The 57,671-nt window shown below is 59.4% G+C and carries 50 protein-coding genes and 1 pseudogene (1 of these 51 running past the window's edge); 15 read left to right on the top strand and 36 right to left on the bottom strand.

The window, feature by feature from the left end; translation table 11 throughout:
* Positions 1-4,661: the beginning of a non-ribosomal peptide synthetase gene (locus tag RYC17_RS21890; protein WP_230018713.1), read on the bottom strand. It extends 4,837 nt beyond the left edge of the window; only the first 4,661 of its 9,498 coding nucleotides appear in the window; its start codon is at positions 4,659-4,661; the stop codon falls past the left edge of the window.
* 299 nt (positions 4,662-4,960) lie between these two features.
* Here RYC17_RS21890 and RYC17_RS21885 point away from each other — a divergent pair, with 299 nt between their 5' ends.
* Positions 4,961-5,734 (top strand): helix-turn-helix transcriptional regulator, encoded by a 774-nt coding sequence (locus tag RYC17_RS21885; RefSeq protein WP_219171621.1) that lies wholly within the window; start codon positions 4,961-4,963, stop codon positions 5,732-5,734.
* An 81-nt stretch (positions 5,735-5,815) separates the two neighbouring features.
* Here RYC17_RS21885 and RYC17_RS21880 read toward each other — a convergent pair whose 3' ends face one another.
* From RYC17_RS21880 to rpiB, 3 genes are all read right to left on the bottom strand, one after another.
* A complete protein-coding gene (locus RYC17_RS21880; RefSeq protein ID WP_316904450.1) occupies positions 5,816-8,191 on the bottom strand; it encodes a membrane-bound PQQ-dependent dehydrogenase, glucose/quinate/shikimate family in 2,376 nt (791 codons plus the stop codon).
* Between the two features lie 72 nt (positions 8,192-8,263).
* The gene (locus RYC17_RS21875; RefSeq protein ID WP_004662175.1) at positions 8,264-9,244 is read right to left on the bottom strand and encodes a sugar-binding transcriptional regulator; all 981 of its coding nucleotides are present in this window, start codon (positions 9,242-9,244) and stop codon (positions 8,264-8,266) included.
* Positions 9,245-9,311: 67 nt separating this feature from the next.
* A complete protein-coding gene (rpiB, locus tag RYC17_RS21870; RefSeq protein WP_024671533.1) occupies positions 9,312-9,773 on the bottom strand; it encodes a ribose 5-phosphate isomerase B in 462 nt (153 codons plus the stop codon).
* 281 nt (positions 9,774-10,054) lie between these two features.
* On the opposite strand from rpiB, the gene RYC17_RS21865 reads away from it, so the two are divergent.
* The 7 genes from RYC17_RS21865 to dhaL all read left to right on the top strand — a co-directional run bounded on the left by RYC17_RS21865 (position 10,055) and on the right by dhaL (position 17,525).
* Positions 10,055-11,542 carry a sugar ABC transporter ATP-binding protein gene (locus RYC17_RS21865; protein ID WP_316904449.1) on the top strand — a complete coding sequence of 496 codons (1,488 nt, stop codon included), beginning with the start codon at positions 10,055-10,057 and terminating at the stop codon, positions 11,540-11,542.
* Entirely contained in the window at positions 11,539-12,516 is a 978-nt protein-coding gene (locus RYC17_RS21860) for an ABC transporter permease (RefSeq protein WP_316904448.1), read from the top strand. The genes RYC17_RS21865 and RYC17_RS21860 overlap by 4 nt, the downstream gene beginning before the upstream one ends.
* 194 nt (positions 12,517-12,710) lie before the next feature.
* Positions 12,711-13,721, top strand: a complete 1,011-nt coding sequence (locus RYC17_RS21855; RefSeq protein ID WP_057403056.1) for a substrate-binding domain-containing protein — start codon at positions 12,711-12,713, stop codon at positions 13,719-13,721.
* A 207-nt stretch (positions 13,722-13,928) separates the two neighbouring features.
* On the top strand, positions 13,929-14,684 hold the full coding sequence (locus RYC17_RS21850; protein WP_316889820.1) for a GolD/DthD family dehydrogenase: 756 nt from the start codon (positions 13,929-13,931) through the stop codon (positions 14,682-14,684).
* Between the two features lie 29 nt (positions 14,685-14,713).
* Entirely contained in the window at positions 14,714-15,829 is a 1,116-nt protein-coding gene (locus RYC17_RS21845; protein WP_005777414.1) for an erythritol/L-threitol dehydrogenase, read from the top strand.
* 40 nt (positions 15,830-15,869) lie between these two features.
* Complete coding sequence (locus tag RYC17_RS21840) at positions 15,870-16,871, top strand: dihydroxyacetone kinase subunit DhaK (protein WP_058401546.1); 1,002 nt, start codon at positions 15,870-15,872, stop codon at positions 16,869-16,871.
* Positions 16,872-16,874: 3 nt separating this feature from the next.
* The gene (gene dhaL, locus RYC17_RS21835; RefSeq protein ID WP_316904447.1) at positions 16,875-17,525 is read left to right on the top strand and encodes a dihydroxyacetone kinase subunit DhaL; all 651 of its coding nucleotides are present in this window, start codon (positions 16,875-16,877) and stop codon (positions 17,523-17,525) included.
* A 12-nt stretch (positions 17,526-17,537) separates the two neighbouring features.
* On the opposite strand, the gene RYC17_RS21830 is transcribed toward dhaL, so the two are convergent.
* From RYC17_RS21830 to RYC17_RS21820, 3 genes are read right to left on the bottom strand one after another with little or no spacing between them, the layout of a single operon-like run.
* On the bottom strand, positions 17,538-18,623 hold the full coding sequence (locus RYC17_RS21830; protein ID WP_316904445.1) for an aromatic ring-hydroxylating dioxygenase subunit alpha: 1,086 nt from the start codon (positions 18,621-18,623) through the stop codon (positions 17,538-17,540).
* Positions 18,608-20,224 carry a GH3 auxin-responsive promoter family protein gene (locus RYC17_RS21825; protein ID WP_316889816.1) on the bottom strand — a complete coding sequence of 539 codons (1,617 nt, stop codon included), beginning with the start codon at positions 20,222-20,224 and terminating at the stop codon, positions 18,608-18,610. Before RYC17_RS21825 ends, RYC17_RS21830 begins: the two co-directional genes overlap by 16 nt.
* The gene (locus tag RYC17_RS21820) at positions 20,224-21,141 is read right to left on the bottom strand and encodes a fatty acid desaturase (RefSeq protein WP_058401542.1); all 918 of its coding nucleotides are present in this window, start codon (positions 21,139-21,141) and stop codon (positions 20,224-20,226) included. Before RYC17_RS21820 ends, RYC17_RS21825 begins: the two co-directional genes overlap by 1 nt.
* A 137-nt stretch (positions 21,142-21,278) precedes the next feature.
* Between RYC17_RS21820 and RYC17_RS21815 the strand changes: the two genes are divergently transcribed.
* Positions 21,279-22,145: a metal-dependent hydrolase gene (locus tag RYC17_RS21815; RefSeq protein WP_316904444.1), complete on the top strand. Its 867-nt coding sequence runs from the start codon at positions 21,279-21,281 to the stop codon at positions 22,143-22,145.
* A 24-nt stretch (positions 22,146-22,169) separates the two neighbouring features.
* Complete coding sequence (locus tag RYC17_RS21810) at positions 22,170-23,117, top strand: hypothetical protein (RefSeq protein WP_316904443.1); 948 nt, start codon at positions 22,170-22,172, stop codon at positions 23,115-23,117.
* On the opposite strand, the gene RYC17_RS21805 is transcribed toward RYC17_RS21810, so the two are convergent.
* Complete coding sequence (locus RYC17_RS21805) at positions 23,065-24,180, bottom strand: GNAT family N-acetyltransferase (protein WP_058409386.1); 1,116 nt, start codon at positions 24,178-24,180, stop codon at positions 23,065-23,067. The two genes, RYC17_RS21810 and RYC17_RS21805, sit on opposite strands and share 53 nt — an antisense overlap.
* Positions 24,174-24,839, bottom strand: a complete 666-nt coding sequence (locus RYC17_RS21800) for a hypothetical protein (protein WP_057432522.1) — start codon at positions 24,837-24,839, stop codon at positions 24,174-24,176. Before RYC17_RS21800 ends, RYC17_RS21805 begins: the two co-directional genes overlap by 7 nt.
* A gap of 232 nt (positions 24,840-25,071) precedes the next feature.
* Between RYC17_RS21800 and RYC17_RS21795 the strand changes: the two genes are divergently transcribed.
* Both RYC17_RS21795 and RYC17_RS21790 read left to right on the top strand, forming a co-directional pair.
* Positions 25,072-26,520, top strand: coding sequence for a fatty acid desaturase (locus RYC17_RS21795; protein WP_057403046.1), 1,449 nt, complete (start codon positions 25,072-25,074; stop codon positions 26,518-26,520).
* A 258-nt stretch (positions 26,521-26,778) separates the two neighbouring features.
* Positions 26,779-26,952, top strand: a pseudogene (locus tag RYC17_RS21790) (LysR substrate-binding domain-containing protein); the annotation flags it as partial.
* A gap of 40 nt (positions 26,953-26,992) precedes the next feature.
* Here the strand turns inward: RYC17_RS21790 and RYC17_RS21785 are convergent.
* From RYC17_RS21785 to RYC17_RS21710, 16 genes are read right to left on the bottom strand one after another with little or no spacing between them, the layout of a single operon-like run.
* Positions 26,993-27,733 (bottom strand): GntR family transcriptional regulator, encoded by a 741-nt coding sequence (locus RYC17_RS21785; protein ID WP_058401539.1) that lies wholly within the window; start codon positions 27,731-27,733, stop codon positions 26,993-26,995.
* A 28-nt stretch (positions 27,734-27,761) separates the two neighbouring features.
* The gene (locus RYC17_RS21780) at positions 27,762-28,559 is read right to left on the bottom strand and encodes a TIGR01458 family HAD-type hydrolase (protein WP_057403044.1); all 798 of its coding nucleotides are present in this window, start codon (positions 28,557-28,559) and stop codon (positions 27,762-27,764) included.
* A 38-nt stretch (positions 28,560-28,597) separates the two neighbouring features.
* Positions 28,598-30,181: an alkaline phosphatase family protein gene (locus RYC17_RS21775; RefSeq protein WP_219171606.1), complete on the bottom strand. Its 1,584-nt coding sequence runs from the start codon at positions 30,179-30,181 to the stop codon at positions 28,598-28,600.
* A complete protein-coding gene (locus RYC17_RS21770) occupies positions 30,178-30,765 on the bottom strand; it encodes a dephospho-CoA kinase (protein WP_044321502.1) in 588 nt (195 codons plus the stop codon). The genes RYC17_RS21775 and RYC17_RS21770 overlap by 4 nt, the downstream gene beginning before the upstream one ends.
* Positions 30,766-30,779: 14 nt before the next feature.
* Positions 30,780-31,826 (bottom strand): hypothetical protein, encoded by a 1,047-nt coding sequence (locus RYC17_RS21765; RefSeq protein WP_316904441.1) that lies wholly within the window; start codon positions 31,824-31,826, stop codon positions 30,780-30,782.
* On the bottom strand, positions 31,823-32,959 hold the full coding sequence (locus tag RYC17_RS21760) for a hypothetical protein (protein WP_316904440.1): 1,137 nt from the start codon (positions 32,957-32,959) through the stop codon (positions 31,823-31,825). Before RYC17_RS21760 ends, RYC17_RS21765 begins: the two co-directional genes overlap by 4 nt.
* 24 nt (positions 32,960-32,983) lie before the next feature.
* On the bottom strand, positions 32,984-34,162 hold the full coding sequence (locus RYC17_RS21755; protein ID WP_057403039.1) for a hypothetical protein: 1,179 nt from the start codon (positions 34,160-34,162) through the stop codon (positions 32,984-32,986).
* A complete protein-coding gene (locus RYC17_RS21750) occupies positions 34,159-36,054 on the bottom strand; it encodes a PEP/pyruvate-binding domain-containing protein (protein ID WP_316904439.1) in 1,896 nt (631 codons plus the stop codon). The genes RYC17_RS21755 and RYC17_RS21750 overlap by 4 nt, the downstream gene beginning before the upstream one ends.
* Positions 36,044-36,721 carry a dCTP deaminase gene (gene dcd / locus RYC17_RS21745; protein WP_057403037.1) on the bottom strand — a complete coding sequence of 226 codons (678 nt, stop codon included), beginning with the start codon at positions 36,719-36,721 and terminating at the stop codon, positions 36,044-36,046. The genes RYC17_RS21750 and dcd overlap by 11 nt, the downstream gene beginning before the upstream one ends.
* Before the next feature lie 2 nt (positions 36,722-36,723).
* Positions 36,724-37,236, bottom strand: a complete 513-nt coding sequence (locus RYC17_RS21740) for a dCTP deaminase domain-containing protein (protein WP_004667600.1) — start codon at positions 37,234-37,236, stop codon at positions 36,724-36,726.
* Between the two features lie 4 nt (positions 37,237-37,240).
* Complete coding sequence (locus RYC17_RS21735) at positions 37,241-38,257, bottom strand: fatty acid desaturase family protein (protein ID WP_057403036.1); 1,017 nt, start codon at positions 38,255-38,257, stop codon at positions 37,241-37,243.
* 34 nt (positions 38,258-38,291) lie between these two features.
* On the bottom strand, positions 38,292-39,401 hold the full coding sequence (locus RYC17_RS21730) for an SDR family oxidoreductase (protein WP_316904437.1): 1,110 nt from the start codon (positions 39,399-39,401) through the stop codon (positions 38,292-38,294).
* A 1-nt stretch (position 39,402) separates the two neighbouring features.
* Positions 39,403-39,870, bottom strand: a complete 468-nt coding sequence (locus RYC17_RS21725) for a type II toxin-antitoxin system RatA family toxin (RefSeq protein WP_058401533.1) — start codon at positions 39,868-39,870, stop codon at positions 39,403-39,405.
* Between the two features lie 12 nt (positions 39,871-39,882).
* Positions 39,883-41,136 carry an aspartate aminotransferase family protein gene (locus RYC17_RS21720; RefSeq protein WP_058401532.1) on the bottom strand — a complete coding sequence of 418 codons (1,254 nt, stop codon included), beginning with the start codon at positions 41,134-41,136 and terminating at the stop codon, positions 39,883-39,885.
* A complete protein-coding gene (locus RYC17_RS21715) occupies positions 41,133-41,690 on the bottom strand; it encodes a DUF6031 family protein (RefSeq protein ID WP_057403033.1) in 558 nt (185 codons plus the stop codon). Before RYC17_RS21715 ends, RYC17_RS21720 begins: the two co-directional genes overlap by 4 nt.
* Positions 41,687-42,757: a DUF6001 family protein gene (locus RYC17_RS21710; RefSeq protein ID WP_058401572.1), complete on the bottom strand. Its 1,071-nt coding sequence runs from the start codon at positions 42,755-42,757 to the stop codon at positions 41,687-41,689. The genes RYC17_RS21715 and RYC17_RS21710 overlap by 4 nt, the downstream gene beginning before the upstream one ends.
* A gap of 553 nt (positions 42,758-43,310) precedes the next feature.
* Here RYC17_RS21710 and RYC17_RS21705 point away from each other — a divergent pair.
* Positions 43,311-44,426: a decarboxylase gene (locus tag RYC17_RS21705; protein ID WP_058401531.1), complete on the top strand. Its 1,116-nt coding sequence runs from the start codon at positions 43,311-43,313 to the stop codon at positions 44,424-44,426.
* 24 nt (positions 44,427-44,450) lie between these two features.
* A complete protein-coding gene (locus RYC17_RS21700) occupies positions 44,451-44,786 on the top strand; it encodes a DMT family transporter (RefSeq protein ID WP_004662130.1) in 336 nt (111 codons plus the stop codon).
* A gap of 31 nt (positions 44,787-44,817) precedes the next feature.
* Here the strand turns inward: RYC17_RS21700 and RYC17_RS21695 are convergent, their stop codons facing one another.
* The 11 genes from RYC17_RS21695 to RYC17_RS21645 form a co-directional block, all read right to left on the bottom strand.
* A complete protein-coding gene (locus RYC17_RS21695) occupies positions 44,818-45,615 on the bottom strand; it encodes a phosphodiesterase (RefSeq protein WP_058401530.1) in 798 nt (265 codons plus the stop codon).
* Positions 45,616-45,735: 120 nt separating this feature from the next.
* A complete protein-coding gene (locus RYC17_RS21690) occupies positions 45,736-46,323 on the bottom strand; it encodes a peroxidase-related enzyme (RefSeq protein WP_316904431.1) in 588 nt (195 codons plus the stop codon).
* Positions 46,323-46,850, bottom strand: coding sequence for a CMD domain-containing protein (locus RYC17_RS21685; RefSeq protein ID WP_058401529.1), 528 nt, complete (start codon positions 46,848-46,850; stop codon positions 46,323-46,325). The genes RYC17_RS21690 and RYC17_RS21685 overlap by 1 nt, the downstream gene beginning before the upstream one ends.
* Positions 46,851-46,920: 70 nt before the next feature.
* A complete protein-coding gene (locus tag RYC17_RS21680) occupies positions 46,921-48,486 on the bottom strand; it encodes an ABC transporter substrate-binding protein (protein WP_057403028.1) in 1,566 nt (521 codons plus the stop codon).
* 51 nt (positions 48,487-48,537) lie between these two features.
* The gene (locus RYC17_RS21675) at positions 48,538-49,551 is read right to left on the bottom strand and encodes an ABC transporter ATP-binding protein (protein WP_057403027.1); all 1,014 of its coding nucleotides are present in this window, start codon (positions 49,549-49,551) and stop codon (positions 48,538-48,540) included.
* A complete protein-coding gene (locus RYC17_RS21670) occupies positions 49,541-50,539 on the bottom strand; it encodes an ABC transporter ATP-binding protein (protein WP_057403026.1) in 999 nt (332 codons plus the stop codon). The genes RYC17_RS21675 and RYC17_RS21670 overlap by 11 nt, the downstream gene beginning before the upstream one ends.
* Positions 50,536-51,456 (bottom strand): ABC transporter permease, encoded by a 921-nt coding sequence (locus RYC17_RS21665; RefSeq protein ID WP_057403025.1) that lies wholly within the window; start codon positions 51,454-51,456, stop codon positions 50,536-50,538. The genes RYC17_RS21670 and RYC17_RS21665 overlap by 4 nt, the downstream gene beginning before the upstream one ends.
* Positions 51,453-52,427 (bottom strand): ABC transporter permease, encoded by a 975-nt coding sequence (locus tag RYC17_RS21660; RefSeq protein WP_004665494.1) that lies wholly within the window; start codon positions 52,425-52,427, stop codon positions 51,453-51,455. Before RYC17_RS21660 ends, RYC17_RS21665 begins: the two co-directional genes overlap by 4 nt.
* On the bottom strand, positions 52,424-53,884 hold the full coding sequence (locus tag RYC17_RS21655) for an NAD(P)-binding domain-containing protein (protein ID WP_057403024.1): 1,461 nt from the start codon (positions 53,882-53,884) through the stop codon (positions 52,424-52,426). Before RYC17_RS21655 ends, RYC17_RS21660 begins: the two co-directional genes overlap by 4 nt.
* A 240-nt stretch (positions 53,885-54,124) precedes the next feature.
* A complete protein-coding gene (locus RYC17_RS21650) occupies positions 54,125-55,075 on the bottom strand; it encodes a LysR family transcriptional regulator (protein WP_057403023.1) in 951 nt (316 codons plus the stop codon).
* Positions 55,076-55,183: 108 nt separating this feature from the next.
* Positions 55,184-56,239 carry a GGDEF domain-containing protein gene (locus RYC17_RS21645; protein ID WP_058401524.1) on the bottom strand — a complete coding sequence of 352 codons (1,056 nt, stop codon included), beginning with the start codon at positions 56,237-56,239 and terminating at the stop codon, positions 55,184-55,186.
* Between the two features lie 403 nt (positions 56,240-56,642).
* Between RYC17_RS21645 and yghX the strand changes: the two genes are divergently transcribed.
* Entirely contained in the window at positions 56,643-57,530 is an 888-nt protein-coding gene (gene yghX, locus RYC17_RS21640; RefSeq protein WP_004665497.1) for a YghX family hydrolase, read from the top strand.
* The last annotated feature ends 141 nt before the right edge of the window (positions 57,531-57,671 follow it).

Below are 57,671 nucleotides of genomic sequence, written 5' to 3'. Positions count from 1 at the left end.
ACGTTGCCGCCCTGAATCACCGCAGGACTGTCGGGGCGGCTGGCTGCCTGCGCTTCGATCAGCTCATTCACCGTGCAATGCTGCGCAAAGCCCTGTTCGCTATCGTTGAAATCGAGCAGCAAATGGCTGCGCTCTTCGGCGTCGAGAATCGAAACGTTTTCCAGCTTCAGTGGCCGCGCCTCTTCCAGCGTCTCCAGCAAATGCGCCAGCGTATTGAGCACCCAGCCAGCGATGCGCTCGGCGCCCATGCCTTGCAGCGCCAAGACATGCAGGTCGAAGCCTTCGCCCAGATCGTCCACGCTGAGCGTCAGCGGGTAGTTGCTGCGCACATCGCCGCCGAGCACCCGCACGCCTTGCCAGAGACCTTCACCGTCCTGTGGCTTTACGTCAGCACTGTGGCGGTAATTGAGCAGTGCGCTGAACAGCGGCGAACCTGATGCAACGGCACTGCAGCCTTGAGCGAGCACCAGCGAAGCCTGTTCATGAGCGATCAGTGCAGACAGCTTCGAATGGACGGCTTTGACGGCCGCCCGAGTGGTCAGCGCCGTATCGACCCGCAGCGGCAGGGTATTGATGAATACGCCAAGCGCCTGATCAGCCCCCTCGCCACTCATGCGCCCCAACAATACGGTGCCGAACACCACGTCCCGACGATTGGCCAGCACCCCGAGGACCCGCGCCCAGGCAAGATGCATCAGGCTTGCAGCGCTCACACCGAGTTGCCGCGCCTGTTCGCGCAGTCGCAGGGCAAGGGCGTGATCAAGTGACCGTCGATCCTCCTCGATGCCACTGCCGTCGGCACGCACGTCCTGTATGCCAAACGGCAAGGTCGGCTCTTCGACATCACCAAGCATTTCACTGAAAAACGCGCTGTGACCGGCCTCATCGCTGGCCAGCCGCACTTGCGCTACATAATTGCGATAAGGCACCGGCACTCTGAGGTCAGAACGCTGGCCGAACAGCAACGTCTGCATCTCGCGGCTGACAATTTCCATCGCGGTGTTATCAAGAACCAGATGATGGAACAGCAAAATGGCGACTGTTTCTCCGCTTGCCGGCTCATGGGCATGCACCAGACGCATCAACGGTGCCTGTGACAGGTCCAGTCGATGGTGGCGGGCGTCAAAGCGCCTTTGCAGGCGGTCGATGACCGCCATTTCTGTTTCTTCGGCATCGAACTCGATAGCCTGCACGGTCAGTTCGGCGTTGCGCCAGACCACTTGTTGCGGACTTTCCAGCCCTTCCCAGGCCACCGAGGTGCGCAGAATGTCGTGCCGGTCGATAACGTGCTGCAACGCATCGGCCCACGCGCACAGACGCTGCGGCGTGTCGAATGCCAGACGCCATTGCAACAGGTACGGATCGCCCTGCTCGGCGGTCAGATGGTGATAAAGAATGCCTTCCTGCAACGGTGCCAGCGGGTAGATTTCCTGCACGTTGGCCGCGCCGCCCGGTACGCTGGCGACAATCCGATCAATGGCCGATTGTTCAAGCGAAACCAGGCTCAACATCTGCGGTGTGATCCGGGTGCACCCTGGCGGGATAAGGTTTGCAGGTGCCTTGAATGCCTGAGCATCGTTTTGCCAAGCGGCCAGAGCAGCCAGTGTCGGCTGGCTGAGCAGCGCATGCACATCTGCCGTCAGCCCCGCCTTGCGCAGTTGCTCGACCAGGTTCACGGCCAGCAATGAATGACCGCCCAATTCGAAGAAGTTATCGTGTCGCCCTACCCGCTCCACACCCAGCACTTGCGCCCAGATGGCCGCCATGGCGATTTCCACCTCGCTCTGAGGGGCCTCGTAAGCTTGACCCAGCAGGTACGCCGGGTCCGGGTCAGGCAGTGCGCGACGGTCAAGCTTGCCGTTGGCCGTCAACGGCAGTGCGGCCAGACGCGTGAACGCGCGCGGCACCATGTAACCCGGCAGTCGTGCTCGCATTGCAGGGGTCAGTGCGTCGGTGTCGACCGCAGACGTTTCAGTGAACCAGGCCAGCAGGTGCAAGTCGCGAATCAGTACCACCGCATCCTTGACACCCTCCAGGCTGGCCAGCATCGCCTCGATTTCTCCCAGCTCGATGCGCATGCCACGAATCTTCACCTGATCATCGTTGCGCCCCAGGTAATCCAGGGTCCCGTCGGCGTTCCAGCGCACCAGATCACCACTGCGGTACATCCGCGCTTGTTCGACATTGCTGAACGGGTCGGCGACAAACCGCTCTTCGGTCAATTGCGGCTGGTTCAGGTAACCGCGCGCAACGCCTGCACCACCGATGTAAAGCTCACCGGGAACGCCCACGGGCATCGGTTGCAACTGCTCATCGAGCACGTAAACCTGCGTGTTGGCGATGGGGCCGCCGATGTGCAGCGAGCCATTGGCCAGTACCTGGCCCGAGGTGGCGACTACCGTTGTTTCGGTCGGACCATAATTGTTGACCACGGCATAACGGCGGTTATGAACGAATTGACGAAGGCGGTCGCCGCCGATCAGCAGAGTGCGCAGGGTCGGGTGTTCTTCGTCCTGACTGAAGGCGTACTCAGCCACTGGGGTCGGAAGGAAGCTGACGTCCAATGGCTGGGCACGCCACCAGTTCAACATCGCTTCAATGTCCTCCCCGCCTTCCTGAACCGGGGCCAGATGCAGGGTTGCGCCCGCGCACAGGGTCGGCCAGACCTCCCAGGCCATCGCATCGAAGCCGAAGCCGGCGAGGCTGGACGTATGACTGCCCGCCTTCACGTCGAACGCATCGCAATGCCAGTCAACCAGATTGGCCAGCGTACGATGCTCCACCATCACGCCTTTCGGCTGGCCGGTGGAGCCCGATGTGTAGATCACGTAAACCAGATTGTCACTGCTCAGCCCCGCCACCTGCGGATTGTTGTCGGGCCCCTGACTGTCTGGGCAGTGGTCCAGCTCGATCAGCGGCATTGCCAGCGGTGGCAGACGGTCGATCAGCGTTGATAGCGTCAACACCACCACCGGCGCACTGTCGCTGAGCAGGTAATGCAAACGTTCGCGTGGGTGTGACGGGTCGATGGGCACATAGGCAGCGCCCGCCTTGAGGACCGCCAACAGCCCGACCAGGGTTTCCAGGCTACGGCGGGAAACGATGGCAACGCGGTCGTCAGGTCGGACGCCCTGGTAGATGAGGCGCTGAGCCAGCGCATTGGCCTGCCGGTTGAGTTGCGCGTAGGTCAGGTGTTGCCCCTGATAAACCGCTGCCACCGCATATGGGCGGGTCCGTGCCTGTTGCTCGATGCGTCGATGAATCAATTGCTCTTCGGCAGCATTTTTTTCAGTCTGATTCCAGGCCTGTATCTGCAATTGCTCAGCTGGCGCTGAAATGTGGAAGTCTTGAAGCTTGAGCGTCGGGTTTTCAAGGCCCTGCTCCAGTATGTGTAGCAGACGCCCGGCGATGGCCTGGGCCTCGGTATCTTCGATCCAGGCGCGATGGTGGACCAGATGCAGCGCTGCATCGTCGTTGTAGCTGTTGGTGCGCAAGTGGATGGCCAGCGGCGTCGCCTCATAGCCATTGGAGACTTTTACCGTGTGTGCCTCAGCCTCGCCGTAGCAGTAACCGTGGTCTTCCAGCTCGTAGGACACCGAGACTTCGAACAACTGCGCGCGCTCCTCGCGGGATAACTCCAGGCTGCGATTGAGCTCGCTCAGGGGGAAACGTTGATGACGGAAGTCGCGTTTCAGCGCGTCACGTACCTCGACCACCAGAGCACCGAAGTCCAGCCCGTCGGCGAAGGCCATGCGCACCGCACTGACCTGGGCGAAGTGACCAAGGGTGGCCTTGAAGCGCGCGCCGTTGCGGTTGAGTAACGGCAAGCCCACAATCCATTCTTCGCGTTGCGCCGTACGCGTGAAATAGACATGCAGAACCGCCAGCAACACATGAAACGCCGAAGCATTGTGGCGCTCGGCAAATTGCTTCATACGCGCATGCAATGCCTGGGGAAGTGCCTGCACCCAGGCATGGGACGGCGCCGGGTCTGTCGCTCGGCGGTTGTGATAGCGCGATACCAGCAACGGTTCCGGCAGGTTACGGTATTTTTCCAGCCAATAGGCCTTGTCCAGCGAATAGCGCTTCGACGCATGGTACTGCGCATCGTCAGCAATGAAGGCGCGGTAGCCTGGCGCACTGAGCTCAAGGCGCTCACCTGCCATCAATGCGCTGTAAAGCTCGCCAAGGGACTTGAACAACTGGCCGAAGCCCCAACCATCAAGAATAAGATGGTGGGCCTGGCCCACCAGCCAGTGCTGATCCTGGGCAAGACGGATCAGGCGGAAATCGATCAACGGGCTGCCATCCAGTGCGTATGGAAGCCGCATGTGGTCATTGACCAGCGCTCGCGCTGCACGGGTCGGCTCGGGGTGATCACTGAAGTCGTGTAACGGTAGGGTCAGCGGCATGACAGCAGCGTATGACTGAAGCGGCAAGCCATCCGCCCCTGCTCCCGGCATCAGCACTGTGCGCAGGCTTTCGTGAGCGGCAACCAGTTGTTCCAGCGCTCGATGCAGATTCGCCGGGTCAACCGGCCCGGTCAGTTGCAGGTAGCCGCCGATGTTGTAAAGCGGAGAATCGCCACGGCTGATCTGGTCAAGCCAGATATCACGCTGAGCAGCGGTCAGAGGGAAAGTTTCAGCGGCTGAGGCAAACATGGCTCAAGGTCCTTCTTGACAGGTAGGCCGCGGATTAAGCACTGCCGACCTGCCTATGTATGGCCCCTTAAACCCGGACAGACCCCGGAGACTGGCTTATAGCCACTCTTCATCGCTTATACATGTTTGGCAGGTTGAAAATCTGTCCCCGTTTTCCGTTACAGACGCACGACAAAAGCTTTGGCTGAATACCAAAGACCCAGTCCAGTCATCAGGCTTGTCAGTTATTGCAATCAGTAGTTACCGCGCGGCAGTCGACCAAGGTCCTTTTTGCGCGGTCGGAATCAGGAAAGCTCAAGATGAACACGGCGCAACATTTCGAATACAGCGACGATCCACGCTTCTATCTGCAATTGGCTCAACTGGTTTCCAGTACCGGTGCCGCCACATTTTCCGAGCAGATGTTGCAATTGGTGGATGCGCTGGTGCCTATTCACGGGCTTGACCTCAGTGAATGGACACTGGACGTGCGTCAGAGCAGTATCAGTCGCATCAATCTGCTCGGCAGCGCCGGCCTGCAGCACGATCCTCCGAGCCCCGAAACAACAGACCATCCTCTGCTATCAAGCATTCTGGACATGCAGGCACCGTTGCTGGTCCAGCTCAAAACCCCGCTTGACGCGCAACGCCCACAGCAAAACACTCACCAGTGCAATCTCGTTTCCAGCAGCGGTGACCGTCGACGGATCATCTGCGTTTATCGGTTGACTTCCCTGCGCGCGTTTTCCCTGACCGAGCTTTCATTACTCAAGAGTCTCTCCGACACACTGTTGCCGCTGGTCGAGCATCATGCGCAAATCCTTGCCCAGGCAGGCCATCGCAAGCCCCGTATCGAGCCCGAGCCCGGTTCTCTGGATCAAGCTTTCAGTGGCAGGCTGGCACAGGATTCAGTCACTCTGTCTGCACGCGAGCAGGAGGTGTGCCTGGGTTTGCTGACCGGTGGCACTGTGGCCGAAATGGCGCAGCGCCTGAAGGTGAAAAACAGCTCGGTGGAAACCTACCTCAAGCGCGCCACCGCCAAACTCGGCGTCAGCGGCCGGCACGGTCTGGCACGCTGGATGGCAGGCGGCTGATACTGCCTGACGCGATGCAGATGCATCATGCAAATGCTGAAAAGGGCCTGTTCCGGCCCTTTCCCCCGCCCTGACCCGATCTCAATCAAGCCGGAAGGCAATCACACTGTCACCCAGTGTCGTACCAAGGGATCCGTGGCCGCCAGCCGCAATGATCACGTACTGTTTGCCATCACTGCCGGTATAGGTCGAAGGTGTCGCTTGCCCTCCAGCCGGCAATTCATGCTCCCAGAGCACGTCTCCGTTATTCACATCGTAAGCGCGAAAGAAGTTATCCGCTGTCGCCCCATGGAATACCAGACCGCCTGCGGTAACCAGCGGACCACCATGGGCGACCATGCCCATCGGAAAACCGACTGGAAAACGCTCCTGCATGAAGCTGGTCTTGAGGTTTTTGGTGGTGCCAACCCGGCGTGTCCATTCGGTTTTTCCGGTGGCCAGATCGACCCCTGCCAGGGTTCCCCATGGTGGCGCAGTGCAGGGAATGCCAAGGCTGGAGGCGAACCTTGAGATGCGGATGGCGTAGTCACCGTTGAAGTTTTCGTTCCAGTACGGCTTGCCTTCCTGAGTGAACAAACGCTTTTGCGCGTCCTGATCGGGTCGCTTGATCAGGTTGTAGATGTAAGCAAGGCGTACCGGTGTTGCCATCAACAATTGGCGGTCAGGATCAACCGCCACCGAGCCCCAGTTGAACACACCGATGTTGCCGGGATAGATCAGCGAGCCCGCCTCCGTGGCAGGTGTCCAGGGATTGCCGTCATAACGAAGTAAGTTGTAGGTAATCCGGCAGGCCATCTGATCGAAAGGCGTAATGCCCCACATGGACTTCTCGGTCAACGCCGGGGGGATGAAGTTAAGCCTTGAGACCGGCTGGGTCGCCGCGAAACGCTCGCCCGCAACACCGCCTTCGGTGCGAACGCTGACCTGGTCAACAGGCACTATCGGCTCGCCGGTCAGGCGGTTGAGCACGAAGATATTCCCGACTTTGGTCGGCAACAACAACGCAGGCTGCCTGTTGCCGTCTTTTCCCACGGCAAGCAGTGAAGGCTGTGAAGGGTTGTCGCGATCCCACAGGTCATTGTTCGACGACTGAAACTTCCAGCGCAGCGCACCTGTTTTCAAGTCCAGCGCCACCAGTGCATCGCGAAACTTCTCGGTATTGCTGCCGGGGTCACGCCGGGTGCCGGTTTCGTCGGGCGAGGCATTGCCGAAGGGAACGTACACGAGACCGTTTTCAACATCGGCGCTCAGGGTTGCCCAGGCAACAGGTGTGTCTTGTGGGTAGTTCTGGTCGGCCGCTATTGGCTGGGTAATGTCCGGGTTTTGCGGATCGAAGTTCCACACCAACTGGCCAGTCATGACGTTATAGGCGCGGATGACGCCGGACGGGTTGCCGTCGTCGTAGCCGTTATCCATCACCGAACTGCCAATCACGATCAATTCGCCTGCAATCAGTGGCGCAGAGGTCTGCATCAGCGCGTGTGGACGAATCTCGCCCATATTGACGCTCAAGTCGATCACGCCACCATTGCCGAAATCGCCGCACAATTTACCGGTGTCTGCATCAAGCGCGACCAGCCTGGCATCTGCGGTGGCAGTAATGATGCGTTTTGCGCATTGAGCGGGCTGTGGCACCTGGCCAGTCGAGCTGGATGCAGCGGAATAATAGCTGACGCCCCGGCAGGTCTGATGCTGCTGCAGGTAAGAGCGTTTTTTCTCGGGCGTGTATTTCCAGGTCAGTGCCCCGGTCTGTGGGTTCAACGCGTGCACTTCATTATGCGGCGTACACACATACACCCGGTCGTTGATCTTCAGCGGCGTCGCTTCAAAGGTGTACTCGCCCGCATCCTTGCCTGCGTCACGCAGGTCGCCGGTGTGGTACTCCCAAGCGACCGACAGCTTGCCGACGTTCTTCGGGGTGATCTGATCAAGACTGGAAAAACGCTGACCGGCAGTGGTTCCGCCATACGCTGCCCAGTCCTTGCCTGCCGACTCGGCGCTACGGGTGGGCGTTGCATTACTGATCTGCCCTTGAAGCGGGTACGGGTCATGAAACATCAGCGCAACCACAATCACCAGCATCACCCCCAGCGTACTGCCAAGGAAGGGATGAAAACGACGCTTATCGAAGCTCGAGCCAGCCTGATAAAGCGGCCGCACCACCCAGGGCAGCGCCAGCCAGAGGCCGATCAGCGCAAACAGGTCACCGCGGGGGATCCATTGCCATTTGTCAAAGCCGACTTCGTAGATGATCCAGATCAGAATCCCCCACATAAGCAATGCGTACAGGGTCAGCGCCGACTTCTTTTTCAGAAAGATCAGGGTTGCCGTGGCCAGCAAGACCAGAGCAATGATCGAGTAGGCGGGAGAGCCCCCGGCAGCGACCAGTTGCGCCCCCATGAACAGCAGAATAAAACTCAGTATCGCGATCACGATACCTGTCACTTTCAGAATCATCGTCCTTGTCCTTTCTTGTTATGACCTTGCGCTGCAGAGGTTTTTCGACGCCACGCCATCCTGCGTGTCGGTTCAGTTTTTGCGCGTCGCGTCATCCAGCGCAAGGATGGTATGGGCGTTAGTGACAGTGGTCGCCAGGGTATTGATCACACCTGAGCGCAATGCACCCAGCGTGGCGGCGGCTTTGGTGTTTTCGCTGGCGATGGCCACTACATCCGGGATACGAAACAGCTCTTGCACGGTCAGGCCGATAACCCTGCCCTGAATGGCATTGACTGCCGGCTGGCCGTGAATATCGATGAAATCATAGCCCATCATGTCGCCCACGGTACCGGACAATCTGGCCTGGGCAATCTCCTGCGGGGAAAACCAGCCCATACGCACCATGTTGCTGTTTTCGCTCATGTCACCGATACCAATCAGCGCCATGTCTGCGCGGCGGGCACGGTCCAGTGTGGAGCGCACAGTGTCATTGCTGATCAGAATGCTGCGCAGCTCGGGGTTGGCCACCAGCGCCGGCGCGTACAGGCTTTCACTTTCGCCACCGAAACGCAGCGCCAGACGGCGGCAGATATGATCGGGGTTCATGTATTCGCCAGCCTTGAGCGAACCGCCAATGGCGCAGACAAATGTGCAGTTGCGCGTGACCGGCAAAAACACGTTATCCGCCACTGCGCCGACATTACGGCCCATGCCCACGGCAACGATCATTCCATCGCTCAGGGTTTTGTTCAGGTAGTTGGCAACCAGGCTGGCGACCGCCGAGCGTTGGGTGTCGGGGTCGCTGTGGTCGACTGCTATCAGCGCCCTGTCGAGCTGAAAGCGCTCTACCAGCGCCAGCTCCAGCTCGTTGTTCATTGCCGGGTGCTGCAGCACGCGCACTTCGACAATACCTTCATCGCGTGCGCGCTTGAGCAGCCGACTGACTTTTGCGCGCGACAGGTCAAAGCGTTTGGCGATGGCTTCCTGAGTGACGTTCTCAAGGTAATAGAGCATCGCGACTTCAGTCATCAGATCGATGTCGCTGGCCATGCGCTGGGTACTGTCACTCATGTGGACGAGCTTCCGTTTCGACGTCAAAGGCGCATTCTCTCTACTCCCGCCCTGTGCCGTCTACTCACTATTGGTGCCCGTCACGCTCTATCGCGTTAATACGCTCGACCTTGGCGCCGGAGCGAGCCGCCTCGAACTCCGACTCCAGAAACGATTTGACGATGCTTTTCGCCAGTTCCGCACCGATCACTCGTGCACCGACGGAAAGAATTTGCGCATCGTTGCTCTTGCGTGCCCGCTCTGCCGAGTAAGTGTCGTGAGCCTGAGCTGCACGAATGCCAAAGACCTTGTTGGCAGAGATGGCCATACCTATTCCGGTACCACAGACCAGCACGCCAAGACGCTGCTGGCCGGCATTGATCGCCGTGGCGACTGCCAGAGCAATGTCCGGATAGAGCACCGGGGCAGTGGAATGCGTGCCGAAGTCAGTCACCGGATAACCCAGTGACTCGATATGGCGCTTCAACAGTTCCTTGAGTTCATAACCCGCTTCATCACATCCGATAGCCACCGGGAAAGGTGTGTTCATGGCATCAGGCTCCGCTGCCGAGTTCTTATTGTCTGACCAAATGTTCAATCGGTGAAATTCCGATCAGTCGTTTCTCGGGCATTAGCGACGTACTGTCAAGCGGCTTTTTTGCATGAACACTGAGCAAAAGCTCTCATTTACGATAGGAGACGCCAAAAATCGATGCTCCAAAACTTTTATATGAAAGAGATTGACTGATCAGAATTTCATTTGATACACATATGCTCACTGAGCAACGCATCAGTGCATCTAATAAGAATTCACAGCACGAGGACACGCCAATGGCTACGCCATTACTGCTCCAGGCTGAAAATGTCACCAAGGCTTACGCCGGTATTCCCGCCCTGCGTGACGGGCGTCTGTCATTACGAGCCGGGAGCGTGCATGCCCTGTGTGGCGGCAATGGCGCGGGCAAGTCCACCTTCCTGAGTATTCTGATGGGCATCACCCAGCGCGATGCCGGGACCATCCTGCTCAACGGCGAACCGGTGCAGTTCAGCCGTCCTGGCGACGCCCTCGCAGCCGGAATCGCAATGATCACCCAGGAACTGGAGCCGATCCCCTTCATGACCGTCGCCGAGAATATCTGGCTGGGCCGCGAACCACGCCGGGCCGGGTGCATCGTAGACAGCAAGGAACTGAATCGGCGCACCCGCGAGCTGCTGGAAGAACTTGAGTTCGATGTCGACGCCACCAGCCCCATGCACTTGCTGAGTGTGGCGCAGATACAGCTGGTGGAGATTGCCAAGGCATTCAGTCACGACTGTGAAGTGATGATCATGGACGAGCCCACCTCGGCGATTGGCGAGCGCGAGGCGCAAACCCTGTTCAAGGCCATTCGCCGACTGGCTGCCCGAGGCGCCGGCATCATCTATGTCTCTCACCGCCTCAGCGAGCTGGCGCAGATCGCCGACGACTACAGCATCTTTCGCGATGGCGCTTTCGTCGAAAGCGGGCGCATGGCTGATATCGACCGGGCACACCTGGTGCGCGGTATCGTGGGCCAGGAGCTGCAGCGCATCGACCACAAGGCCGGTCGTGAATGCGCCGCCGAGTGCTGCCTGAATGTCGAGAGCCTGAGCCGCAACGGCGAATTCGAAGACATCAGCCTGCACGTGCGTCACGGTGAAATTCTCGGCATCTACGGGCTGATGGGCTCGGGTCGCAGTGAGTTTCTCAACTGCCTGTACGGCCTGACCATTCCCGACTCGGGCAGCGTCACCCTGCAAGGCAAACCCATGCCGATCGGCCTGCCCAAGGCAACCATCCGCGCAGGCGTTTCACTGGTCACCGAAGACCGCAAGGACAGCGGCCTGGTACTCAGTGGCAGCATCCTTTCCAACATCGCCTTGTCGGCTTACAGACAGCTGTCGAACTGGTCGCTGATCGATGCGCGCAAAGAGCACAAGCTGGCCGAAGACATGGTCAGACGCCTGCAGATCAAGACCGCATCACTGGACCTGCCCGTTGCGTCGATGAGCGGCGGCAACCAGCAGAAAGTGGTCCTCGCCAAATGCCTTTCGACCGAGCCGGTCTGCCTGCTCTGCGACGAGCCGACCCGAGGCATTGACGAGGGCGCCAAACAGGAAATCTATCACCTGCTGGATCAGTTCGTACGCGCTGGCGGGGCCGCCATCGTGGTTTCGTCGGAAGCACCGGAACTGTTGCGCCTGAGTGACCGAATCGCTGTGTTCAAGGGTGGCAGGCTGGTGACCATCAGCAGCGATGCCGATCTTTCCCAGGAAGTCCTGCTGAGTCTTGCCTCATGAATGCCAAAACCATTATCGCCCCTGCTACCACTGCGCCACGCAGCCGCCTGCGTTTGTCCGTCGATCGCTTTGGCCTGCCGCTGGTGTTTATTCTGCTGTGCCTGGTGATGGCCTTCGCCAGTGAATATTTCATGACCTGGCGCAACTGGATGGACATCCTGCGCCAGACCTCGATCAACGGCATTCTCGCGGTCGGCATGACTTACGTGATTCTGACCAAGGGCATCGACCTTTCCGTCGGCTCTATTCTGGCGTTCGCCGGGTTGTGCAGCGCGCTGGTGGCGACGCAGGGTTACGGCCTTCTGGCTGCGGTCAGCGCCGGTATGTTCGCCGGGGCCATGCTCGGCGTGGTCAACGGCTTCATGGTCGCCAACCTTTCAATCCCGCCGTTTGTGGCCACCCTGGGCATGCTCAGTATCGCCCGTGGCATGACCTTCATCCTCAATGACGGCAGCCCGGTGACGGACTTGCCCGAAGAGTATCTGGTGCTGGGCATCGGAAGGGTCGGCCCGATTGGCGTGCCCATCATCATCTTTGCCGTAGTCGCGCTGATTTTCTGGATGGTCCTGCGCTACACCACTTATGGCCGCTATGTGTACGCCGTCGGCGGCAACGAAAAGAGCGCGCGTACCTCCGGGATCGGTGTGCGCAAGGTGATGTTTTCGGTGTACGTGGTTTCCGGGCTGCTGGCGGGACTGGCTGGCGTGGTGTTGTCCGCCAGAACCACCTCCGCCCTGCCCCAGGCCGGTATGTCTTATGAGCTGGACGCTATCGCCGCGGTGGTCATCGGCGGCACCAGTCTGTCGGGAGGCACCGGCAGCATCGTCGGCACACTGTTCGGCGCATTGCTGATCGGGGTTATCAACAACGGCCTGAACCTGCTCGGCGTGTCCTCCTATTACCAGCAGGTCGCCAAGGGCCTGATCATCGTGTTTGCGGTGTTGATTGACGTGTGGCGCAAGAAAAAACGCTAGGTTCTGTACGAAAAGTCGGCGAGCGAAGGTCAGGCAAGGCAAAAACAGGCGAGGAAGCGGAGTCTACGTGTTGTAAATGAGCATTCCGAGCCTGTTTTTAACGCAGCATCACCGAGCGCAGCCACTTTACGTACAGAGCCCAGGCCTTTTCCTCTGTATGAACGACTGATTACAACAATAACGAGGTTCTCATCATGAAATTCGGTACATCCCTGGCCGCTGTTGCGGCGCTCTCCCTGCTCGCCAGCAGCATCACCCTGGCCGCCGATGGCAAAACCTACAAAATCGGCGCGGCGGTATACGGCCTCAAGGGGCAGTTCATGCAGAACTGGGTGCGTGAGCTCAAGGAGCATCCGGCGGTCAAGGACGGCACCGTGAAGATCACCGTGTTCGACGGCAATTACGACGCACTGACCCAGAACAACCAGATCGAAACCATGATCACTCAGCACTACGATGCGATCATTTTTGTGCCCATCGACACCAAGGCAGGCGTCGGCACCGTGGCAAGGGCGATGGAGAACGACATTCCGGTGATCGCTTCCAACACCCGGGTTGCCGGCAACAAAGTGCCCTACGTCGGTAACGACGATGTCGAGGGCGGTCGCCTCCAGGCACAGGCCATGGTCGACAAGCTCAAAGGCAAAGGCAATGTGGTGATCATTCAGGGGCCGATTGGCCAGTCGGCACAGATTGATCGGGAAAAGGGCGAGCTGGAAGTCCTGAGCAAACACCCGGACATGAAGATCATCGAGAAGAAAACCGCCAACTGGTCACGTGCCGAAGCCCAGACGCTGACCGAAGACTGGCTCAACGCGCATCAGAACGGCGGTATCTCCGGGATCATCTCGCAGAACGACGACATGGCTCTCGGAGCCCTGCAAGCGGTGAAATCCCGCAATCTGAAGCCTGCGGACGTGCCGATCACCTCCATCGACGGCATGCCTGATGCGATTCAGGCGGCGAAGAAAAATGAAATCACCACCTTCCTGCAAGACGCTCAGGCGCAATCCCAGGGCGCACTTGATGTCGCCCTGCGCGCCCTGGCCGGGAAAGACTACAAGCCGCAGTCGGTGATCTGGCAACGCTACGCCAAGGACGTCAAATGGGGCGACGGCACGGACAAGAACTACATCCTGCCCTGGGTGCCGGTCACTGACGCCAACGCCGATGCGCTGTATCAACAGGTCAGCGGCGGCAAGTAAGCCAAGCGTCGTAGCGCAGATTTGTGACGCGGAGCGTCACGAAAGGCATTCCCACGCGGAGCCTGAGGAACGAGAGGTGTCCCTGCCGGCACCGTTCGCTCCAGCGTGGGAGCGCAGCTCTGGGCGCTCTGCGTCCCATCTTGCGTGTGCGGCAACACGCAGAGCGTGACGAATCATCAATCAACCAGCGCTACAGGAGTCATTTTCATGTCTGAATTCTGGAACAAGGCCTTCGATCTCAATGGCCGTTGCGCGGTCATTACTGGCGGGGCCGCAGGGATTGGTCTTGCCTGTGCCCGCCTGCTGGTCGAGCGAGGCGCGCGGGTCGCACTTCTGGACCGGGACCTGGCAGTGGTCGACGTGGCTGCCAGCCTTGGCAGCGGGAACATCGGCATCACAGTCGATCTGCGCAGGATCGATCAGGTCAACAGCACCATCGACACCGTGTTCGAGCACTTCAAGCGCATCGACTATCTGGTCAACAGCGCCGGTGTTGCCGTGCTGGACAAGGCTGTCGATGTCAGCGAAGAGGCTTGGGACACCACTCTGGATATCAATCTGAAAGCCAGCTTTTTCGTGGCGCAGGCCTGCGCCCGGCACATGCTCACCCAAGGCAGCGGGCGCATCGTCAACCTCGCCTCGCAGGCCGCCGTAATCGGCCTGGACCGGCACGTCGCCTACTGCGCAAGCAAGGCTGCCGTGGTCGGCATGACCAAAGTACTGGCCATGGAGTGGGCACCGCACATCAACGTCAATGCCATCTCGCCCACCATCGTCGAGACCGCGCTGGGCAAAAAAGCCTGGGCGGGCGAAGTCGGAGAGCGGGCCAAATCGCAGATCCCGGCAGGCCGCTTCGCCCAGCCGGAGGAAATAGCCGGGCTGGCCCTGTACCTGCTCAGCGATGCCGCCAGCATGATCACCGGCGAAAACGTGGTGATCGACGGCGGCTACAGCATCCAGTAATTCACTTTTCTGCTGCGAGGTTTATCGTCATGTCCACCGTCATTGAACGCACCGCCGAACAACTCTCTCCCGTGATTCCGTCCACCATGCAGGCCGTGGTTTGCTATGGCCCGGAAGACTATCGGCTCGAGACCGTAGATGTGCCGACGCCAGGCCCCGACGAAATCCTCACCAAGGTAGAGCTGTGCGGGATTTGCATGGGCGACATCAAGACCTACCGCGGCGCTCCGTCATTCTGGGGCGATGCCGAGCAGCCCCGTTACGTTAAGCCACCGATGATTCCGGGCCATGAATTTGTCTGCCGGGTGGTCGCACTCGGCCCAGGCGCAGAAAAGCGTGGCGTGCAGATCGGCGACCGGGTGATTTCCGAGCAGATCGTCCCATGCTGGGGCTGCCGTTTCTGCAACCACGGGCAATACTGGATGTGTCAGAAACACGACCTGTACGGTTTTCAGAACAACGTGCAGGGCGCGATGGCCCAGTACATGATCTTCACCAAAGAAGGCATCATCCATAAAGTGCCGGATTCGATTGCCCCGGACGAAGCGATCCTGATCGAACCGCTGGCCTGCTCATTGCACGCGGCAGAACGAGCCAATGTCGATTTCGACGACATCGTGGTGGTCGCCGGTGCGGGCACGCTGGGCCTCGGGATCATTGGCGCAGTGCGTATGCGCAACCCGAAAAAACTCATCGTGCTGGACATGAAGCCCGAGCGCGCCGCCCTCGCCTTGCGCATGGGCGCTGACGAGGTGTGGAACCCGGCCGAGGTCGATGTACTGGCGAAGATCCGTGAGATCACCGGCGGCTACGGCTGCGACATCTATATAGAAGCCACCGGGCATCACAAGGCGGTCAATCAGGGCCTGGCGATGCTGCGTAAACTCGGGCGTTTTGTGGAGTTCAGCGTGTTCAACGACGAGGCCACGGTGGACTGGTCAATCATTGGCGATCGCAAGGAACTGGACGTACTCGGCTCCCATCTGGGGCCCTACATGTACCCGCGCGCCATCGACTTCATCGGCAATCGCAAGATCGACATGCGCGATGTCGTCACGCACAAATTCCCCCTGGCGGAGTTCAAGGAGGCGTTCGCGGTCATGGAGCGTGGCGACAAATCATTGAAGGTCGTTCTGCAACCTTGACCCACCCGATCCTTATAAAAAGAACACAGGAAATCGCGTTATGAACCGAGTGATAAACGACCCGGACCAAGTGGTCGAGGACATGCTGCGCGGCATTCTGGTCGCGCACCCCGAACTGACGCAGAGTGACAATAACCCTCGGGTTATCAGCAAAGCGCGGCCTTCCGTGCAAGGCTCCGTCGGCATTGTCACGGGTGGCGGGTCGGGCCACGAGCCGGCCTTTCTCGGCTACGTCGGCCCCGGTCTGGTGGACGCCGTAGCGGTCGGCGAGATTTTCTCCTCGCCCACTGCGAAAAGCTTTTTCGACGCCTTCCGTGCCGCCGATCATGGGGCTGGAATCGCCTGCCTTTACGGTAATTATGCGGGCGACAACATGAACGTGAAGCTGGCGATGAAAATGGCCGCCAGCAAGGATCTGCAAGTCCGCACCGTGGTCGCCAACGATGACGTAGCCTCGGCACCAAAATCCGATATCGCCAAACGTCGTGGCGTGGCCGGGGAAATTTTCATGTGGAAAGTCGGTGGCGCTGCCGCCGCACAAGGTTATGACCTGAATGGCGTAATTAGAGTCGCGCAGAAAGCCGTGGATCAGTGCCGTTCAATAGGTATCGGCTTGACGCCCTGCACCATTGCGGCGGTCGGCAAACCCAATTTTCAGATTCCGGACGGCAAGATGGAGCTGGGTATTGGCCACCACGGCGAACCGGGCATAGAGGTCATTGCTATCGAATCGGCAGCCGCGATGGCCGAGCGCATGCTGGCACCTATCCTCGCCGACCGCGACTTCAGCGCTGACGACAGCGTTGTCGTGCTGGTATCCGGTCTCGGCGCAACACCTGTCATGGAGCTGTATATTTTTTACGCCGAAGTCGAAAGTCAGCTCAAGGCCAAGGGGTTGCATATTCATCGCTGCTACGTCGGCAATTACTTCACATCGCTGGAAATGATGGGCGTAACCCTCACCGTACTGGGCCTCGACGCCGAACTGAAAACCCTGATCGACCACCCTTGCCGCTCCATCGGCATGACCCAGACGGAGTGAACCATGAGCCAGCATTTCGCCACCCATGACGGCACTGCCATCGTCACTGATCTGGTCAGCGTGATCGTCGCCAACCGCGAATACCTTAGCGAGGTTGATGGCGCGATTGGTGACGGCGACCACGGCATTAACATGGCCAAAGGCTTTGCCCATTGCGGCCGGACCATTGAAGGCCGGCAACTGAGCCTTGCCGAAGCACTGGATGAACTGACCCTCAGCCTGATGGAAGGCATCGGCGGCTCCATGGGGCCACTGTACGGCAGCCTGTTTATCGGCATGGCCGATCAGGTGCGCGGCTGTGAGCAGATCGACGCTGCCACCTTCGCCAGACTGCTGCGCGGTGGCCTCACTTCATTGCAGGACATCACCGAAGCCGGCATCGGCGACAAATGCCTGATGGACACCCTGATTCCAGCCGTCGAAGCTTTCGAGCAGGCCCACGCCCGGGGTGAGTCATTCAGCGCAGCCCTTGACGCGATGAAAAGCGCCGCATCACAAGGGCGCGATTCAACCCGTGACCTGGTAGCGAAGATCGGCCGAGCGAGTCGCCTGGGCGAACGATCGCTTGGCGTGCTGGATGCCGGCGCGGTGTCGTGTTGCCTGATCCTGACGCAACTGGCGGATTCAGTGCAGCCGAGGCTGAAAGTCAGTTAAAGCATCGCGGGATCAAAGCTCGAATCGAATCCGCCGCTCGCGGCGCTGTGCTTGCGGCAGCGCCTCGCCGCGCCGGACCGCAGCAAGCAGTTGCTCGACGCCCACATGGATTGCATCGGCAGGCACATTGCACGGCTTGAAACCGGAGGCGTTGTCGAGCCCTTCGCGATGCGCCCGAATGATTTTGACGTCTTGTTGAATGACGATGTGCGTGTACAGATGGATGAACGGACGCAATATCCGTAGAACCCAGGCCGGCATTGGAAAACGGTATGCAATGTAGGTGTAAACGCGCGACTGGCGATCATCGACTGGCGTGATCTGGCTCACGATCAGAAAGCCTGAGCGTGCCCCCCAGAGGTAATCACAAAACGTCACATTAGGCGCGAGAAAACGATCCGTATGCACAAGCGGCTCGGCGTCCGGGTTGGTCAGCCATTGCATCATCCCGATCTCGTCGACTTCATCGTGATAGACAACCTCAATGCTCTGCGCCTTGCAGGAGAGCGTCGCTTCCATGGTTCGACCGCTGCTGGAACGAAAAATACCCTCGTGAACGAATACCGTGTGCGGCACGTCCAGAAAATTCTGCACCAGACTGCCGACATCGGCGTCGAAGGTGTTGATCATGAAATAGGATTGCCACGGCCGCTCGCCATAGGCCGGAAGCCGAAACATCGGTGTTTCGCGAGCATCGCGTGTGCCGGTGTAAACCCAGACCAGGCCGTCCTGCTCGCAGACGGCAAAATGGCGCTGCCGGTAGCGATAGTCAGGCGACTTCGCTGCGCCCTGCCTGGCGTCTACGCTGGGAATATGTACCACTTGACCGTTCGCGTCATAGCGCCAGCCGTGATACGGGCATACCAGACAATCATCCTTGATTTTGCCGGCTGACAGCCTTGTGCCACGGTGCACACATTGGTCCAGCAGCGCAGCGGGCTGCCCATCGCTGCGGCGAAACAGAACGATATTCAGGCCGAGTATCGTGGCCCGGTATGGCTTGCCTTTGCGCAGCTGCTTTTGCGTGCACGCCACATACCACTGCTCACGTGTGCCGTCGCCATGGGTATCGGTTTCACTGCTCAACGTTGTGTGCATTCAGATCCGTCCGTGATTGCAAGAAGCGCCTCAGCCGTGTCCAGACGGCTGATCAATGCACGCGGCTTGACGTCGCCTGCACGAATGCCCGTCGACTCTGCAGCGCGCTGCAGCAAGTCTGCGAGTTTTTGCGCCCCGCCACAGACAAAACGCATACGCACCGGACCCAGCTGACCCAGTGTGCGCGCGTGTGCATAGTGAAAGGAACGCTGCAGGGCCATTTCAATATCGTTGGCCAACGCAGTGCGGCAAATGCTTGCCAGCGTCGTCGTTGAGGTGCACAAAAGGACCACATAATGCGGCAGTGTGCTGCTGGAGTCGGGTATCAGGCATGCGCTGTCGGCTGCGTCCATGCATTGCGCAAGGGCTCGCTCGACCACTTGCTCATCGAGCTTCTCGCCCACCAGGTCACAGGTACTTGCGCAGCGCCCGACAAACTCCACACGCGGCGTTCCGGCGAGTTTACCGACTACGCGCACCCGGTCACCCAGTGCATATCGGTAAAGACCTGCACCGGTAGTCAACAGCACTTGCGCGGTTTCCCCCATGCGCAGGGAGTGAGCCTCTTTCGGCACCCCGTCGTCCCCGATGAATTCCAGATAATGACTGCCTATCGCCAACGGGCAGCCAGCCCCTTCCCCGAACGGGAGGCTGACCACACCTTCGGTCGCGAACAATCCTTTGGCTAACCAGCGCGCCTGAGGAAAACGCACAGCCAGTTGCTGGGCGTACACGCGACTCGGCCCGTCCATCCAGGAGCTTACCGCCGCCAGACGAGGCCACAACTCGGTGAATACCCCATGAGCAAGCGCGTGGCGCAAGGCTTTCTGGCGGGGTACCGGCAACCTTTCTTCAAGCCAGGCAACTATCTGCCGACTTTCGAGCATTTCAGTGTCGAGCAACGGTTGTAGCAGGCTGGTAAGAAACGTCGGGCTCCACACGCTGATAAAGCTCAACCCGGCATCTGCAATCAGGGCGAGCAGCGTTTGCCTGCGCCAGTGCGCCACGTCGCTGGCCAGTTCAGGAATCAGCAATGTGCCGGCCAGCCCCGCGATTGCACTGCCTTGCAGATATTGCAGATCGCTGACACTGCCGATCGGTATGCCGTTGGCCGTCATTGCAGGCTGCTGCAAGGGCGGCGACATGGACCAGTACCCGCTGCCATGGCTGACCTCCGGGACCTGGCGGTACATATCCGCCAGCCATACCGTCAACGAACCCTGCAATTGGCCAAGGAATTCCTGCGTATAGGGGATGTGTTTCTGCAGTGCACTATTGCCACTGCTGCGCTCGAAGAACAGCGGCGGACTGGCGGTCAGTATCGGCCCTTGTTCCTGCTGCGCACGCTCGATCCAGGGCTGCAGTTGAGCATAGGTATGAATAGGTACCCGCTTGCGAAACTCTTCAGCATCGCGGATTCCGGCAAAATCATGGGCTTGGCCGAAGGCGCAGTCACGGTTGGCCGACAACATACGCATCAATAAACGCTGCTGAGATTGCTCGGGCTGCTCGAACAGACCTTGCCAGTGATCGAGCGTGGCGTGAGCACTGTCCATGAACGAGCGCCACAAGGCCCTTTTCACCTCTTCACCCGCCTGCATCAAAAGTAGGTCTTGTCGAGCTGAGTCAGGTCATCGGGCAGTCGCTGCGGAGGCATGAACACCTGCAGCCAGCCGAACCATAGAGGGCGGGTTTCCTTGAGACTGGATGCCGCATGCATGAGCTGCCAATGCATCTGTGAGTGGCGGTGGTGAGTCAGATTGTAGTTGAAGTTGAGGAATGCCCAGCGGACCAAGCGTGGCGCGCGCATGTTGTAGGCACCTTCGACGACATCTATCGGGGTGCGCATGTGATAGACCCATTGCAGCGATGACCAGGAAAAACCGAATGCGATATAGGCAATCAGAACCACTTCCCAGGACCAGCCAAACAGATAGGCACACGTCAGCCAGACGATAATACCGGTGATGACTTCCTTGCGGATGCGCCGAAAGTCGCTGATCGAGAAATCCTTGAATGCCGCGGCGTAAGTATTGACCTCACCGCTCTGCGACCATCGATCTGCTATACGTGGCGGCAGCAAGGGCAACAGCAGGCTGCCGACGAACGCCGCCAGCCAGATACCGCCGAGCACCGCAAAATAGTATTCCAGCCGTTTACGCAGCAGCGATTCATCCGGCATGGCAAAATCGGCCAGTTCGGCACGTGTGCGGTTCCGTGAGTGGTGCCCGAGGTGATTGATGTGGATCAGCGTCGCGGACGCCCCGAACAGGGTCGAAGCCCACCACATCATCAGGTAATTGAGGGTTTTTTCGCTGTGCGCAAGGCTGTGAAACGCCTCGTGCATCATCGAGAACACACCCTGCATGACCAGACAGAACGGAATCAGGACCAGCCATTTCCATGAACCTGCGCCGGTGTGGGACAGCCAGGTGAGCGTAGCGCCCCAGAATAGCGTCTGAAGCGCCAGTACAGCCAGGTTGGCCTTGTCGAAGCGGCGTGCCGGGGAAATATCCATATATAACTGCGCCTGAATGACCACATTCGAAAGCCCCGAAGTATACCTGCCGGAACGTCAGTATGGTTATTCGGCAGTTTCAAGCCTGCCGGAGTCTGGCACACTGTGCACCTTGACATCACGCTAAGCCGAGCCCCATGTCGCTCTTCAAACGAATTCTGTCCAGACGCTCGGCGGCCATGCTTTCCCCGCAGGTAATCGCGCACCGATCAATACGCTTCACCTTCGATGCCAGTATCCCCCGCTACTGGCATGACGGCCGGACGCACACCACGCGCTTTTTCGATTGTCTGTCGTTCATGTTTCCCCAAGGGGAAAAAATCTTCATCGAGAGTGTGGTGCATTTTCGCCACAAGCTCGACAAAGGCAGCGCTCTGGAAAAGGCCGTCGACGATTTCGTCTATCAGGAAGCGTCGCACATCCGCGAGCACCGTGCCTATAACCTGCTTCTGGGCGCACAGGGCGCACCGGTCGAAAAACTGGAACGCATGCTGTTGCGGCGCAGAAAGGAAAGCGAGCGATTACCAGCCAGCTTTCGTCTGGCACTGACGGCCAGCCTTGAACACATCACAGCAATACTGTCCGAGCAGATTCTGCGAAACCCGGCATTCATGGGGGGCGCCGACCCAACGATGGCCCGCCTGTGGCGCTGGCACGCAATGGAAGAGATCGAGCACAAGGCAGTGGCCTATGACGTGCTGTGCAAGGTGGAACCTAACCCGCTGCGGCGTTACCTGCTTCGCTGGGTAGCGATGACGAGCCTTTCGGTGTACTTCACTTTCGACCTTACTTACTTCACCTATCACCTCGTGCGCGGGGACCGGCAGCACCGCAACTGGCGCGAATGGCTGCGCCTGCAGTGGTGGTTGTTCGTCAATCCGGGCCTGCTTTCGCGCATCGTGCCTGCCGGGCTGTTCTGGTTCGTGCCTGGCTTCCATCCTGACCGAATCGACACACGTGAGCTGCTCGACAACGCTCGCCAGGCGCTTGATGAACAGCGCTGAAGGCAGCTTCCGGGATCGGCTCGTATGAGGACGATCTGGGAACCCGAGGGCTTCGAGGAATGGCAAATGCATTTCCCGGCTACAGCGTTCGTGCGTCATCCTGCGGAGCTGGACTGGACCGATCTGTTCCTGCAGCGCTGGCAAGCGCCCTTGCCCGCCCTGCCAAAAGACACCCTGGTCGTGCTGGTTGCAGGTCTTTACTCGGAATTCATCCTCTACTGCAATCGCGCCTGTGCCCGGTCCCTCACCTCTGCGGGGCACGATGTCCTGCGCATGCCGGTGCGCTCTTCGCGCGGTGTGATTGAGCAAGGCAGGCACATTGCGACCCTACTCGGCAGCAGACTCAAGCCAGACCAGCGCTTTGTGGTGCTGGCTCATAGCAAGGGTGGTCTGGATACGCTGGCAGCGCTGTCACAGAACAAGAACCTGCTCGACGCCTGTGACGGCATCGCTCTGGTGCAGCCGCCCGCAGGACCATCGCCGATCATTGATACGCTGCTGGGCCACGGTGCCGCCGGCGCTGGCAGAAGTTACCGAATGGACAGATTCCGTCAGGCGATGATCAACAGCGCTCCGCTGGCTGCTGGCACCCGGGACATCAGCAGCAGTCGCGATCCACAGGTTGCCAAAATGCTCTCTGCCCTGCCCGACAAGCTGCACTGCCTGCATGTCGTCAGTTGGTCCGCTGCGCGCCGCTCGCAATTCGATACTCACCATCAGCGCCTGAATGCGTTGCGTCCCGGGCATGCGCATGACGGTCAGTTCTATATGGAAAACCTGTCGTTGCCAGGCGTACCGCAGATCTGCCTGCCGGATCTGGATCATGGTCAGCCAATACTGGGCGGCGCAGGCTTTGACCCGGCGAGATTCTGGCGAACATTGCTGGACGTCCTGCACCAGACACGTGCGCCAGAACGCTCTACACCAGATAGATTTCGAAGCCCGGAATACTCGCCGCACAAGCCTCTTTAAAGTCGGCTGCGTGGCTGCCGCAGGGTGCCGTGTAAAGGTCCATCGGCAAGGAAAAGGCGTGATAACGATGCATTGCCTTCCACAGCGGGTCCTGGTCGTACAGGCATAATTGCATCAGCGAATAGTCGTTGCGGACCTGCTTCCAGGCAACATCCAGCAGTGCGCAAAACACCTCGGGGTCACGATGGCGAACCTGCAGATGGGTCAGGTAGATATCCCGCAGGGCCTGGCCAGGCGCGGCGATACCCGGTCGGCCTGCCAGAGGTGCGAGCGCATTGTAGCCAAGGCGCAGTAACTGCTGCGTCAGGGGCATCTGTTCGACGACGATACGTTTTATCTTCCCGGCGTCCCAGGGCGCGACGCAGCCAAGCAGGTTGTCGCGGTCATCGACAGCCAGCAGAAACGAGTCAATGCCGAAATCCGGCCACTGACTCAGCCTGCGCTCAAATTCCGCCTCGCTGAACACACAACCGAACGATTGTCGGGATGACTCGCTATCGAGAAACGCCCTCAGCGCATCCAGATACCGGGGAGCTGCGCGTACCACCCTCACCTTGGCGCTCGTACGGGGAACTCTACTCAAGCCACGCTGGCCGTACACTGAGACGTTACTGTAGCCACGCCAGTGTGCGAGTTTCAGCGGGTTTGCTCGTCGTCCTCGCAGCAGCGACCGGGTCGCCAGGGCGTTGTTACGGATGATGCAGCAATAGGCATGCTGCACGCCTGTTTCACGGGAAAGATCCGCGAGACGCGCCGCTACCTCGGCCATCCATGCCCCGGACAGTCTGCGATCCGGCGTCAGTCGCAGATCGCCCAGATATGCGACCGGCTCGACACCACCGTGCAGGTAGCCATCACGCACCACCAGGCTCGCCGCGCCGCGCAGCTCACCGTCCGGGCTTTCGGCTATCCAGGTGCGCTGATCGTCGGCATGACAGCGATGCAGGGCGAAGTAATCCGGGCTGCGGTCAAAACGCAGCGGCATGCTCCCGCGCATCGTGTGTCGCCGTTGAAAGTCGAGAAGTTGCGAATTGTCCGCCGCACCGGCCTGACGAATCAGCACGCCGAACACTGCTCGGTCATAAACAGCCGTCGAGCCAGCGGCCGCAGGTTTTCGGGGGTGAGACGACACAGGCAGACCAGTTCATCGCCCTCGGCGTAACCAGGGTTCTTCTGCAGGAAATACTCGACTTCCGGCAGCTTCGCGTGATTCTCCGAGATCAGTGCAAGCTCCGCGCTGAGGCGGCCCTGCGGTGTCTTGAATGAAAGCACACCGGTTGCCGGGTCGTAGGCATCGCCGAAACGCGTATGTGCCAGGTGATTCATCAAGGCCTGGACACGAGGCGCTGTCGAATGACCCGCACGCGGTGCGTAATCCAGTACCATTGCCCGCAGATAGCGATAGGTTCTGTGCCCCTTGCAGATCAGAAACCAGTACAGGGGAACATCGGGAGCCTGACGCCACAGGTCGCCCACCAGTCGTGACCAGGCGAAGGCCAGTTGCTGGCTGCCCCAGTGTTCAGGGGTGATGATAGTGTCCCCGGAAAAAACGAATTTGCAGGGCTGATTGTCCCAGCTCATTTCAAACAGTTTCAGCGTTGTGAACCCCATAATCGTGTCATGGGTGTCACGCAGAACGACGCAATGCGTCTTGTCGTCAAGGTCCTGCTCGAATCGAGCCCGGCAGGTATCCTGATAGCAGGCAGAATAAATCTCGAACATCCGATCGATATCATCTGATCGTAAATCGGGGCGCCCAACGGCGGTCGCGCACAAACTCATGGAGGCCTTCGATGTATGGAAACACAATGACCGGATTCTGAATTGCCGGGCCGCCGAGGGCAATCAGTCTCTCCGCACAATGTCCCGTTTCTTCTGAAATCATCGCTGCGCACAGCCTGGCCTGTCCGGGTGTTCGCTTGTGCACGTACTGAATGAACCAGGCTTCGCATCCATGCATCCTCATCACTGCGCCACGTCCAGCACTGATCGCCCCGTTACCTGGCTGTTGGTCTACCTGCTGGTCACCGGCCTGCTGTACTTTCTGGTGACACACGTTCCAATGGGCGCTGTCAGGCTCGTCGAGCCAGGCATCGTCGACCTTCATATGCCCTTGCTGCCGTTCACGCTGCCGCTGTATCTCAGCTATACGCTGGTGATGCCAGTGCTTGTGTACATGGGCCGTAAGTCCTCATGGCTGCTGCCGGTTTTTTTCGCTGGCGCCCTGGCCGCTGGGCTGTGCCTGATCAGCCACCTGTTCTGGCCGACCATGATCCTGCGTCCTGAAACCGGGTCTGCGTGGCTCGACTGGCTGTACCGGCTCGATGCGCCACTGGCGGCCTCACCCAGCGGGCATGTAGCGTTGCCCGTTGCAATCAGCGTCGTCATGGGCGGTTTGCGGCTGCGATCCACCTGGGTATTTGCCCTCTGGAGCGCGGTGCTGATGCTGACGGTGATGACCACCGGGCAGCATGTCTTCACCGACATGGTCTATGGTCTGATCATCGGTCTGGCATGCGGCATGACGACTCTGGTCCTCAGGCGCTGTGCGGTGGACATGCGCACCCTATCGGCAATGCTGCTCGAATGGCTGTGTATACTGGTCACGATTCGTGTCGCGATTTACCTCGCAGACTGGCGCTTCTATCTGCTGACGGTGCTCGTCGTGGCGGCAAGACAGCACGCGTTGTTCGTGCTGTATCACGATGCAACCCACTACCACCTGACTCGACAGCGCAGTATCAACGACTTTCTGATCAATCTGGCTATCGGTGTTCCAGGCCTGGTGCCGATCGAATTCTACCGCCCCCTGCACCTGGACCATCACCAGCACGCGGGTACCGAACAGGACCCGGAACGACGCTTTCTCTATTACCGCCAGCCTTGGCATTTCCGGCCGTTAACCGCGAAGCTGCTGGCCAGACAACTGTTGGGAGACTTGCTGCTGATCAATACGCTGCGCAATATTGCCGCCTACAAGGCCGCAGGAGGCGCGCCGCCAGCGATCACCCGCCCGCTGACTGCGGCAGCGCTGATCTGGCTGATGATTGTCGCCGCGCTCATCTGGCAATGCTCGGCGCAAACGTTCGGTTTGATAGCGATGCTGTGGTTCCTGCCCTTGATTACGGTCGGCACCCTGCTGCAGAAAATTCGCAGCATGGCCGAGCATAGCGGCGGCCCCGGCGTCACACCTGGCTGGGAAGAATGGACATACGCCTGGCGCGTCGGTTGGCTGGGGCGGTTTTTCATCTGGCCCTACCACATCAACCTGCACTTGCAGCACCACCGAGCCGCCAGCATACCCTGGCATGCCTTGCCCTCTGCAGTTCGAGCCGAGGAAAAGCTCATGGCATCCCGCTCGCTTGCCTCGTTGATGTGGTCGAGGCTCAAGCAGAAATACTGATACCTGATTGTACGAGCGTCTTCTTCAATGTTTACTCATGAGCTGAGCTCATGAGCCTATACCGATAACACCCCATTGTTGACCAAATGACAGCGCTATAAGGTGATCCGGACATCACGCTGAAGGTGCGCCTACAGCGCATTTGTCCGAGTTTCACCGAGGAACTGTTCATGAAGACCCGAGAAAAGTCACCGTAGTCATCGGTGCCAGCTCCATAGGGCAAGCCATTGCCCGCCGTGTCAGCGTGGGCAGACCGTCGGCCTGAGTTACATCCCGCATGACCTTGTCGCCGAACACATCGAAGCCGGACGCCTGATTCAGGTGCTCGAAGACTGGTCGCCGACGTTTGCCGGCTTCCACCTCTACTACCCGAGCAGACGCCAGGCATCGCCAGCGTTTGCCCTGTTGCTGGAGGCATTGCGCTATCGGTGATTCATTAAATAACCGAAACGCGCAGCACCGCAGCCACCAATCATTGTGTTTGCACGCGCAGCCTGGCGGGCTCGCGGCTTTTCTCGGCGTAATGCCGCGCGCGACGTAAAACATGCTGGGTGGCTCTGTGCGCTTCCTCCTTGTTGAATTCGACATGCGCTTCCAGCAACTGCTGAGCCTGCTGAGGTTGATGTTGCAGGAGGGCCTGAAGAATGCTGCCATGCTCTTCGTAGGTTGCATCGACTCTGGAGGCGCTGAACTCAAGACGCCGGATAGTCCGGGTCTTCTCGGTGATCTCGTAATGCAGCCTCGCCATTTCCCGGTTACCCACGGCCTCTACCAACGCACAATGAAACCGCTCGCCCAATCCGGCCAGGAGATCGGTGTCCCTCAATCGCTCATGTTTCGGCACCAGCCAGGTGCGTATGAGTTCGTCGATCAGCGGCTCGACGCTCAGGTCCATCAAGCCCAGCCTGGCAAGCGCCTCCAGTTCAAGCACCACACGCACGTCGTACAGCTCTTCGAAATGTCGGGGATCAAAGGGACGTACTTGCCAGCCGCTTCGGTAATAAACCTCCACGTACCCTTCCTGCTCCAGCCGGAACAATGCCTGCCTGACCGGGGTACGACTGGCCTGAACGCGTTCGGCCACTTCACCTTCAGTAAATCGTTCGCCGGGTAATAGGCGAAACTCGGAAATGTCCTCTTTGATCCGGGCGTAAATCCGCTCCGATATGTTTTCCGGGCGTTCTTTCGACTTTTTGGCACATGCTGTCTGCATTGATGATTCGTCCTTGTAATCCGGTTACTTAACGTTGGTCATGACGATCTGCGGCATTGCCGGAGGCCCACCAGCGCGGAAAATCTGCAATGCCGTCAATCACCGCATCCACGTTTTGCCTATGGGCATCAAAAAGTGCCGGATCATATTTTCCGGTACGCACCAGCAGGCTGCTGGCACCAACGGCTTTCGCCCCGGCGCAGTCCGTCAGCACATCATCGCCCACCACCAGAGTGCGGCTGGCGCAGGTATCCAGCTTGCGCAAGGCGGCGTTGAAGAACATGGGTGACGGCTTGCCCATGACCAGCGCCTGAACCTGCGCTGCGGCCTCAAGACCGACGATGAAAGCTCCGCAATCAAGGCGTTCGCCGTCGTGATCAAACCAGAACAGGTTTTTTTGCAACGCAATAAGACGAGCGCCGCCCCGCAGCATGCGGAAACAGCGATTCAGCGTGGCGTAATCGAATGCCTCGCCAATATCGCTGATGACCACCACGTCAGGGTTTGTATCGTCTGTAAGAATGCCGTTGAAGGCCGCTCTGATCGAGTCGGGCACCAGCAGATGGCACTTGAGTTGCGCATGCTGTTGCAAGTAGCCCACACAGGCCGTTGTAGCGGTTTGAATTTCGTCGGGGGCCACCTCGATTCCGGCCCGACACAACTCTTGCGCCAGATCCACCGGCATCTTCGCCGTGGTGTTGGTCAGCAGTTGCAGGCGCAGCCCTTGAGCTCTGGCGAAACTCAGTGCCTCGGCTGCACCGGGTAAAGGCTGTCCCTTGAGCATGAGTGTGCCGTCGATGTCCAACAGCAGGCTGTCAAAATTCATGGATAAGCTCCCTGTGGCTGAAATGATCGGGGCAGGTTTCACAACGCGGCGGTCAGCCATTGGCGAATCTCGGGCAATGTCAGTTCAGCGTTGGCAGGACATGGCAATGGCGTGCTGCTGGCATCCAGTACTACACCACGCAACCACGGGTCAGAGGCACACACCGTGTGGTCGCCACCTTTACGGCTGAGGCGGACACAGTGCTCTGAACGTGCCGCAACCAGTCGGGACCCTCTTGGAGCCTGCCAGTAGCAGGAGCCCGTCCAGCCTTCAGGGAAACACTGCTCGCCCGGACACTCGAACATCGTCCATTCATGTCGAAAAGGCTGCGCAAGGCTTTGCCGCCAGGCTTCGGTGACTGAACGAGGGTCATGCCCCGACATCGCGAGCCGCGCCTCATGGAACAGCAGCAGACCGTTGTCTGCCGGATGAAAGACTACTGCGCTTTTTTGCATATCCGGCACGCCCGCCGAGTCATAGACCAGCCAGCCCTGACGCTCGAAAAATGCATTGGGGTATAGGTCGTGATGGACCGGGGCCATGCCGTGATCCGAATGAGCGACGCAGCGTACCTCGCCACCCGCCGCATCCATGCAGCGCTGAATCAGCTCGTCGACCCAACCCGATACTTCATCGAACAACTGTTGCCCGACCTCGCGCATGCGCTCACTGGCCCAGTCTGGCGTAAGGTATTTGAGCAAATGATGCGAAAGTAGATCGACCACCGGGTAATAACCGATGACTCGCTGTGCATCACCCGCACGGACTGCGCCGACAATGTCGCTGCAAAAGCTTTCATGCATCTCCCGCATCAGTTCCAGCAACAGCCACTCCGCTGTGCCCTGCCCGCCTTCATCCAGCCGCTTGCCCAGTTGTCCGCTGCGATACAGCACGGTCAGGTCTCTGGCCACATAAGCCTTGCTTTTGTCGCTCTGCAAATCCAGCGCCTGAACCTCTTGGTAGCCGAAACTGACCACACTTATCCGGTCCTCGACACATACAGCACGCAGCGCAATCGCCTTGCAAACGTTGCCAGGCCCTTTCTCCGGCAGCGGCAAGTGCACCGTACTGCCCAGCGGCAACCAGCAGGGGGCACGGCCATCCTCCTCTGGCCAGTCGAGCATTGCGCCGCCCTCGCGCGAGCTGACCCTGGCAGCCATTTCCAGCCTCTCGATGCGCAGGTGCCCGCCGTTTTCGATCAACTCGGGAGGTACGGAAAAGCCCTCATAGACACAGCTTTGCCCGAGCAATGCGCTGCCCAGCCTGTCCGGCTGGACAAAGGGCACCGCGCACAGGCGAAAGGTGATGCCTTGGCGAGCCCATTCGTCCCAGACCATGTCGATATCGCGCGGCCAGGCCTGAAAGGCATCCGCCACGGCCAGACAGTTACGAGGTGTCGGCGCGGGGACGAGATAGCCGGTCAAACCGTGCTCGCTGACCTGTGTGCCGCTGAAAATCGACAGCAATGATGGCGGGGTTTGACAATTGGGCGACAACGGCAACAGCGGGTAGAACGGCCAGCCCGCAGAGGGCTGCTCAGGTTTTCTTGCCCGATAACGGTTGACCAGCTCCCACGACAGCCCGTCGATCAATAGCCATATCAACGGATCAACACCTTTCATGAAGCTATCCGCCGTTGAGCACCGTGCATTGCCCATCGGGCCACCACTGCAACACGCTGCTTCAGTTGCGCCAACGAACCGCTATTGGGCAGTACGTAATCCGCGTCGATCCGGCGCATCTGTAGGTCAAGCGCGCTGTTTTCCACCACACTGATATCGCCGCGCTGGCCCAGACGCGATTGCCTCAAGGATGAATCGGCCAGCACTTTGATTACCTGAAAGCCTTGCTCATACAGATACGGCCAGTCGACGGTGTCATCGCGCAGGTCGTCATTGATGACAACCTGCGCACGCGACTGCAGCAACCGCCGTGCGAAGTTCTTGACCAGCGACTGACCGTCCAGAACCCTTAGTTCGCGCGCGATGCACTCCAGCAGGCGCTGGTTCTGACTGCCGCTTGCCAGCTCCACCCCGGCCTGTTCGTAGAACAGGCCTTGCAACTCATACAGTGGCTGGGCCAGCTTGATGACCTCTACCGACAGCCCGGCCTCTTCGAAATGCTCACGCAGCAACTGAGCGGTTGTGCTCTTCCCTGAGCCGCTGGGGGCCACCAGCGCCAGACGCAATTGGGTAGCGTGGTTCATGGAATCTCCTTGTCTCAGGCGCTGATGAGTTCACGCGCCACGCCGACACGACTTTGCCATTGCACGCCGAGCAGCCCCCGGACGATCTGCGCTGGCACGGTATCGGTCAGCGAAGTGGCGTCAAGCAGGCCGTGCCAGGTTGAGGTCACGAAACGGTGCGGCCACTCGAAGAGCGTGGGCGAGTGGATTTGCTCCAGAATCGCATCGCGGCCCATTGCATGGATCTGCAACTTACCCCGCGCCGCGACATTGGGCAGTACGACTGTTTGCAGCCAGCCACAGCCTTCAGGACTGGCCTTGAGTGCGGCGCGCATGGTTTCAGGCATGCACAGGCGTTTTTCGGTGTGTGCAATCGACAGGTCATCAGCCACCGCAGCCAGATCGAGCCGCTTGGCCAGTTCGGGGTGTGTACGCAACGTGCCGACACCGACATGCGGGTAGTCCGGCCAGCCACGGGCACGAACCCGACCGTCGATACAGTCCAGCAACAGCTTGTCACCGGAAAAGTACAGATACCCCTCGGACAGCACCAGGTCCAGCATGGTAGTGGTCTTGCCGGCCCCCTTCGCACCGCCGATGGCAACGATTCCACCGTCCGGCCCGACCACCGCCGACGCATGCATGATCACACTGCCTTTGGCCTGCTCGACCAGCAGGCCGTAGTAGCGCACCAGCTCGATCAAGTGAATGAATGCGCTTTCGTCGCCGTGAAAATCAACAGTGTGACGTGCCCGGTCAATCCGGTAGCCGACCTGCGTATCGGCATCCCAGGCGTAGTCCAGACCGGTCTGCGGGTCGTGGCCACGCAGAACACGCAGGGTAAAACCAGGGGCATAGGTTTCGCGGATGATGTCGGGGGTGACGCAGAGGCCAACCCACTCCGGTTTGAAAGCGGTGCTGTCGTGCAGCCGGACCCTTAAATCGACCGTTGTCTGGCCGTCGTCCGCGACTTCGGCAAAGTAAGGTGCCAGGAACACTCGCAGCCGCTGGGCCAGCGCGGAGCCCGAGGTCTGATCATCCAGTTCGAATCGATAGCGTCCATTGCAAAGATAGCGGCTCATGAGTACAGGCTCTCCCGGGTGGTGATAAAAGGCGATGGCGAGTGCAGAAATGCAAAACGGTCGGCCAGCGGCCAGCATTCCTGGCGACGCTCGTCCAGGAACGCGTGCAGACGCGTCATCAGCTCGTGCAGATCGGCGTTAATTGCCTGAGGGTCTATTACGCCTCGGGACTTGAGAAAGCGCACTTCACCGCGTGTCGTACTTACCGAATGCGCAGCTAGCGGCGTGCAGGTCTCGAACGTGATCACGAACAGGTTGCCGCTTTGCACCGATTCGCACGGCGCACTGAATGCATAACGTCGATACTCGCCAAGTGCCTGCAATGTGCTGTCAACGCTCATGGCCATGGCCTCCAGCGTCGGTGAGCCCAGCGCCAGGTGCTTCACCGTGCCCGACAAGCTCCCGGACGCACTGCGAAACAACTGCACGATGGGTTCATTGACCGCCAGCTTGCGTTTGCGGCTGCAATGTTCGACCCACACATAGCCCCCGTCCTCATCCCGGGCGGCGGTAACCTGATGATCCCAGACCTGAAACTCGTCACCGCACTGACTGGTGAACGGCGCCATTGCCGGGCTGAAACTGGCATCAAACCAGGCCTCGCCGAGCATCCGCGCATGGCAATCAGGCGCCAGCTCGAAGGACTCGACATACGTCTGCTCGGTAGTGGTGTAGCGACATTCCCAATTGTTGATCGCCAGGTGGTTACGTTCGAACGCGTTGCGCAGCGCCATCAACAGGTTCTGCGGGACTGCGGGCTGCTCGATCTCAAGCGGAGGCTGTACGAAAAGCGAACGATGCACATCAATGCGATTCAGCAAGTGACTGATATACACGTGGTCCGCCTGTAACGTGATGACCGCAAGCGGGATGGCGGCTCCGGACAGGTTGTGGCAAGTTTCGTCGCCCAGATCACCGTTTTCATCATCAAGAAGCATTGCCCCATCGGCGTCCCAGCGGGCCAGAACCCGGTGGCTGCCTCGCAGGTCAGCGACCGCGGTCAGCTCGCCCAGCAATGCCGTGTCCGCAGCAATGGCATACAACGTGTGGTCATCGCTGCCGAACGGCTCCTGATGGCGGATCTTCCAGCTACCAAACACAATAGCCGTTTGCGTGGTCGTGGATTGCGACATGATTATCTCCCCGGCAAAGTGAATTCAGAGCCGACTCGCCTCACGGGCAAAGTCGAGTTTCGAATAGAGATCCTGCTGAAACGGCAGGTTTCGCTCCGCCAGAAAATCGCGCATCACGTTGGATACGGTTTCAAAGTCTTCTTCAACTTCACGTAGCGTGTGCAATGTCCTGCTGCGGCAATACTCGACCTCGACCTGAGCAAACTCTGCGCTGCCGTCAACCATGCGGCAGACATCGAAATACGCGCCAAAACCATTGCCGGTCCTCAGCGATTCGAAATTGATGTCGATCCGGGTGCGCCTGAACGGCTTGAGCCGACACAGATTTGCCGAGGTCATCGAGCGGGCGTGAGTTTCGATATCGGCAAACGCCACCGGCTGATCGGTGTTGAAGTCTTCGCGGCGCAATTCGGCGTTTTCGAGAAACCATTTGCGTTTGACCGCCATCAGCCCATCGGCCTGAGGAATGAACGAGATGTAACCGGTTTCGAGCGGGTCGCCCGTCACTTCGAAAATGTGCGATTCATAATCGTAGGTTTGAAAGTCACGGTCGATTTCCAGCACCAGGTCCTTGAAAGCGCCCTCTCCGAACGCTTTGTGCATCGCGGTGGACAACTGCCACATGTCAGGTATCTGAAACGAGGTGAATTTACGTTCCAGCTCCATTTCCGGCCGCCAGCGCACGTACCAGCAGTCATCACTCAGCATCGGTTGCGAAACAGCCACACGCGCAGCAGCGGATCGGGCCAAACGTTGCCAGGCCCTCCAGGAAGCACGTTCTACCGGTTCGACATCCATAAGGTGCAGGAACAAGGCCCCGGCTTCGCCCTCATGGATATAGTGATAAACGCTGCATTTACCGAGGTGATGCGTCACCGCCAGAGTGGCCATCAGCGCCTGATCGGACGGCCGACGGTGAAGCGTCGGGTCCAGCACATGCATGCGTGAGCGACTGTCTTGCGTACGCTTGCGCTGCCCGGCATTGAAGACTTGAAAGTCGAAGTCCTTCATCGGCATGGGTACATGCATGTGATGGGCATTGGAAAGCCACTGCGCATGCAACGTACCACTGGGGATGAACAGACCGTTGTCCGAGTGACGGGCTCGAGCAGCCTCTGTGTCGACAATGGCAACCAGCGCAGAATCAAGGCTGCCGTTGAGGGTGTGCGGATCGAAGAACAGCAGTGAAATATCCGTAGTCATTGTAGCTCCCGTACTTCGTTGACAGCGTGAGGCAGCGCCTTCGGGCTCTGGCTGAAAGTGATCCGTTGTCCGGCCAGCCCCTGTTGATACAGCGCCTCGGACTCCACGGCGGGGATGCCGTGTTCACGCAAGAGGATCGAAAGATGACAAAGCATGGACGCCTGCTCGAAGACAAAACCGCGCGCGAACGGCAGCAACGCCGCCAGTGCCGCGTAGGGGCGTGGCGAGACCACAATGGCTTGTCCGTCATGAGCACGCAGTTGTCGCTCAAGCTCCTCCAGTTCAGCCCCCAGAGAGCTGGACGTGGGGATCGAGTTGATCGACACGGTGGCTGAGATACTCAGTTCTTCCAGTTGCCGACCGGCAGTTACTACAACCACCGGCCCGTCGGCATAACCCGGAGAAATGAGGCGGATTTCCGTTGAGTCCTCTACCTGCACGAACGTCGACAACGGCGAGAAATCAATCAGGTGCAACTGCTGCCCGGCCCTCACCCACTCCAGTTGCACCGAGCCCAACAGTTCGCCGGCGGCGTGAGTAATGCTGTGCAATTGCCGGGCATCTGCCGGGCCAGTCGGGTCGTGCGCTACCAGCCGGGCGCGTTGCGTCCCGGCGATGCCGCGATTGATCGCCAGCAAGCCTTCCGATGACCATTCGCAGGTCGTCGAGCCGTCATCGCACGCCTGAGTGATGAGCCCTGTTTCACCTTTCAGAAACTCGCGGACCACAAAACACACCACCCGCTCATCACTGAGCTCAAGCAGGCGCTCACGCAATGCGCCACGCTCGAGGATCTGCTGGCGTACATGATCGGAGAAGTCCAGCACGACCTGATCGGTGTTGAGTCGGTCCAAAAGCAGCTGGCTCATCGCTGGCTCGACCAGCCCCTGACGGTTTGCCTTGACCAACAGCGCCTGGCCCGCAGAAACGCCGTGGGTTTGCGCGAACAACGCCAGCGGGCGGCGCTTGCTTCGGAAATACTGCGCAAAGGCAGGCAATGGCCGGAAATCCATCAGTGCTTCATCACTGGCGATATACAGTTCGGCCCATTCCAGGACCGGCTCCAGGCTGCGTGCTTCGCGCAGGCTAGTGACGGGTCTTGCCTGGAGCAGCCAGAGTTTCTGGTCATCAGCCGCCCACTCGATATCGGCGGGCAGCCCCAGCGCCGCAGATGCATTGGCAGCCAGTGTCGCCACCTCCAGCAGCAACGCCTTGTGCGGCTCCAGCGCGGCATCACAACCCAGCAATTGCTGGTCGCTGACGCGCGCCGACATGCCCTTCTCTACCCCGGAGACCATCGCTTCGCCCAGCGATGCGACGGTTTCAATCAGCGTTACTGCCTCCCCGCTCAACGGATCATGGCTGAAGGCTACGCCTGCGAAGCGGGCCTTGACCATGCGTTGCACGATCACCGTCATCTCTACCGGCGTTTCCAGCATCGACGCTCGCAAGCGTTCCAGAATGGCCTGGCGGGAAACTCCGGAGCGCCATACATCGAGCACCGCAGCCTTGAGTGCCGGTAGCCCCTGCACCGAAAGGTGTGTGCTGAAAATCCCGGCAAAACTGTGCTGATTACCATCTTCGATATTCGCCGAAGAACGTACGGCAAGTTCGCTGCCGGCATCAAAGCCCGTTTGCTCAAGCAGCGCCTGGAGATGGCTGTCGGCAGCCTCACTCCATTCAAACTCGGCCAGCCGGGCGATTCTGTCCATGTGTTCGTCAAGGAAGGCACCTGCGGTGATCCGCACGGTTTTCAGCGTGTCTTCAATAGCCTTTTTGCGGTCTGCGAAGTCGTGCCAGAGCACGCGGTAGTCTGCATCGTCCAGAGCGCTCAGGGGCGGCACCGGCAATGTAGCGGCAAGCTTTTGCAGGGTTGAGTATTTACTGGACACGACGGCCTCCTGCTATCAGTGGAAGGTCAGTGGCCCTTCGAACGGGCCCACTGGCCAGTGCATCCGGGACTGCATCAACCTCCTCCTGGGCTGCCAGAACCGGAAACGGCGCAAGATTGGGCACCACCAGCGGCTGTGGGCGTGGCGCCTTTTCGAAATCCATGAATATGCGTGACGCAAAGGCTTCGGTCGCGCCCTGATACTTCCCGGAATACAGCTCGATATCGCCTTTGACGTTCCAGAACATCATTTGACCGATGTTCATGCCGGGGTAAACACGGATGCGGTTCAACGCATACAGCTGCAAGGTCCAGCGTCCGACGAAACCGATGTCGCCCAGCGGGGCCGACAGGTTGATGAACATTCCCAGTCTTGCAATCGAGGAACGCGCCGCATAAGTGGGCACGAAATGGGTGCTGCCCATGGTTTCTATGGTCGAGGCCAGGTACAGCTTCATGGGCTGCAATTCATAGCCTTCGGGGCCGATTTCGATGGTTCGGGTGGCCGCCTCGGTGCGCACATCGATCACATCGTCTTCGTAGACCTTCATCTGATCGTGCAGGCGGAAGTTGTAACTGTTGGGGTTGACGTTCTCATGGGAAAACGGACTGATGACGATTTCACCCGAACGCACACGATTTTCGATTTCACTACCGGTCAGTATCATGGTCAATCCAGAATGATTTTCGAGGGCACGGTGCTCTTGGAGCCCAAGTAGCGTCCCGCATAACAGGTGGTCAGGCCGAAGTTTGCCCAGAAGCAGACCTTGGCCACTTTGGTGCCGGCATAGACCCGCACCGGCTGGGTAACGACAATCTCCAGGGTCCAGCTGATGGCCGCGCCGGTGTGGCCGAGCGGCGCACTGGTCTGAATGAAAACGCCACAGGACGCCGTGGAAACGTTGGCGTAAAGCTCACTGGCAAAATCGATACCGCCGATCTGCTCGGCCGTGGCGCCGAGGTAAAAGCGGTTGGGGTACAACACAAAGCCTTCTGGCGGAATATGATGCTCGACCACCTCCAGCTCCCCGTGAGGATCGATGCGGTCGCTGCGATACTCCAGAAGCAGATCCGCCAAGTGACAGCCGTAGGAATTGACCTCTACATGAATGGGGTCGAAAGGCTCGATGACGACACTGCCGACCTCGCGCATTTTCACTATTTCAGAACCGGTCAGCATCATGGGTTCAAGCCTCCTGATCCAGAGACGCCACGGCGCGTGCCTGTCCGTTCGCACCGTACAATTCGGCCCGCATGCTGCGCGCGCCCCAGAGATAACCTTCGGTGTTGCAGGCGGCGGCCGAGCCTGGCAGGCGCTGAGCAAGGCGTCGGGACAAGGTGCCCAGGTGATAGCTGGGGACCTGTTGAAAAAGGTGGTGCTCCCAGTGCCTGTTGATATTGCACGGTGCAAACAATCCTCGTTCCAGCCAGCCCGGACTGACGCTGCGTGCATCGCGCTTCACGCTCCGGGTCGAGAGCCCGGCATGCTCCGACAGACTGCGAATGCGCAGAATCGGCGGAAGAAAGAACACCAGCGGTGCCAGCCAGTACAACAGCACGCCCGGCCAGACACTGAAAGCGCTGATGAGCAGCACTGCACAGGCATAAAAAGCCAAAGCCTGATAGCGCTCGGTGCGCGTCGCGGGCGAAGGGCTGGTGAAAAGCCCGATCACGCTGAAACTGTCCATCGTGCGTAACGATTGCAGGGTCGACAACCCGCTGATGTCGCGCAGCAAGGCCTGCCAGAACAACCCCGAACTTGGCGGTGCGAACGCATCGGCGTAGTCCGGGTCGGTCGGCGTATTAAGGTGCTTGTGATGGGCAATATGGTGAGCCCGATAACGTGACGTGCTCAATGTCAAAGGGAACGTCAGAAAGACGTTGGAGATCAGGTCGTTACGCCGCTTGTCACGGCTGATCAGCAAATGCGCCGCGTCGTGCATGAGCACCAGCAACGCGTGCTGTCGCGTCGCAATGACGACTACGGCGATAATGCAAACCAGAGTCGAATCGCTGACTTCAGCCAGCGTGACTGCGGCGACGATCACCGCCCACTGCACGCCTATCTGCAATGCCTGCCGCCAATTGCTGAGTTGCTTGAGATCCGAGGTCAGTGACAGGTTGTCACGTGCCAGCGTAGCGCGCTCGGAGCGTCGGTCGTAAGCGCCACTGTCCATCGTGTCGAGTTCGATTGTGTCTTCCATCTTTCGTCTCCCGTTCAATCGTTGAAAGGGCCTGCTAACCGTGCATTGCCGCTGATTTCGCGACAAGCTTGTCCAGGGTGAGCCGCGCATCGGGCGCATGAGCCAGCCAGTAATCCACCGCTCTGGGTAAAAATATTTCTGCGCTGGGTGCCGGGTGCCGGACATTCAACGGGGGTCTGACCAGATCGCTTTCGGCGTACACGCCATAGATCTGTAACAGGCGCTCGAAATAGCGGAAATCCCGGGTTGAAATACCCTCCGGCCGCCATGCAACCAACGAGCGCTTGAGGAACGCCCATTGCCGACTGCGCAGGATCGGTGCCGGCGTCAACGGTGCCACGCCCGCTTCCTGTCGCGCATGGTCGACACGCGACTCGATGATGCGGATTACCTGCTCATAAGGCAGGCGCGTATCTCCTGCCGACGCCACAACCTCGCGCGCGTCGCCACCTGCAACGCAATGACTGACCAGGTGGATCAATTCGTCGACCACCCAGTCGATAGGCACCAGGTCAAACAGCCCTTCGCGGTTGCCGACCAGAAACGGCGGTGAAAAGGAATTGATGAAGCGGATCAACGGATACAGCCCATGAAAACGGCTGATTGCGCCGTCGCTGGTAGCGCCGATGACCAGGCTGCAACTGAACACGGAAATCGGCATTTGTCTGCCGAAGGTTTCGCGTAACCCCCGCTCGGCAGCGGCCTTGCTTTCCTCATAACCGTTGCGATAGGTCCATCCCTCACACTGCGTGAAAGCCGTGGACACATAGATGAAGTGCGGCTTGCGCACCAGTTTCTGGACAAAACCGCAGAACAGCTGCGCACCTTCGACATTCAGCTCATGCATCTCTTCGAACGTCTTGTCCCAGGCCACATCGGCAGCGAGGTGGACCGCCGTGGCGCTCTCGATGGCTGGCATGGTGTCCGCCAGCGCATTCAGGGAAGCGGCATCTGTAAGGTCGGCGATCCGGCACTCAAGCCGCGAGCGGCTGTCCGCCGGCAGGTCTTGCAGGCAGCGACTGGCAGCTTGCCCGGAACGACACAAGGCTATGACATGCGACTCCGGATGCTGACTGAGCCAGTCGCGCACGAACCAGGAGCCCAGTGCGCCGCTGGCACCGGTGATGATCAGTGTCGAACGCATATCAACAGCCCCCTGCCGCAACCCGCTGATGACGGCAAGCGAGCAATTGATTGCGTATACCGTCGAGCATCTGGATGTTATTGGCGCGAATCGCGCGTTCACCAATGGGGTGCAAAACCTCGGCCAGCGATGGGATGCCAAGGTCGAAGGTGACATTCAGGTCCACATGCAAGCCATCGGCGCGTTGTATCAGCAGCCACTCGCCGTACCAGACCTCAAGGTCGCCATCGGTCTGTTTGAACTCGATGCGCTCGTTCGTCACCAGCCAGTCCTGCTCGGTCCAGGTCAGCTCGCTGCCGTTAATCAATACTCGCCACGTACTGGAGACATATTCACTCTGCCGGGGGTGAACGATCACCTCCAGCACATCACTCATGAAGTCGGGATAGCGGGCGAAGTCCGAGAGGATCGGCCACACTTCGCCAGGCTCGAAGTCACCAAGAAGCACGCTGGTTGATACATCAGGCATAGGAACTCTCCGTCATTGGATGGAACGATAGGCCGCGTCGACGGCATCACAGAAACTGTTGATGCCCTGTTCGAGGTCGTCCCGGGTGATGGTCGCGTCGGGATAAACCCGCAGTACCCGGGTTGCGCTCAGGCAGAAAGCCAGCAGCACATTGCGGTGTGCGGCCTCGATCAGGGTCTGCGCCACATAGTTACTGGAAGTGAACTCCACACCGATCATCAGGCCGCTACCGCGTACTTCAGCCACCGCCGGGCAGTCCTGCAGACGTTTGCGCAGGATTTCCATGGCCACTTGCCCCAGCTCATTGACGCGTTCGCAGAATGCGGGATTGCTAACCACGTCGAGCACCGCGTTGACCACTGCCCCGGCCAGGGCGCTGCCCGCATAGGACGAGGCATGCACAACCGGATCACGCGCGGGTGCGCCGAACCGGCTGCTGTCGTAAATGGCGGCGGCCACCGGGAACACGCCGCCGCCCAGGGTTTTGCCGAACACGATGATGTCGGCTGGCGCTCCGCAGACCAGCGACCCGCTGCGCCCCAGGCCTGATTGAATCTCGTCATGAATCATGAACGCGTCATGCTCGCGACATAGCCCGGCAAGTTCTCCCAGAAAGCTCAGGTCCACCGGCCTGATTCCGCCCTCTCCCTGAACAGGCTCGGCGATGACCGCAGCAATATCGCCTTCTGCCAGTGACTTGCGTGCAGCGTCCAGATCACCGGCATTGATGAACACCACATCTTCGGCATGCATCAGCGAGGCGTGGCCCCTGTAGCCATAGCTGACCGCCAGCGCGCCGCTGGTACGCCCGTGATAAGCATGAGTCAAAGCGATGATTCGCCGCTTGCCGGTCTGCATGCGCACCAGTTTGAGCGCCGCTTCGATGACCTCCGAACCGCTGTTGCCGTACAGCACGCCATTACCTGGCCGACCGACACTGGCCACCAGGCGCTCAGCCGCACTGAGGCTGGGTTCGTTGGCCAATATCCGGCTGGAAAGGCCCAGCGACGTCACCTGCCGCGTTAGAGCAGCGACCACCTCCGGGTGCCGATGGCCCAGCAGATGCAGGCCGAACGATCCAAAGTCCAGCCAGCGCCGACCGGTATCGTCGGTTATCCACGAACCCTGGGCCGAGTACTCGGCTGCGGTAAGCCCTGCCATTCGCAGCATCAGGCCTTGCTCACGGCCGAATACCGCCCCGTAACGCTCGACAAACGATGATTTGCGCACCGGCACTGCAGGCGCGGTCATGACATGACTGTTCATAGAGACCTCATCAAAGGAGCCAGAAAGGCAGCATCGCGTCCTGCCAGTCGGCAGGAGCGGTCCCAGTCACGCAGGGTCCGCAGGACCTGGCCCTGAGTGCCCGGCAGCAACGGGTTGAACAGCTTTCCGGGAAAGGCTTGCAGAACTTCCTTGAACAGCTCGATCAACCGGCTTGCCTCATCAATCCGGTCGGCATCGGTATCCGTGGGGACGCCCAGCCATTCGACGGCGACTGGCCCGGAGTGAGCAATGACGTCTGTGAGCCCGTATTCACTGAACAAGGCGAACTGGTGTAACTCGTTCGGGGTGTCGGCACCGGCGAGTCGGCAGTCAATGTCGACCATCAATTCAGCCAGCTTGATTCTCAGCGCATCCACCACTTGAGGCTCGTTCGCTGCGCCTTCGAGGTCTTCCAGATAGGCTTCAAGCTCGGTCATCAGCAACCAGGCCACCGATATCAGCTTTTGCGCGTAAGGCCCTGCCGGGTATACATAGCCGCCACTCAGCCGGGGAAACCACTGGCGACCGGCGGCCTGTGCTGAAATTGCACTCATGCGTGTGCTCCCTGCATCGGGTTGTGATCCTTGAGTGAGAAGCTGACGAGTCCGGCACGCGCAGCGCGCAGAAGACAGGCGGCAGCCTCGGGGGATTGCTCGGCAAGATCGATCGGGCGGGTGCTGGATAGCTCTGGCACATCCACACGTACCAATAGCGTCGCCTGTTGATCGTCGGTGAGCACAAAGTCGACCCCCGGCAAAAACGCACTGGCGGCGGAACGCTCGATACCTGGTTTTAACGCGGCATAGTCCGCTTCGCAGGCAAAGGTTTGCTCGGCGAGCTGGGTCAATTCACACAATTGCATGAGGCCTGCCCCCTGCAATCCATTGCGGCAGGCAGGATAGGCGCGTTGCCACAGCTGCCCGATGGCACGGGCAAGGCCGTCGTCATTCAGCATGCCGTACCTGTTGAGCGCGCGGTCCCATCGCAGGAGTGTCCACTTGCGATTGGAGTTGACCCAGCCGTGGCTGGCCAGCGTCGCGTTCATCAGAAACAGTGCGGCGTTGCAGGCATAGGCGGCGGCCGCGCGGTATTCGCCACTGCGCCAGGCCAGCACTGAAAAGCAGGCGCTCTGGCGGAAGTCATCGAACGCTGCCACCGACCAGATCGAACTCAAGTCCTTCTGACTGTCCAGATAAGGAAGCGACTGATCGGTCGAAACCGCGCAGACCAAGCGCTCCAGGTACTTTCGCGATACCGCCTGCTGCTTGTCCCACTGCTTGAACGCAACGAGTTTCTGTGCGGTAGTTTTGTGTGCGTCCGTCGCCAGTTGGGAGAACGCGTTGTGAACTTCTTCGCGGGCAAATGCCACCACTTCCATATGGTGTTCATTGTGGTAAATCTGCGAGGCCATCGATTGATCGGACTGCCGATCATCAGTCACACATATCAGGTCTATATCACTGGCCGCATTAGCGATGCCATGTACGGGAGAGCTGCTGATCAGCGCCAGTTGTGCATCGGCATACTGGCGTTTTACAACCTCTTCCAGTTCGGAAAAAGCAAGTTGGCGCGAGGCCAGAAACTGCAGGGCGTTGCCTGAATAAAAAGCACGAAAATCCATGTACACCTTCCACTCGATAACGGTGACTTCATTGGGGCTGCTATTCGGCTTGCCGAGCAACCCCCTGCCTGATCCATGACCATGAATTACTTCGTCGTCGTTAACGCGAGCGCTGACGCAATGGAACAAGCCCCATTACTTCACGATGTTGTACCCAGCAAGTGGCGTGCCACCGTTATTGATCATCGTGTATTGGCAAGGTGCCAGATAATCGCCAACGCCGGTCTGAAGCGTGACCGAAAGATCAGCAAGCTTTTAAATTCACTGACTTTTTTTCGTAAACCTTCGAAATATGACAACTTTAATATATGTATCGAATTATGTATAAGCCACTTTTAAAAGTAGCAAAGTGCTATCCATGTTTATTATTTCAGGGCACGTAAGCAACTGCACCACGCCGACTCAATAGCGTCGAAATCGCACTGTTTTGGCTTATCGTCTTGTATACATGTTTATTAGATCACTGCCGTTAAGTTTGTTCAGCCGCCTGATAAAGCAGTGGCACGAAGCTTGCTCAAACTCTGCTCACACTTCGAAGCCAGGGAAGTTCAACGTGGACACACTTCTTGCACAATTAGCCGACGACACTAACGACACCTTCTATACCGTTGACCCGCGCTGGATCACTCGGAATGCGCAGCAATTCAGTGGCTGTTTTCCAGGTACCGTGCTGTATGCAATGAAGGCCAATCCACTTGTGCAGGTACTTGAAGCCTTGAGCCAGGGCGGTATCAATCATTTTGACGTGGCGTCGCTTGCAGAGGTGCAGACGGTACACAACACGCTGCCCAACGCAGTTCAATACCTGATGAACCCAGTGAAGTCCCGCCATTGCCTGCACGAGGCCTACTATCGGTATGGCGTGCGTTCATTTGTGCTCGACAGTGAGGAGGAACTCTCGAAGTTGCGGGACGTGTTGCCCGAGCGCGACAGCACGATCAGCCTGTTCGTGCGCTACGCATCCTCCGAGTCGACGGCGGTTTATGATCTCAGAGGAAAATTCGGGGCAAGTCCGGTGTTAGCGACGCAACTGGTGCATCAAGTGGCGTCCAGCACTGACTGGTCACTCGGGCTGTCATTCCATGTCGGTTCGCAAGCCATTGAAGACGGCCCGTGGCTCGCTGCCCTCAATGACGCCGATGCCATTGTGCGCGACACCGCCGAGCACGTCAGGCACCTGGATATCGGTGGCGGGTTTCCGGGCAATTACCTGAACTCCATGGGCAATACGCCAGACCTGGTTGGCAGAGTCTGCGAGCATATCCAGACCAGCCCGACACTGAAGGACCTGAACCTGATCTGCGAAGCGGGTCGTGGCCTGGTCTACGGCGGCATGTCGCTATTTGCACGGGTGCTTTCAAGACGCGAACACAGTGTTTTTTGTGGTGCCGGTATTTTTGGCGGTTTGCTCTCAGCCCAGCAGTGGCTGCAATTTCCCGCACGCGTGTGGCGAGACGGCACCCCTTACACCGGTGCAGCGGAAAACACGTTCAATATCTTCGGCCCCACCTGCGACAGCATGGATCGCCTGGCCTTTCCCTACACGCTCGCCAGCGATATCAGGGAAAGCGACTGGCTGGAATTCCAATCGACCGGCGCTTACTCGGTGTCCTTGCGCACCCCGTTCAACGGGTTTTACGCCGACCGCATCATTTCTCTCCCTTCCTGAATGCCTGAAAAGCGATCTGCCGCCATGCTCATAAAAGCCTATTTGTTCCTGCTTGCAGGAATTGTCGCTGAAACAGTGGCGACCATAGCACTGAAAGAAAGTAACGGCTTCACCCGCTGGGTCCCGGTTATTGCCTCTATCGCGGGCTATGGGCTCGGAATCGTCTGCCTGGGGTATGCACAACGGGACTTGCCCATGTCCCTGATCACCTCCATGTGGTCAGGGTTGGGCATTACGCTGATCACTGTCATTGCCGCGTTTCGCTATCAACAGGTGCCCACGTTAATGGCCGTGAGCGGTATCGGCCTGATCATCGCGGGCATCATTCTGGTCAATCTGGCCAAGGAACAAGTGGCCTGACAGCGTCTGGCTGCCAGGCTGATACGTCGGTTCAAGCGAAGTCAAAAGGCCCTTCGAAACGGCCTATTGGCACCCAGTGGGTAATCAGACCAGTGTCGGCCTTCCAGTGGTGCAGCAGCAGCGCTGGAGGCTCGACATAGGAAGCGTCGGCAGCCTCCGGGTGCAGTTGCAAGGCAATGGCCGTCGTTGTGCTCGGTGCCGTACACATCAGCGTGCCGCCAAAGCGCAGCTGCATGAAACGGTGAATATGACCGCAAACGATTCTCTCGACAGCCGGGTATCTGGAGACAACCTCGGCCAGCCGCTCGCCTCTTTCACAGCGATAGGCGTCGATATAGTGGATGCCACTCGAAAACGGCGGCTGGTGCATCATGATCAGCGTCGGTTTGTCAGGCTCCAGCGCCAGTGTGCGATCCAGCCATTGGGTGGCAGTATCGGTCATATCGCCGTGGTGCTGTTCGGGCACGCTGATATCCAGTCCGATGATGCGCATCGGCGCGCAACCCGAGTCGACGAAGCTGCAGTTTTCCTCATTGATGAAGTAATTGTGCTCCGGGAAGGCATTACGCAGGTTCTGCCGATGATCATGGTTGCCCGGTATCATCAAAAGCCTCTGGCGCAGCGGCTGCAGCAGCTCTCGGGCCATTGCGTACTCCTCGGGCCGCCCCTCGTCCACCAGATCACCGCTGAACAGAATCAGATCAGGCGGCGGATCCAGGGCGTTTATCGTGTCGACGGCAGCCGCCAGCATTGCATTCGAATCGACAACGCCTTGATAAAGCAGCCCTCTGGGCCGTACATGCGTGTCAGAAATGTGCGCTATCAGCATTCCATTACCTCAATCGTGACCAGGTCGCTTATTCACTTGTGCAGCGAACCTGCAACGACCGGGCCAGACTTCGCCCCGGCCATTACTGAAGCGCGGCAGCGATTGAGAACACCGCAGGCTTTAAACCTCGGGAAACACCGGTTCTCCCAGATTGAGCATGAGCCGATTGGCCCAGGCAAATATCGAGATGGCGTGAATCAGGTCCAGCACCTGCGCATCATCCAACCCTTGCTCGCGCAGTGCATTGATGTGCCCGGCGTTGAGCGAGGCCGGTTCGAGCGTCAGGTCGATGGCGAACTGCACGATGGCTTTTTCACGTGCGGTCGTACCTGCCGTATGGGGGTCGGCAAATACCTGGGCGATGACATCATTGCGCTTGGCCAGTTGTTCGAAGCGTTGCGCATGCACTGACGCGCAATAGACGCAGCGGTTGATTCGCGACACAACGGTGCTCGCCAGTTCCCGTTCGGCGCGCGACAAGCCACCCGGTGCGTACATGATCGCGTTGAACGCCTGTGAACGCTGGCGAAGGATGTCTGGGTGATGTGCCAGGGTCAGGTAATAATCCGAGGTCTTGGCCTGAGGATGGCTTTCTTCAAGCACCGCAACCTGCCCGGCGGTCGCGCGGTTCAGGTCCACGGGTGGCAGCCAGGCTTTCCAGCCCAGTACTTGATTGGTGAAACCTTCAATTTCTATGAGTTCGCTCATCAGGCTGCTCCGGCAGACTTTAACGCATCCAGCCCTGCGGCCAGACGCACTTGATAGGACAGGAATGCGATCAGTTGTGCCAGCACTACGATTTCAGCGGTGCTCAGGCCCTGATGTTGCAGCGCCTGCAACGCGCTTTGATCGCCGTGTACCGGAGACTCGATCAAGGTGCGGGTAAAACGCAGGATCGCAGCCAGGCGCGGGCTCTCCAGCAGGTCGATTCGGCTGGCGCTCACATCGGCCAGTACGCTTGCCTGCGCTCCAGTCGCCTGTAATTGCGAAAGATAATGCTCGCTGAGGGTCGGTTGCAGGCTCAGCAGGGTCGCGTAATAAGCAACCCAGAGGCGCTCGTTCAAAGACAGGTTGTGCTCCAGCGTCGGAGCAAAAAACAAATCCTGGCTACCCTGGGTGGCCAGTGCGACCTTGTCCCGCGCGTGTCGAACTGTGTGCAGCGGACTGCCCGGCGCAATGCCCAAAAGGCTATCGAGAGTGTCCGGAGGCGTTGAATGTTCAGTGGTCGATGTCATGACAGGTCCTGCAATGCTGTGGTTGCATGCGCGCAGTCGCTTCAAGAAGCTGCGCAGGAATGAAAGGAGATCAAGGCTGTTCGGTAACCATGGTTGCCGCCGTGCGGTCACTGACCAGCGGCTCTACCTTCAGGCCTTTGCGCGCCGCCCAGATGTTCTGGTAGTGGAACAGCGGGATGATGCCGACATCGTCGCTGACCACCTGGACCGAGTCCTGAAGAATCTTGCGCCGTTTGGCCTCGTCGAATTCGGCGGTCGAATCAGCCAGAGCCTTGTCTACCAGCGAATTGCTGTAATGCCCCCAGTTGGACGCGCCCTGCCCCTTGGTGCTGTCGACCGTGGTCAGAATGTTGGTCAGGGCATATGCCGCTTCGCCAGTCCCGTTGCCCCAGGCAATCACACTGATCGCCAGTTCATTCTTGTTGGCCTTGCCCGCGTACACAGCCCACGGCAATACCTCCAGCTGGACCTTGACGCCGATCCGCGTCCAGAATTGCGCCACCGCCTGCATGACCTCCGGTGCCTGCGGATAACGGTCGCCTGGCACATGCACAGTCAGTTGGAAGCCTTCGGGAAATCCTGCCTGCGCCAGCAGATCCTTGGCCTGTTTGACGTCATAGGGAATGTTCTTGATCTGCGGGTTGTAACCGAACGTATTGGCCGGCATCCATTGATTGGCCTCGGTGACGGTGCCTTGCATGATGCGTTCATTGATGGCCGGGCGGTTGATCGCCAGGGACAGCGCCTTGCGCACCCGCACATCCAGCAACGGGTTTTCGGCCAGCGGCTTGCCTGCGTTGTCACGAATGAACTCATTCGGTCCGGCACGGAAGCTCGGTTGAATGATCAGCGCACGCAAGCCCTGATAGGCGAAAACATTGACATTCGGCGTTTTGCGCAGACGCTCCACATCGGTGGGCGACACCTTGTCGATCACGTCTACATCACCCGCCAGCAATGCAGCAGTACGGTTGGCAGCGTTGGCAATGAAACGAAAATCAACCTTGTCCCAGGTTGGTTTCGCGCCCCAGTAGCTGTCGTTGCGGGCAAAGATCGTGCGATCACCAGGCACGAACGAGACAAACCGGTAAGGACCGGTGCCGATCATGGCCTTGCCCGAGTTGTAATCGGCGCTGCTGGCGGTCGCACCTGCATGGCGGCTGACAATGTAGATCGAATCGACGTCCGGCAGCAGGTTGGCATTGGGCAGACGGGTCTTGATGATCAGCGTGTGCTCATCCTTGGCCTTGACCGATTCAACGGTGCGCATGGCACCTGCGTAAGACGCGACGCTGCCGGGCACGCTGCGGGCGCGCTCGAAGGAGAACACCAGATCGTCGGCGGTCAGCGGCGTACCGTCCTGCCATTTCACGTCATCGCGCAGGGCAAATTCCCAGGTGGTGTCGTCGACGACCTTCCAGCTCTTGGCGAGGCCCGGCAGAGTCTTGTCATCGCGGCGGCTGACCAGCGATTCAAAGGCATGCAGCGCCACCGAGCGGTCGCCGGCATAGTTGTTGAGCTGAGGATCGAGCGACGATACCGGGTCGGCATAACCGATACGCAAGTCCTGCGCCGAGACACTGCCAGCGGCCAGAACGAGGGCCGACGCTAACAACGAACGAACGAGTGGTTTCATGGGTGATTCCTTGTACGCAATGGCAGAGGGTGACGAGCTTCAGGCGCTCGTTCAGCGTTGATCATTCAGATGGCACGCGCTCTGGTGGTTCGGCGAAACCTCCCTCAGCGCTGGAACTTCCTCGCGACAGCGCGCCATGGCGTGCGGACAGCGAGGGTGGAAATGACACCCGGTTGGCGGGTTCAGCGGGCTGGGGATTTCCCCTTGGATCGCGTCATAACGGGTACTGCGAATATCAAAGCGCGGGATCTGCGCCAGCAGGGCCTGGGTATACGGGTGATTGGCACGCGCAAACAGGTCATCGACCGATGCGGTCTCGACCACCCGCCCCAGGTACATCACGACCACGCGGTCGCAGAGGTGCTCGACCACGCCCAGGTCATGGCTGATAAACAGATAGGTCAGCCCCAGTTCGTCGCGCAGGTCCATGAACAGGTTGAGAATCTGCGCCTGAATCGACACGTCCAGAGCCGCCACCGACTCGTCGCACACCAGCAGTTCCGGTTGCACCGCCAGCGCACGGGCAATGCCGATGCGCTGACGCTGACCGCCGCTGAATTGATGCGGATAGCGCTGGCGCAACTGCGGGCTGAGCCCGGCACGTTGCAACTGGGCACTGACGTAATCATCGGCCCCTTTACGGTCGGTCAGGCCATGCAGCAGCGCGCCCTCCCCGACGATACGGTCGACCCGCAGGCGCGGGTTAAGGCTTGACGACGGGTCCTGAAAAATCATCTGCACTTTCAGGCGCAGCGCCTTGCGCTCCTGCGTCGTCAGGCTGTCGAGCGGCTTGCCGTCCACCGATGCGATACCTGACGAGACCGGCAGCAGCCCGGCGACCATGCGCCCAAGGGTCGATTTGCCACAGCCCGACTCGCCCACCAGCCCGACCACCTCGCCACGCATTATCCGCAGGTCGACTCGGTCCACCGCATGGGTCACCGGTTTCGGACGGGTCAGGTGCAGTCGCTGCAGCAGTCCTTGAAGAGAGTGTTCAGCCACTGGTTTGCCGAAGATCTTGCTGACCTGGTGCAGCTCGATAAGGGGAATCAGATCACTGGGCATCGGCAGCTCCCGGATGAAAGCAGCGAACCGTCTGGCCCGGTCCCGCCTCGTGGGGTTCGGGGTCGGTCTGTACACATATCTGCGACGCTCTGGAGCAGCGCGCCGCAAAGGCGCAGCCGGCAGGCATCGACAGCAGGTCCGGCGCCATGCCGGGTATCTGACGCAGGCGCTGGCCACGCTTGTTGCGACTTGGCAGGCTGTCGATCAGCCCCTGTGTATAAGGATGTTGCGGGCGATCCAGCACCTCGGCGACCGGGCCTTGTTCGACAATACGTCCGGCGTACATCACTGCCACGTCATCAGCCAGCCCGGCGATCACGGAAAGATCATGGGTGATCCAGATCAGTGAGGTGCCCTGCTCACGTACCAGCTTCTGCACCTCGCTGAGGATTTGCGCCTGAATGGTGACGTCCAGCGCAGTGGTTGGCTCATCGGCAATGATCAGGTCCGGGGCGTGCAGCAGCGCGATGGCGATCGCCACCCGCTGGCGCATGCCGCCAGACAGTTGATGCGGATAGGCGCGCAGGCGCTCTTCAGGGCTGGCGATGCCCATCAGCGCCAGAGTACGACTGGCATGCTCGCGGGCCTCGCGCCTGCCGAGCGGGCTATGCGCGCGCACCGCTTCGACCATTTGCGTGTCGACCCGCAGCACCGGGTTGAGGGTCATCATCGGGTCCTGAAAAATCATCGCCACCCGATTGCCCTGAATACCGCGCAGTTGCGAGGCAGACAGTTTGGTCAGATCACGTCCTTTGAACAGCACCTGCCCGCTACTGATGCGCCCCGGCTCATCGACAAGACCGAGGATCGAAAACCCGGTGACCGATTTACCCGAACCCGACTCACCGACCAGGCCGAGAATACGCCCCGGCTGCACGCTCAAGGACACATCACGCACCGCCGGCAGCACGCCTGCGCGGGTATGGAACGAGGTGCACAGCCCTCGCACATCAAGGGTTGGCTGTGCTGACACTTCAGGCAGGCTCATCGCTGCAACCTCGGGTTGAGAACATCACGCAGACGGTCACCGACCAGATTGATCGCCACAATGGTGATCAACAGCGCCAGCCCCGGAAACAGGCTGATCCAGTATTCATTGCTGAGCATGTACTGAAAGCCGTTGGCAATCAGCAGCCCCAGTGACGGCTCGGTCACCGGCACACCCAGACCGAGAAACGACAGGGTCGCTTCCAGGGTAATGGCGCGGGCGATTTGCAGCGCGCCGATCACGATCAGCGGCGGCAGGCAGTTGGGCAGAATGTGGCCGATCACAATGCGTAGCGGACCAACGCCCTGCCCGCGCGCTGCATCAACGTATTCACGGCGGCTTTCGGTCAGCGCCTGACCGCGCGCTGTGCGGGCGTAATAGGCCCATTCGAGCACTATCAGGGTGAGCATCACGTTGCCGACGCCCTTGCCCAGCCAGGCGAGAATCATCAGCGCCATGAGAATGACCGGGAATGACAGCAGCAAGTCGACCAGACGCATCAGCAAGGCATCGACCCAGCCGCCTACATACGCAGATACAAGCCCCAACAACGTGCCGATCACTGCCGCAATCAACGCCGAGCCAATGCCGACCCACAGGCTGATGCGCAGGCCATAGATAATCGCCGAGACCAGATCGCGGCCCTGCCCGTCGGTACCCAGCCAATAGGTGTAACCGCTGTCCCCATTGAGGCTGCCAGGCGGCATGCGCGCGTCCATGACGTTGAGCTGCATCAGGTCGTAGGGGTTCTGCACCACAATCCACGGCGCCAAGACAGCCACCAGCACGATGATCAACAGGACCATCAGGCCTGTCACCGCAGTCGGTGAGCTGAAGAACTCGGCCAACACTCGTCGCCAGGGTGACTGGGCCTGCAACAGCGTGCTGCCGATCGGGGCTTTTTCAATGACATTCATCGGGACGCCTCGATGCGTACGCGTGGGTCCAGCAGGTAATACAGGCCGTCAACGATCAGGTTGAGCACTACGAAAATCACCACGACCACCATCAGGTAAGCGACCACCACCGGGCGATCAAGCATGTTGATGCTGTCGAGGATCAACTTGCCCGCACCGGGCCAGGCAAAAATGCTCTCGGTTACCACGGCGTAGGCGATGGTCGAGCCCAGTTCCATGGCCAGCACCGTCACCACCGGGATCATGGTGTTGCGCATGACGTGCATGCACATCACACGCATCGGCGACAGGCCCTTGGCCCGGGCGAATTTGACGAACTCCTGAGGCAGCACCTCGCGCACTCCGGCACGGGTCAGGCGCAGCACCAGGGAAATCTTGAACAGCGCCAGGTTCAGCGCAGGCAGTAACAGATGTTGCAAACCGTCCAGCGTCAGCCATGACCATTGCACGCCCAGCCATTCGCGGGTTTCGCCCCGGCCACTGGCCGGCAACCAACCCAGCGTGATCGAGAACAGCATGATCATCATCAATGCCACCCAGAACGCCGGCAGCGAAAAGCCGACGATGCTGGCGGCCATCATCAGCCGGGACAGCGGGTGCTCGGGGTACATACCGGCGAACATGCCCAGCGGCACACCGATGACCACAGCCAGAAACAGGGCGCTGAACGCCAACTCAAAGGTCGCGGGCAAGCGCTGCAGAATCAGGCGCATGGCATCTTCGTGGTACACAAAACTTTGCCCCAGATTGCCGTGAACCGCACCCTTGAGAAAAATCAGGTACTGCTGCCACAGCGGCTGGTCCAGCCCCAAATGCGCGATGGCCTGCAGACGCTCGGCCTGATTGAGGTCTTCACCCACCAGAATATCCATCGGATTACCAATGGCATTGAGGCCGACGAACACCACCACGGTCATCAGCATAATGACCAGCAACGACTGAGTGAGCCTGCGCAGCGCCCAGCCGATCATTGGCGTAGCTCTTCGGCGGTTGGCTGGCTGGCCACCCACTCATCGCCCAGCAGCTCTGGCTCGGCGTAATCGAGCATGGTGTCGAAATGCAGCGCGATGTCCTCATTGAACAGCTGTCCGACCAAGGCATGGGCCAGACGTTTGGAGCCTTCGCTGATGGCAGGAATATCCCCGGATACTGCGCCATAGCTCAGCGCTGCCGGGTAACTGAAGCAGTGGATATGGTTCAGCCCCGGACAGGCGCCGGGGGTCTTTTCCAGAAACTCGAAGCAATTGCCCAGATCCGGCAGCACCGCCAGTTCGCTATCGGTTTCACCTTGCGGCGCGTCGAAACGATCCTGCCAGACGCGAATCTGCGAAGAAAACGGGGCAAATTCAGGGCGCAGGCGGAAGTCAGTACGAAACCCGGTGGCAAACACCACAAAATCGGCCTCGATACGCGCTGTGGGCGTGTTCAGCCACACGCCGCCAGCCGGATTCTGTTCGACTGAAAGCACCGGGCTGTCGAGCATGAAGCGGGCTTTGCCCGAACCAGACACTCTGAGCGTACTGCCGCGTGGCGGTGGCACTTGCTGGGTGTTCAGGTAGTGACGAATGCGCCATTTCCAGATATCCGGCAGGCGCCAATAACCGTGAACCATGCCCGGGTTACCGACCCCCTTGCCTTTGTTGATGCGAGGCAGCTCGGCGCGCCGGATGAGCAGGTCAACCCGCGTTGCGCCCGCTTCAAGCGCAGTGGCGGCGCTGTCCATGGCCGATGCGCCACCACCGATGACTGCCACACGTTTACCGGTGAACCAGCCATCCTGCAGGCCCGCCGCCGAATGCGTCCACAAATGCTCCGGCAACTGCCGGGCAAAATCCGGCACCCAGGGGCCGCCCAGACCGTCACGGCCCGTGGCGAGCACCACATGCCGGGCCAGCAGGAATTGCGTTTGCACAGGCGTCACGATATCCAGTTCGATCAGGCCGTCCGCTCTGGGTGCGACCCGGCTAACCCGGTGTTCGTTGCGCACGTCCAGCGCCAGCACCTTGCGATACCAACGCAAGTATTCGGCCCATTGCAGGCGTGGAATCTTGTCCAGTAATGCCCAGCCGTCGATACCGAATTGCGCTTCGTACCAGGCGCGGAAGGTCAGCGCCGGTAGCCCCAGCGCCGGTCCGGTCAGTTGCTTTGGCGAACGCAGGGTTTCCATTCGCGCGGTGGTTGCCCAAGGGCCTTCGAAACCGGCCGGGGACTGATCGAAAATCACCGCCGCCACGCCGAGGTTGCGCAGTTCTGCGGCCAGAGCAAGACCGGCCATGCCACCGCCGATGATCGCCACATCAAGCACTGCCTGCCCGGCGCTCATCCTGGCTTTGACCCAGGGCTTGGCAGGCAGGTCCAGCCAGGCCAGATCCTGCTGCAAACGAGCTTCCAGGGCCGCCAGACCAGCGGGTGCATTTACATCTGACATTGATCGGTACTCGAAAAAATGTTCGGGCCACAAGCCCAAGCGGTGACTCAAACACTTCAAGAATCATTCCAATGTCGCATTAAATGAATTCTTTAAGCCTTTGAATGCTTAATTCGAATAGTAAGAGGCGCTTTTTATTCTCGCAATGCGCAAAAAAGCATATTGATATTCCTGAATGGAATTTTAACGAGCTTCGCGTGCTGTGCCGTGGGGCGTCACGACACGCATTGCACCTCTCGCTCACTCGGCATAAATGCTCTGCAACAGAGCATCGTGCGCGCTGGCTTCGTGCATGATCATTGCCGGCAACAGGGTTTTTGCGCTGTCGGCAATCTCATCGATCAGCGCGCTTGCCACATCGGACAACGGGCTGGCGAAGGCTGAAATCAGACCGAAGAAAAACGGGATGTTGCAGGCGATTGGCCGGACCACCACACCTTGCAACGGCACGCCGATGGCGGTGAAAGGATCGACCAGCGCAATGCCCAGCCCGACTCTGGCCATTTGCATGGCGATCAGGGATGTATTGGTGTCAAGCATGCGCGGCGGCTGACCGCCCGCGTCCTGAAACGCCTTGTCGATGCGTCGACGAAAGCGATACGGGTTGGCCATGGTGATCAGCGTTTGCTGACGCAGCAGCTCCATCGACAGCACTTCATGGCTGGCCAGCGCAGAATCGGCAGGCAATACCGCCACGCAAGGCGCTTCGCCGATCCAGTGGATTTCCAGGCCGCGATGCTCCAGCGGCAGGCTTACCGCGCCCAGGTCCATGGTTTTCGACAACACCGCCTGAACCACATTCTCCGGGGACATGCTCTGCAACTGGATCTGCTGTGGACGCAGATGCTCAGGCAAGCGCGACAAGGCCGTGGGCAGCAAACCAGCCGCCAGGGCCGAGATCGCTACCAGCTTGATCTGGTGATTTTCTTCCTGGGCAATATGCTGCGCACGTTGGCGGATATTCCGTACGCCCAGCAACGCGCTCTCCACTTCGCCATACATCATGAACGCCTTGTGGGTAGGCGTGACCTTCGGCCCGCTGCGCTCGAACAAGGCAAAACCCAATTCCTGCTCAAGCTCCTGAATGGCCCGTGTAACCGATGGCTGAGAACGGCCGAGCATTTTCCCGGCAGCAGTGACACTGCCTGCCGACATGACCGCCGCGAAGGCTTCGAGCTGACGCAAATCCATAAGCATGCCTTGATCGATACATAGCCAATGAGGAAGCGCGACGCAATGCGCCCTCTGTTCAAAGCGCGAAAGTCTACACGCTGATGGAGCACTGGGTGAATGAACACCTCACCCGGCGATCATTACCCGGTTTCGGCCTTGTTGTTTGCCCAGATAAAGCGACGTGTCGGCACGATTGAGGGTTATCTGAAAGGTCTCGCCCGCGGCAAGGGTTGCCATGGCAAGGGTTGCGGTGACCGCAATGCTGCGTTCATCGATCTGACCGGCCTCTTCGGCGATACGCCGCCAGATGCGCTCCGCCACCCGCAGTGCATCATCGGGCGCGGTGTCCGGCATCAGCACCAGAAACTCCTCACCACCCCAACGGGCAGCCATATCGCTGTTGCGCACGCTTGAACTGATGACTTCGGCTACCCGCTGCAACACCGCGTCACCGGTCTCATGTCCGTGGAGATCATTGATCTGTTTGAAATGGTCGATGTCGAGCAGGATCAGTGAAGCCGAGAACCCCTGACGCCTTGCCTCCAGCTCGCGTATGCGATGCAGCACTCTCCTGCGCGTATAAAGGTTGGTCAGGCTGTCGCGGTTGGCAATATGAAACAGGCTCAGTTGCATCGACGACGTGAAACGTACCGAGAGTGCGGTGGCATAAATCGACAGGACGGTAGCCGTCAGCACGTTGACGATACCGAACGCATCAAGCACGTTCTGGCTAAGGCCGGATCCCTGCCCCATGTGGCGGCGAAAGGCGAAGCATCCGACCAGCGACAGGAGTATCGCCAGGCTGTAGGCAATGCGTCTGATCGCAACCAGTTGAAAAGTAAAGGCAATGATCGGGATCACGCAGAACAGGTAAAAGCTGAAGTTGCTTTCCCAGCCCAACTCCCATGTCGCGAGCAGTGCATGGCCGATGATTTCCAGACACATCAGCTGTCCGGCCTGGCGATAGCGCTGTCTGCGGATCAGGTAAAGGCAGTTGATGTAGAGCAGCGTGCTGACGATGTTCGCTACCCACAGGACCTTCATGCCCAGCCCCAGGAACACCACCAGCAAGACACAGTGAATGCCCAGCGCGACATACACGATCGGAGTGATGTGTTTCCAGAACTGGATAGCCGTGTCCTTGAACAGCTGGGTGCGGTCTTCCGTCGGGAGGGTCATCATCACGTTATCTCGAAATGCAGGTGGAATATGACCATGAGCGTGGGGTGAAGATCATGATGTGTTGTCGGCCTGAACCGACGCTGCTTGATACGGCGGCTCGATAATATGTTGGCTTGCACAGCGCAAACGCCGCGGCATGTGCCGAAGGAGTCAAATGGACATCACTGTTGGCAAGTAGTGCAATCAGATGGCTGATTTTCCTGATCGGCTGGCAGCCGGCACAGGCCTGCACATCAGGCTCGCTGGCGCGGATCGGGAATGGATGGCGGTTTTTCTTCAATTTGCAGTAGCGATCCCGATGTTCTGGAAATACTATCGGGACCGGACATTGTGTTGATCGCGCTGCGCCCATCAGCCCGCCAACACGCAGGCAGCCCTGAATGATTCAGAAGGAAGCGTACTGATGGAACGTCTCACTGCAAAAGACTTTGCCCCTGAATTGCTTGAGCTTTACGACTACTACGCGCACGGCCGGATCAATCGACGCGAGTTTCTCGATCGGGCTGCGCTGTTCACCTTCGGCGGCCTGACCGCCAGCGCGCTGCTCGCTTCCCTCAGCCCCAACTACGCGCTGGCCGAACAGGTGGAATTCACCGATCCGGATATCGTTGCCGAGTATGTGTCCTACCCCTCACCCAAGGGGCATGGTCAGGTTCGTGGCTATCTGGTACGCCCGGCAAAAGCCACCGGCAAAGTACCGGCAGTGGTCGTGGTGCATGAAAACCGCGGTTTGAACCCCTATATCGAAGACGTTGCCCGCCGTGTGGCCAAAGCCGGTTTCATCGCGCTGGCACCTGACGGCCTGTCCTCGGTTGGCGGCTATCCGGGCAATGACGACAAGGGTCGGGAGCTCCAGCAGACCGTTAACCCGGAAAAGCTCATGAACGATTTCTTCGCTGCCATCGAGTGGCTGATGAAGCATGACGCGAGCACCGGCAAGGTCGGCATCACCGGTTTCTGTTATGGCGGCGGCGTGGCCAATGCTGCAGCCGTGGCGTACCCGGAACTGGGCGCTGCCGTATCGTTCTATGGCCGCCAGCCCAACGCCGAAGACGTGGTGAAGATCAAGGCGCCAGTCATGATTCACTACGGCGAACTGGACACCCGCATCAACGAAGGATGGCCCGCGTACGAGAAAGCCCTGAAAGCGGCTGGCACGACGTACGAAACGTACATCTATCCGGGCGCCAACCACGGCTTCCACAATGACTCCACCCCGCGTTATGACGAAGCCGCGGCCAAACTGGCCTGGGACCGCACATTGGGGTGGTTCAACAAGTACCTGGTTTAAGTTCTGGTTGAGCGGCGCGGCGCAGATCGGTGACGCAGAGCGTCACGCAAGGCATTCCCACGCAGGAGTGGTATGACCCCCGAAGGTTGGACGCAACCTTTGGAGGCGTCATGGGTAAATATACAGAGCAGGCAAAACTCG

This window comes from Pseudomonas syringae group sp. J248-6, assembly GCF_032586995.1.
Taxonomy (GTDB): Bacteria; Pseudomonadota; Gammaproteobacteria; order Pseudomonadales; family Pseudomonadaceae; genus Aquipseudomonas; species Aquipseudomonas amygdali.
The sequence above is the reverse complement of the archived record's forward strand: the minus strand, read 5'-3'. Positions and strand labels throughout refer to the sequence as shown.

Coding starts and splice junctions, on each gene's coding strand:
- RYC17_RS21885 (WP_219171621.1), top strand. CDS start 4,961: ATGAACACGGCGCAACATTTCGAATACAGCGACGATCCACGCTTCTAT.
- RYC17_RS21880 (WP_316904450.1), bottom strand. CDS start 8,191: ATGATTCTGAAAGTGACAGGTATCGTGATCGCGATACTGAGTTTTATT.
- RYC17_RS21875 (WP_004662175.1), bottom strand. CDS start 9,244: ATGAGTGACAGTACCCAGCGCATGGCCAGCGACATCGATCTGATGACT.
- rpiB (WP_024671533.1), bottom strand. CDS start 9,773: ATGAACACACCTTTCCCGGTGGCTATCGGATGTGATGAAGCGGGTTAT.
- RYC17_RS21865 (WP_316904449.1), top strand. CDS start 10,055: ATGGCTACGCCATTACTGCTCCAGGCTGAAAATGTCACCAAGGCTTAC.
- RYC17_RS21860 (WP_316904448.1), top strand. CDS start 11,539: ATGAATGCCAAAACCATTATCGCCCCTGCTACCACTGCGCCACGCAGC.
- RYC17_RS21855 (WP_057403056.1), top strand. CDS start 12,711: ATGAAATTCGGTACATCCCTGGCCGCTGTTGCGGCGCTCTCCCTGCTC.
- RYC17_RS21850 (WP_316889820.1), top strand. CDS start 13,929: ATGTCTGAATTCTGGAACAAGGCCTTCGATCTCAATGGCCGTTGCGCG.
- RYC17_RS21845 (WP_005777414.1), top strand. CDS start 14,714: ATGTCCACCGTCATTGAACGCACCGCCGAACAACTCTCTCCCGTGATT.
- RYC17_RS21840 (WP_058401546.1), top strand. CDS start 15,870: ATGAACCGAGTGATAAACGACCCGGACCAAGTGGTCGAGGACATGCTG.
- dhaL (WP_316904447.1), top strand. CDS start 16,875: ATGAGCCAGCATTTCGCCACCCATGACGGCACTGCCATCGTCACTGAT.
- RYC17_RS21830 (WP_316904445.1), bottom strand. CDS start 18,623: ATGCACACAACGTTGAGCAGTGAAACCGATACCCATGGCGACGGCACA.
- RYC17_RS21825 (WP_316889816.1), bottom strand. CDS start 20,224: ATGCAGGCGGGTGAAGAGGTGAAAAGGGCCTTGTGGCGCTCGTTCATG.
- RYC17_RS21820 (WP_058401542.1), bottom strand. CDS start 21,141: ATGGATATTTCCCCGGCACGCCGCTTCGACAAGGCCAACCTGGCTGTA.
- RYC17_RS21815 (WP_316904444.1), top strand. CDS start 21,279: ATGTCGCTCTTCAAACGAATTCTGTCCAGACGCTCGGCGGCCATGCTT.
- RYC17_RS21810 (WP_316904443.1), top strand. CDS start 22,170: ATGAGGACGATCTGGGAACCCGAGGGCTTCGAGGAATGGCAAATGCAT.
- RYC17_RS21800 (WP_057432522.1), bottom strand. CDS start 24,839: ATGTTCGAGATTTATTCTGCCTGCTATCAGGATACCTGCCGGGCTCGA.
- RYC17_RS21795 (WP_057403046.1), top strand. CDS start 25,072: ATGCATCCTCATCACTGCGCCACGTCCAGCACTGATCGCCCCGTTACC.
- RYC17_RS21785 (WP_058401539.1), bottom strand. CDS start 27,733: ATGCAGACAGCATGTGCCAAAAAGTCGAAAGAACGCCCGGAAAACATA.
- RYC17_RS21780 (WP_057403044.1), bottom strand. CDS start 28,559: ATGAATTTTGACAGCCTGCTGTTGGACATCGACGGCACACTCATGCTC.
- RYC17_RS21775 (WP_219171606.1), bottom strand. CDS start 30,181: ATGAAAGGTGTTGATCCGTTGATATGGCTATTGATCGACGGGCTGTCG.
- RYC17_RS21770 (WP_044321502.1), bottom strand. CDS start 30,765: ATGAACCACGCTACCCAATTGCGTCTGGCGCTGGTGGCCCCCAGCGGC.
- RYC17_RS21765 (WP_316904441.1), bottom strand. CDS start 31,826: ATGAGCCGCTATCTTTGCAATGGACGCTATCGATTCGAACTGGATGAT.
- RYC17_RS21760 (WP_316904440.1), bottom strand. CDS start 32,959: ATGTCGCAATCCACGACCACGCAAACGGCTATTGTGTTTGGTAGCTGG.
- RYC17_RS21755 (WP_057403039.1), bottom strand. CDS start 34,162: ATGACTACGGATATTTCACTGCTGTTCTTCGATCCGCACACCCTCAAC.
- dcd (WP_057403037.1), bottom strand. CDS start 36,721: ATGATACTGACCGGTAGTGAAATCGAAAATCGTGTGCGTTCGGGTGAA.
- RYC17_RS21740 (WP_004667600.1), bottom strand. CDS start 37,236: ATGATGCTGACCGGTTCTGAAATAGTGAAAATGCGCGAGGTCGGCAGT.
- RYC17_RS21735 (WP_057403036.1), bottom strand. CDS start 38,257: ATGGAAGACACAATCGAACTCGACACGATGGACAGTGGCGCTTACGAC.
- RYC17_RS21730 (WP_316904437.1), bottom strand. CDS start 39,401: ATGCGTTCGACACTGATCATCACCGGTGCCAGCGGCGCACTGGGCTCC.
- RYC17_RS21725 (WP_058401533.1), bottom strand. CDS start 39,870: ATGCCTGATGTATCAACCAGCGTGCTTCTTGGTGACTTCGAGCCTGGC.
- RYC17_RS21720 (WP_058401532.1), bottom strand. CDS start 41,136: ATGAACAGTCATGTCATGACCGCGCCTGCAGTGCCGGTGCGCAAATCA.
- RYC17_RS21715 (WP_057403033.1), bottom strand. CDS start 41,690: ATGAGTGCAATTTCAGCACAGGCCGCCGGTCGCCAGTGGTTTCCCCGG.
- RYC17_RS21710 (WP_058401572.1), bottom strand. CDS start 42,757: ATGGATTTTCGTGCTTTTTATTCAGGCAACGCCCTGCAGTTTCTGGCC.
- RYC17_RS21700 (WP_004662130.1), top strand. CDS start 44,451: ATGCTCATAAAAGCCTATTTGTTCCTGCTTGCAGGAATTGTCGCTGAA.
- RYC17_RS21695 (WP_058401530.1), bottom strand. CDS start 45,615: ATGCTGATAGCGCACATTTCTGACACGCATGTACGGCCCAGAGGGCTG.
- RYC17_RS21690 (WP_316904431.1), bottom strand. CDS start 46,323: ATGAGCGAACTCATAGAAATTGAAGGTTTCACCAATCAAGTACTGGGC.
- RYC17_RS21685 (WP_058401529.1), bottom strand. CDS start 46,850: ATGACATCGACCACTGAACATTCAACGCCTCCGGACACTCTCGATAGC.
- RYC17_RS21680 (WP_057403028.1), bottom strand. CDS start 48,486: ATGAAACCACTCGTTCGTTCGTTGTTAGCGTCGGCCCTCGTTCTGGCC.
- RYC17_RS21675 (WP_057403027.1), bottom strand. CDS start 49,551: ATGCCCAGTGATCTGATTCCCCTTATCGAGCTGCACCAGGTCAGCAAG.
- RYC17_RS21670 (WP_057403026.1), bottom strand. CDS start 50,539: ATGAGCCTGCCTGAAGTGTCAGCACAGCCAACCCTTGATGTGCGAGGG.
- RYC17_RS21665 (WP_057403025.1), bottom strand. CDS start 51,456: ATGAATGTCATTGAAAAAGCCCCGATCGGCAGCACGCTGTTGCAGGCC.
- RYC17_RS21660 (WP_004665494.1), bottom strand. CDS start 52,427: ATGATCGGCTGGGCGCTGCGCAGGCTCACTCAGTCGTTGCTGGTCATT.
- RYC17_RS21655 (WP_057403024.1), bottom strand. CDS start 53,884: ATGTCAGATGTAAATGCACCCGCTGGTCTGGCGGCCCTGGAAGCTCGT.
- RYC17_RS21650 (WP_057403023.1), bottom strand. CDS start 55,075: ATGGATTTGCGTCAGCTCGAAGCCTTCGCGGCGGTCATGTCGGCAGGC.
- RYC17_RS21645 (WP_058401524.1), bottom strand. CDS start 56,239: ATGATGACCCTCCCGACGGAAGACCGCACCCAGCTGTTCAAGGACACG.
- yghX (WP_004665497.1), top strand. CDS start 56,643: ATGGAACGTCTCACTGCAAAAGACTTTGCCCCTGAATTGCTTGAGCTT.